This is a genomic window from Phenylobacterium aquaticum (assembly GCF_022695515.1).
In the GTDB taxonomy this organism is placed as follows: Bacteria; Pseudomonadota; Alphaproteobacteria; order Caulobacterales; family Caulobacteraceae; genus Phenylobacterium; species Phenylobacterium aquaticum.
Window position 1 is genome coordinate 1 of the sequence record NZ_JALDPT010000016.1, and the last position, 53,631, is coordinate 53,631.

58 protein-coding genes and 1 pseudogene (1 of these 59 only partly in view) are annotated in these 53,631 nt (G+C 69.9%); 26 read left to right on the forward strand and 33 right to left on the reverse strand.

From position 1 onward, the window contains the following. On the reverse strand, nt 1–872 hold an 872-nt coding region (locus MQH10_RS13015; RefSeq protein WP_272886908.1), incomplete at its 3' end, for a protein-disulfide reductase DsbD domain-containing protein. A 122-nt stretch (nt 873–994) separates the two neighbouring features. Between MQH10_RS13015 and MQH10_RS13020 the strand changes: the two genes are divergently transcribed. Then, complete coding sequence (locus tag MQH10_RS13020; RefSeq protein ID WP_242564467.1) at nt 995–1,387, forward strand: acyl dehydratase; 393 nt, start codon at nt 995–997, stop codon at nt 1,385–1,387. 3 nt (nt 1,388–1,390) lie between these two features. On the opposite strand, the gene MQH10_RS13025 is transcribed toward MQH10_RS13020, so the two are convergent. After that, nucleotides 1,391–2,188, reverse strand: a complete 798-nt coding sequence (locus tag MQH10_RS13025) for a SapC family protein (RefSeq protein WP_242564468.1) — start codon at nt 2,186–2,188, stop codon at nt 1,391–1,393. Nucleotides 2,189–2,410: 222 nt separating this feature from the next. Between MQH10_RS13025 and MQH10_RS13030 the strand changes: the two genes are divergently transcribed. Both MQH10_RS13030 and MQH10_RS13035 read left to right on the forward strand, forming a co-directional pair. Further along, nucleotides 2,411–3,289 carry a MaoC/PaaZ C-terminal domain-containing protein gene (locus MQH10_RS13030; RefSeq protein WP_242564469.1) on the forward strand — a complete coding sequence of 293 codons (879 nt, stop codon included), beginning with the start codon at nt 2,411–2,413 and terminating at the stop codon, nt 3,287–3,289. A 60-nt stretch (nt 3,290–3,349) separates the two neighbouring features. After that, the gene (locus MQH10_RS13035) at nt 3,350–4,192 is read left to right on the forward strand and encodes an acid phosphatase (protein WP_242564470.1); all 843 of its coding nucleotides are present in this window, start codon (nt 3,350–3,352) and stop codon (nt 4,190–4,192) included. Nucleotides 4,193–4,254: 62 nt separating this feature from the next. Here MQH10_RS13035 and MQH10_RS13040 read toward each other — a convergent pair whose 3' ends face one another. The 6 genes from MQH10_RS13040 to MQH10_RS13065 all read right to left on the reverse strand — a co-directional run bounded on the left by MQH10_RS13040 (nt 4,255) and on the right by MQH10_RS13065 (nt 10,670). Further along, entirely contained in the window at nt 4,255–4,686 is a 432-nt protein-coding gene (locus MQH10_RS13040; RefSeq protein ID WP_336605097.1) for a GNAT family N-acetyltransferase, read from the reverse strand. Further along, nucleotides 4,683–4,793, reverse strand: a complete 111-nt coding sequence (locus MQH10_RS13045) for a GNAT family N-acetyltransferase (RefSeq protein WP_242564471.1) — start codon at nt 4,791–4,793, stop codon at nt 4,683–4,685. The genes MQH10_RS13040 and MQH10_RS13045 overlap by 4 nt, the downstream gene beginning before the upstream one ends. After that, complete coding sequence (locus MQH10_RS13050; RefSeq protein ID WP_242564472.1) at nt 4,790–5,323, reverse strand: GNAT family N-acetyltransferase; 534 nt, start codon at nt 5,321–5,323, stop codon at nt 4,790–4,792. The genes MQH10_RS13045 and MQH10_RS13050 overlap by 4 nt, the downstream gene beginning before the upstream one ends. Next, complete coding sequence (gene aguB, locus MQH10_RS13055; protein WP_242564473.1) at nt 5,320–6,201, reverse strand: N-carbamoylputrescine amidase; 882 nt, start codon at nt 6,199–6,201, stop codon at nt 5,320–5,322. Before aguB ends, MQH10_RS13050 begins: the two co-directional genes overlap by 4 nt. Next, nucleotides 6,201–7,208 carry an agmatine deiminase family protein gene (locus tag MQH10_RS13060; RefSeq protein WP_242564474.1) on the reverse strand — a complete coding sequence of 336 codons (1,008 nt, stop codon included), beginning with the start codon at nt 7,206–7,208 and terminating at the stop codon, nt 6,201–6,203. Before MQH10_RS13060 ends, aguB begins: the two co-directional genes overlap by 1 nt. A 123-nt stretch (nt 7,209–7,331) precedes the next feature. After that, a complete protein-coding gene (locus MQH10_RS13065) occupies nt 7,332–10,670 on the reverse strand; it encodes a TonB-dependent receptor (protein WP_242564475.1) in 3,339 nt (1,112 codons plus the stop codon). A 205-nt stretch (nt 10,671–10,875) separates the two neighbouring features. On the opposite strand from MQH10_RS13065, the gene MQH10_RS13070 reads away from it, so the two are divergent. Next, nucleotides 10,876–12,420 carry an ArnT family glycosyltransferase gene (locus MQH10_RS13070; RefSeq protein ID WP_242564476.1) on the forward strand — a complete coding sequence of 515 codons (1,545 nt, stop codon included), beginning with the start codon at nt 10,876–10,878 and terminating at the stop codon, nt 12,418–12,420. Here MQH10_RS13070 and msrA read toward each other — a convergent pair. The 6 genes from msrA to MQH10_RS13100 all read right to left on the reverse strand — a co-directional run bounded on the left by msrA (nt 12,395) and on the right by MQH10_RS13100 (nt 15,831). Beyond that, nucleotides 12,395–12,973: a peptide-methionine (S)-S-oxide reductase MsrA gene (gene msrA, locus MQH10_RS13075; protein WP_242564477.1), complete on the reverse strand. Its 579-nt coding sequence runs from the start codon at nt 12,971–12,973 to the stop codon at nt 12,395–12,397. The two genes, MQH10_RS13070 and msrA, sit on opposite strands and share 26 nt — an antisense overlap. A gap of 71 nt (nt 12,974–13,044) precedes the next feature. After that, nucleotides 13,045–13,509, reverse strand: coding sequence for a DoxX family protein (locus MQH10_RS13080; RefSeq protein ID WP_242564478.1), 465 nt, complete (start codon nt 13,507–13,509; stop codon nt 13,045–13,047). 10 nt (nt 13,510–13,519) lie between these two features. Beyond that, complete coding sequence (locus MQH10_RS13085; RefSeq protein WP_242564479.1) at nt 13,520–14,290, reverse strand: HvfC/BufC N-terminal domain-containing protein; 771 nt, start codon at nt 14,288–14,290, stop codon at nt 13,520–13,522. Continuing rightward, nucleotides 14,283–15,128 carry an MNIO family bufferin maturase gene (gene bufB, locus MQH10_RS13090; protein WP_242564480.1) on the reverse strand — a complete coding sequence of 282 codons (846 nt, stop codon included), beginning with the start codon at nt 15,126–15,128 and terminating at the stop codon, nt 14,283–14,285. Before bufB ends, MQH10_RS13085 begins: the two co-directional genes overlap by 8 nt. Nucleotides 15,129–15,135: 7 nt before the next feature. Beyond that, nucleotides 15,136–15,444 (reverse strand): BufA1 family periplasmic bufferin-type metallophore, encoded by a 309-nt coding sequence (locus tag MQH10_RS13095; protein WP_242564481.1) that lies wholly within the window; start codon nt 15,442–15,444, stop codon nt 15,136–15,138. Nucleotides 15,445–15,528: 84 nt separating this feature from the next. Continuing rightward, nucleotides 15,529–15,831 carry a BufA1 family periplasmic bufferin-type metallophore gene (locus MQH10_RS13100; RefSeq protein ID WP_419720774.1) on the reverse strand — a complete coding sequence of 101 codons (303 nt, stop codon included), beginning with the start codon at nt 15,829–15,831 and terminating at the stop codon, nt 15,529–15,531. Between the two features lie 173 nt (nt 15,832–16,004). On the opposite strand from MQH10_RS13100, the gene MQH10_RS13105 reads away from it, so the two are divergent. The 3 genes from MQH10_RS13105 to MQH10_RS13115 all read left to right on the forward strand — a co-directional run bounded on the left by MQH10_RS13105 (nt 16,005) and on the right by MQH10_RS13115 (nt 18,000). Continuing rightward, complete coding sequence (locus tag MQH10_RS13105) at nt 16,005–16,553, forward strand: sigma-70 family RNA polymerase sigma factor (RefSeq protein ID WP_336605098.1); 549 nt, start codon at nt 16,005–16,007, stop codon at nt 16,551–16,553. Further along, nucleotides 16,543–17,181 (forward strand): NrsF family protein, encoded by a 639-nt coding sequence (locus MQH10_RS13110; protein ID WP_242564482.1) that lies wholly within the window; start codon nt 16,543–16,545, stop codon nt 17,179–17,181. Before MQH10_RS13105 ends, MQH10_RS13110 begins: the two co-directional genes overlap by 11 nt. Nucleotides 17,182–17,298: 117 nt before the next feature. Beyond that, nucleotides 17,299–18,000, forward strand: coding sequence for a YdhR family protein (locus MQH10_RS13115; protein WP_242564483.1), 702 nt, complete (start codon nt 17,299–17,301; stop codon nt 17,998–18,000). Here the strand turns inward: MQH10_RS13115 and MQH10_RS13120 are convergent. The 4 genes from MQH10_RS13120 to MQH10_RS13135 all read right to left on the reverse strand — a co-directional run bounded on the left by MQH10_RS13120 (nt 17,997) and on the right by MQH10_RS13135 (nt 21,473). Next, a complete protein-coding gene (locus tag MQH10_RS13120; protein ID WP_242564484.1) occupies nt 17,997–18,932 on the reverse strand; it encodes a LysR substrate-binding domain-containing protein in 936 nt (311 codons plus the stop codon). The genes MQH10_RS13115 and MQH10_RS13120 overlap by 4 nt on opposite strands. Before the next feature lie 45 nt (nt 18,933–18,977). After that, entirely contained in the window at nt 18,978–20,018 is a 1,041-nt protein-coding gene (locus MQH10_RS13125; protein ID WP_242564485.1) for a zinc-dependent alcohol dehydrogenase, read from the reverse strand. Nucleotides 20,019–20,118: 100 nt separating this feature from the next. Then, complete coding sequence (locus tag MQH10_RS13130) at nt 20,119–20,763, reverse strand: 3-oxoacid CoA-transferase subunit B (RefSeq protein WP_242564486.1); 645 nt, start codon at nt 20,761–20,763, stop codon at nt 20,119–20,121. Further along, the gene (locus MQH10_RS13135; protein WP_242564487.1) at nt 20,763–21,473 is read right to left on the reverse strand and encodes a CoA transferase subunit A; all 711 of its coding nucleotides are present in this window, start codon (nt 21,471–21,473) and stop codon (nt 20,763–20,765) included. The genes MQH10_RS13130 and MQH10_RS13135 overlap by 1 nt, the downstream gene beginning before the upstream one ends. 123 nt (nt 21,474–21,596) lie before the next feature. Here MQH10_RS13135 and MQH10_RS13140 point away from each other — a divergent pair, with 123 nt between their 5' ends. Next, nucleotides 21,597–23,474 (forward strand): monovalent cation:proton antiporter-2 (CPA2) family protein, encoded by a 1,878-nt coding sequence (locus MQH10_RS13140; RefSeq protein ID WP_242564488.1) that lies wholly within the window; start codon nt 21,597–21,599, stop codon nt 23,472–23,474. A 54-nt stretch (nt 23,475–23,528) separates the two neighbouring features. Beyond that, nucleotides 23,529–24,467 (forward strand): isopenicillin N synthase family dioxygenase, encoded by a 939-nt coding sequence (locus tag MQH10_RS13145; RefSeq protein WP_242564489.1) that lies wholly within the window; start codon nt 23,529–23,531, stop codon nt 24,465–24,467. A gap of 9 nt (nt 24,468–24,476) precedes the next feature. On the opposite strand, the gene MQH10_RS13150 is transcribed toward MQH10_RS13145, so the two are convergent. From MQH10_RS13150 to MQH10_RS13160, 3 genes and pseudogenes are all read right to left on the reverse strand, one after another. Beyond that, nucleotides 24,477–26,057 (reverse strand): pilus assembly protein TadG, encoded by a 1,581-nt coding sequence (locus MQH10_RS13150; protein WP_242564490.1) that lies wholly within the window; start codon nt 26,055–26,057, stop codon nt 24,477–24,479. Nucleotides 26,058–26,156: 99 nt separating this feature from the next. Beyond that, nucleotides 26,157–27,961 (reverse strand): annotated as a pseudogene (locus MQH10_RS27095) (M2 family metallopeptidase). A 102-nt stretch (nt 27,962–28,063) separates the two neighbouring features. Next, a complete protein-coding gene (locus MQH10_RS13160) occupies nt 28,064–28,237 on the reverse strand; it encodes a hypothetical protein (RefSeq protein WP_242564491.1) in 174 nt (57 codons plus the stop codon). Between the two features lie 255 nt (nt 28,238–28,492). Here MQH10_RS13160 and MQH10_RS13165 point away from each other — a divergent pair, with 255 nt between their 5' ends. The 3 genes from MQH10_RS13165 (at nt 28,493) to pbpC (ending at nt 35,791) form a co-directional block, all read left to right on the forward strand. After that, nucleotides 28,493–33,151, forward strand: a complete 4,659-nt coding sequence (locus tag MQH10_RS13165; protein WP_336605099.1) for an alpha-2-macroglobulin family protein — start codon at nt 28,493–28,495, stop codon at nt 33,149–33,151. After that, a complete protein-coding gene (locus MQH10_RS26850; protein ID WP_336605100.1) occupies nt 33,148–33,579 on the forward strand; it encodes an alpha-2-macroglobulin family protein in 432 nt (143 codons plus the stop codon). The genes MQH10_RS13165 and MQH10_RS26850 overlap by 4 nt, the downstream gene beginning before the upstream one ends. Before the next feature lie 211 nt (nt 33,580–33,790). Continuing rightward, nucleotides 33,791–35,791: a penicillin-binding protein 1C gene (gene pbpC, locus MQH10_RS13170; RefSeq protein WP_242564584.1), complete on the forward strand. Its 2,001-nt coding sequence runs from the start codon at nt 33,791–33,793 to the stop codon at nt 35,789–35,791. A gap of 135 nt (nt 35,792–35,926) precedes the next feature. Here pbpC and MQH10_RS13175 read toward each other — a convergent pair whose 3' ends face one another. Then, nucleotides 35,927–36,544 (reverse strand): carbonic anhydrase, encoded by a 618-nt coding sequence (locus tag MQH10_RS13175; protein WP_242564492.1) that lies wholly within the window; start codon nt 36,542–36,544, stop codon nt 35,927–35,929. Between the two features lie 235 nt (nt 36,545–36,779). Between MQH10_RS13175 and MQH10_RS13180 the strand changes: the two genes are divergently transcribed. Then, on the forward strand, nt 36,780–37,799 hold the full coding sequence (locus tag MQH10_RS13180) for an acyltransferase family protein (protein ID WP_242564493.1): 1,020 nt from the start codon (nt 36,780–36,782) through the stop codon (nt 37,797–37,799). Here MQH10_RS13180 and maiA read toward each other — a convergent pair. The 3 genes from maiA to MQH10_RS13195 all read right to left on the reverse strand — a co-directional run bounded on the left by maiA (nt 37,796) and on the right by MQH10_RS13195 (nt 39,805). Next, nucleotides 37,796–38,440, reverse strand: a complete 645-nt coding sequence (gene maiA, locus MQH10_RS13185; RefSeq protein ID WP_242564494.1) for a maleylacetoacetate isomerase — start codon at nt 38,438–38,440, stop codon at nt 37,796–37,798. The genes MQH10_RS13180 and maiA overlap by 4 nt on opposite strands. Nucleotides 38,441–38,442: 2 nt before the next feature. Continuing rightward, entirely contained in the window at nt 38,443–39,123 is a 681-nt protein-coding gene (locus MQH10_RS13190) for a fumarylacetoacetate hydrolase family protein (protein ID WP_242564495.1), read from the reverse strand. Between the two features lie 88 nt (nt 39,124–39,211). Then, complete coding sequence (locus tag MQH10_RS13195; RefSeq protein ID WP_242564496.1) at nt 39,212–39,805, reverse strand: DUF4142 domain-containing protein; 594 nt, start codon at nt 39,803–39,805, stop codon at nt 39,212–39,214. Between the two features lie 101 nt (nt 39,806–39,906). On the opposite strand from MQH10_RS13195, the gene MQH10_RS13200 reads away from it, so the two are divergent. Then, nucleotides 39,907–41,115 carry a CaiB/BaiF CoA transferase family protein gene (locus MQH10_RS13200; protein WP_242564497.1) on the forward strand — a complete coding sequence of 403 codons (1,209 nt, stop codon included), beginning with the start codon at nt 39,907–39,909 and terminating at the stop codon, nt 41,113–41,115. Here the strand turns inward: MQH10_RS13200 and MQH10_RS26425 are convergent. Further along, nucleotides 41,112–42,803 (reverse strand): M10 family metallopeptidase C-terminal domain-containing protein, encoded by a 1,692-nt coding sequence (locus MQH10_RS26425; RefSeq protein WP_272886909.1) that lies wholly within the window; start codon nt 42,801–42,803, stop codon nt 41,112–41,114. The two genes, MQH10_RS13200 and MQH10_RS26425, sit on opposite strands and share 4 nt — an antisense overlap. Nucleotides 42,804–43,021: 218 nt before the next feature. Here MQH10_RS26425 and MQH10_RS13215 point away from each other — a divergent pair, with 218 nt between their 5' ends. Together MQH10_RS13215 and MQH10_RS13220 are read left to right on the forward strand one after the other, a co-directional pair. Continuing rightward, entirely contained in the window at nt 43,022–43,825 is an 804-nt protein-coding gene (locus MQH10_RS13215) for an alpha/beta fold hydrolase (protein WP_242564498.1), read from the forward strand. A gap of 27 nt (nt 43,826–43,852) precedes the next feature. Continuing rightward, nucleotides 43,853–44,356, forward strand: a complete 504-nt coding sequence (locus MQH10_RS13220; protein ID WP_242564499.1) for a GNAT family N-acetyltransferase — start codon at nt 43,853–43,855, stop codon at nt 44,354–44,356. A gap of 6 nt (nt 44,357–44,362) precedes the next feature. On the opposite strand, the gene MQH10_RS13225 is transcribed toward MQH10_RS13220, so the two are convergent. Next, nucleotides 44,363–45,763, reverse strand: coding sequence for an HWE histidine kinase domain-containing protein (locus MQH10_RS13225; protein WP_242564500.1), 1,401 nt, complete (start codon nt 45,761–45,763; stop codon nt 44,363–44,365). 204 nt (nt 45,764–45,967) lie between these two features. On the opposite strand from MQH10_RS13225, the gene MQH10_RS13230 reads away from it, so the two are divergent. From MQH10_RS13230 to MQH10_RS13245, 4 genes are all read left to right on the forward strand, one after another. Then, nucleotides 45,968–46,288 (forward strand): glycine zipper domain-containing protein, encoded by a 321-nt coding sequence (locus tag MQH10_RS13230; protein ID WP_242564501.1) that lies wholly within the window; start codon nt 45,968–45,970, stop codon nt 46,286–46,288. Next, the gene (locus MQH10_RS13235) at nt 46,285–46,683 is read left to right on the forward strand and encodes a hypothetical protein (RefSeq protein ID WP_242564502.1); all 399 of its coding nucleotides are present in this window, start codon (nt 46,285–46,287) and stop codon (nt 46,681–46,683) included. Before MQH10_RS13230 ends, MQH10_RS13235 begins: the two co-directional genes overlap by 4 nt. 69 nt (nt 46,684–46,752) lie before the next feature. After that, nucleotides 46,753–47,430, forward strand: coding sequence for a superoxide dismutase (locus MQH10_RS13240; protein WP_242564503.1), 678 nt, complete (start codon nt 46,753–46,755; stop codon nt 47,428–47,430). A 24-nt stretch (nt 47,431–47,454) separates the two neighbouring features. Next, complete coding sequence (locus MQH10_RS13245) at nt 47,455–47,625, forward strand: DUF1328 domain-containing protein (protein ID WP_242564504.1); 171 nt, start codon at nt 47,455–47,457, stop codon at nt 47,623–47,625. 60 nt (nt 47,626–47,685) lie between these two features. On the opposite strand, the gene MQH10_RS13250 is transcribed toward MQH10_RS13245, so the two are convergent. From MQH10_RS13250 to MQH10_RS13260, 3 genes are read right to left on the reverse strand one after another with little or no spacing between them, the layout of a single operon-like run. Continuing rightward, entirely contained in the window at nt 47,686–48,462 is a 777-nt protein-coding gene (locus MQH10_RS13250) for a metallophosphoesterase family protein (protein ID WP_242564505.1), read from the reverse strand. Continuing rightward, on the reverse strand, nt 48,459–49,334 hold the full coding sequence (locus MQH10_RS13255; RefSeq protein ID WP_242564506.1) for a diacylglycerol/lipid kinase family protein: 876 nt from the start codon (nt 49,332–49,334) through the stop codon (nt 48,459–48,461). The genes MQH10_RS13250 and MQH10_RS13255 overlap by 4 nt, the downstream gene beginning before the upstream one ends. Before the next feature lie 7 nt (nt 49,335–49,341). Then, nucleotides 49,342–49,695: a hypothetical protein gene (locus MQH10_RS13260; RefSeq protein ID WP_242564507.1), complete on the reverse strand. Its 354-nt coding sequence runs from the start codon at nt 49,693–49,695 to the stop codon at nt 49,342–49,344. Nucleotides 49,696–49,812: 117 nt separating this feature from the next. Between MQH10_RS13260 and MQH10_RS13265 the strand changes: the two genes are divergently transcribed. Further along, the gene (locus tag MQH10_RS13265; RefSeq protein WP_242564508.1) at nt 49,813–50,256 is read left to right on the forward strand and encodes an OmpA family protein; all 444 of its coding nucleotides are present in this window, start codon (nt 49,813–49,815) and stop codon (nt 50,254–50,256) included. A gap of 190 nt (nt 50,257–50,446) precedes the next feature. On the opposite strand, the gene MQH10_RS13270 is transcribed toward MQH10_RS13265, so the two are convergent. Beyond that, a complete protein-coding gene (locus MQH10_RS13270) occupies nt 50,447–50,782 on the reverse strand; it encodes a hypothetical protein (protein ID WP_242564509.1) in 336 nt (111 codons plus the stop codon). A gap of 144 nt (nt 50,783–50,926) precedes the next feature. On the opposite strand from MQH10_RS13270, the gene MQH10_RS13275 reads away from it, so the two are divergent. After that, nucleotides 50,927–51,118 carry a hypothetical protein gene (locus tag MQH10_RS13275; RefSeq protein WP_242564510.1) on the forward strand — a complete coding sequence of 64 codons (192 nt, stop codon included), beginning with the start codon at nt 50,927–50,929 and terminating at the stop codon, nt 51,116–51,118. 46 nt (nt 51,119–51,164) lie between these two features. Further along, nucleotides 51,165–51,422 carry a hypothetical protein gene (locus tag MQH10_RS13280; RefSeq protein WP_242564511.1) on the forward strand — a complete coding sequence of 86 codons (258 nt, stop codon included), beginning with the start codon at nt 51,165–51,167 and terminating at the stop codon, nt 51,420–51,422. An 82-nt stretch (nt 51,423–51,504) separates the two neighbouring features. Here MQH10_RS13280 and MQH10_RS13285 read toward each other — a convergent pair whose 3' ends face one another. Further along, a complete protein-coding gene (locus tag MQH10_RS13285) occupies nt 51,505–51,678 on the reverse strand; it encodes a DUF1328 domain-containing protein (RefSeq protein WP_242564512.1) in 174 nt (57 codons plus the stop codon). Nucleotides 51,679–51,757: 79 nt separating this feature from the next. Continuing rightward, nucleotides 51,758–52,555 carry an anti-anti sigma factor/receiver protein PhyR gene (phyR, locus tag MQH10_RS13290; RefSeq protein WP_242564513.1) on the reverse strand — a complete coding sequence of 266 codons (798 nt, stop codon included), beginning with the start codon at nt 52,553–52,555 and terminating at the stop codon, nt 51,758–51,760. A 220-nt stretch (nt 52,556–52,775) separates the two neighbouring features. Between phyR and nepR the strand changes: the two genes are divergently transcribed. The 3 genes in view from nepR to phyK are tightly spaced (at most 9 nt apart) and all read left to right on the forward strand, a layout consistent with a single transcriptional unit that may run on beyond the window. Continuing rightward, nucleotides 52,776–52,964, forward strand: a complete 189-nt coding sequence (gene nepR / locus MQH10_RS13295; protein ID WP_242564514.1) for an anti-sigma T factor NepR — start codon at nt 52,776–52,778, stop codon at nt 52,962–52,964. After that, a complete protein-coding gene (locus tag MQH10_RS13300; RefSeq protein ID WP_242564515.1) occupies nt 52,964–53,560 on the forward strand; it encodes a sigma-70 family RNA polymerase sigma factor in 597 nt (198 codons plus the stop codon). Before nepR ends, MQH10_RS13300 begins: the two co-directional genes overlap by 1 nt. 9 nt (nt 53,561–53,569) lie before the next feature. Then, nucleotides 53,570–53,631, forward strand: partial view of a sensor histidine kinase PhyK gene (phyK, locus tag MQH10_RS13305; protein ID WP_419720775.1) — the 5' end (the start) only. It continues 1,663 nt past the right edge of the window; 62 of the gene's 1,725 nt are visible here — the first part of the coding sequence; it begins with the start codon at nt 53,570–53,572; its stop codon lies off the right edge, out of view.

A 53,631-nucleotide genomic window follows, 5' to 3' on the forward strand; every position in this document is an offset into this window, starting at 1 on the left:
GCGGCGCTGGCCGGGGGCGGGCCGAGCCCGGAGGCGCCGGCGGGCGGCGTCCCGGCCTTGGCGCTGATCTCATAGGCCTTGTCGCCCAGGGCCAGCACGCCGGCGAGCGCCGCGGGCGCGCGGCCCGCCTGGAACCCGTAGGCGGGGGTCAGGGCGAGCGTCAGGCCGTCCGGACCGCGCTCGATCGCCTGGGGCTTGGCGTGGTCGATGAGGTTGCCCTCATAGGGATAGAAATAGGCGCCGGCGAGATCGGCGCCCTTGAGCGCCGGCCCGGTGACCGCCAGGGCGACGCCGGCCGGCTTCACCGCGAACACGGCGTCGAGCCCTCCGGGCTTCGGCGCGTCGGCCAGGGCCTTGGCGATCTTCGGTCCCCAGGTCGCATCCGGATCGGGGGCGCCGGCGGTGACCGGCAGGGTGAGGCTGAGATCGGCGTCCTCGGGCACGCAGACATCGGCGCAGACCAGCATGGCGGCCGTGGCCTTCAGGGTGACCGTGGTCCCCGGCTGGGCGGTCTTCGGCGCGGTGATGGCGACCGGCAGCAGAACCTCGCCCTGATAGCCGTAGTTCATCAGCGGTCCGGTCGGATGCCGGCCCGGGGTCGCCCAGACGATGTCGCCGGCGGTGAAGCCGGTCGGCAGGGTCCAGTCGAGGCGGGTCGCCTCGCCGGAATCGCCGGAATTGCGCCAGTAGGTGTGCCAGTCCTTCTGGATCTGCTGGCGCAGGGCGACGTGGATGGTCCCCCCTGGCGTGATCCCGCGGCTGTCGGCGACCAGCTCGGCCTGGACGTGGCGGACCGGCTGGGCCGCCGCCGGGGCGGTGAGGATCAAGGAGAGTCCGAGGATCGCGACGACCCTGGCCAGAAAACGCATCATCCGCAGCCCCATTGAACCTGCCTGCTATATGGCGCTGGAACCGTGTTCCGCAAAGCGCTCGACTTGTCGTGCAAGGCGGCCATCATCGACGAATCAGATGATCCGCCACGGGAGGCGCCCCGGTGCCCGCGAGTTTCGACGAAATTGAGATCGGACAGGTGGTGTCGCTCGGCGACGTCCGCGTCGAGTCGCGTGCGCTGGAGGCCTTCATCTCCGCCTTCGCTCCGGGCTGGCCGGCCGAACGCGGCGCGCCCGACGCCATGGTGTACGCGCTCTGGGCCCGTGTGGATGCGGCCGCGACCATGGGCTGGCCCCAGACCAAGCGCCTGGGCGTCGACGCCCTGCGCTGGGTGCGCAATCCGCCCGCCGGGGAATCCCTGCGCGGACGCATGACGGTGATGGGCAAGGACCCCGTGGGCGACGGCAAGGGCATCATCATCGCCCAGCACGATCTGCTCGACGAAGCGGGTCGGCTGGTTTTCTCCTGCCTGACCCGCAGCGTCTTTTCGCGTTAGCCCCTAGGCGTTGGCCGCCTGGGTGGCCTGGAAGTTCTTGTAGACCTGCAGGGCGATGAGCTTGTCCCAGCCGGTCAGCGAGATCAGGTGGGCGTAGATCTGCATCAGGGCGCCGTTGTCGCGCAGCTCGACCAGCTTCTCCGGCGGCAGAGCGTTCAGCTTCTCTTCCGACACGCCATAAAACTCGGCGATCGTCTGGGTCTCGCCGACCGTGCCGTCGAAATTGGCCGGGGTGTGGGTGGCGGTCTTCAGCTCGAACAGGTCCAGGTCCTTGAGCATCTGGACGAAGTTCGTCGTGCGCTGACGCTCGACCTCGTAGTTGTTGCAGAACTCGATGCAGTTCTGGGTGTACTCGGTCGGGGTGTTGTCGGCGTTGAAGAACGCCATCTCGCCGCCCTCGACGATGAACTCGGCGGCGCGGTCGATGCACAGGATCATCTGGCCGGCGGCGGCGTCGTTGGCGAACACGAACGGATAGCGGCGGATATAGGCCGGCACATAGACGCCCGGCTCGAACAGGCCGTCGTCGCGCAGGAACAGATTGTCCTCGGCGTTCAGACCCATCACCGCCAGGGGCAGCTTGTCCTCGCCGACGAAGATGATCGGGCCCGACACGGCGGCGAGGGAGAATTCGGTCACGGCCAGCGGCACGGCGTGGCCGGTCTTGGCGAAGCCGAAGGGACCGTCCATCCGCTTCACGCCCAGGCCCTTGTGCATGTCGGGCGAAAGCGGCTCGGGCTTCGAATAGAACAGCACGTTGCCGGAGATCTCGCCGCCGGGGGTAAGCTTGGTGTCAGCCATGGAATGCCTTCGCGGGTCCTGGGCGCTGGAAGCGCGGAATGGGTGGGGCGGGCGGACTTTAGCCTTCGACGGGTCCATCCTCGCGGGGTCCGCGCTTCTAGCCGATCGCAGGGGACCGGGCAAATCCGCTCGCGCGCCGCTTGCTTCCCCAGGACCGAACCGCTTCAATCCCGGGCATAGGAAAGACGCCGATTAAGGCCGCCTAGCGGAGGAAACATTTTCATGCCGATCTATTATCCCGACATTCTCGACCAGAAGACCGCGCCCCGGACGTTCAGCTACGGGGACAAGGACGTCATGCTCTATGCGCTCGGCGTGGGCATGGGGGCCGACCCCATGAACACCCAGGAGCTGCCCTTCGTCTATGAGAAGGGCCTGAAGGTCATCCCGACCGCCGCCACCGTGCTGGCCACCGGCCTGCGCGGCTCCGGGCCTGCGCCGGAAATGCCCGCCGGCCATCGCCCCAGCCAGATCAATTTCCTGATGGTCGTCCACGGCGAGCAGAAGGTGGAGCTGCACAAGCCGCTTTCGTCGTCCGGGACCTACACCGCCCAGGGCCGCACCGTCGGCGCCTATGACAAGGGCGAGGGCAAGGGCGCCGTCATCATCAATGAGACGGTGTGGACCGACGACAAGGGCGAGAAGGTCGCCACCCTGACCGGCTCCACCTTCGCCCGCGGCGACGGCGGCTTCGGCGGCCCGTCGGAAGGCGCGCCCGAGCCGCACGCGGTTCCGACCCGCGCGCCGGACCTGTCGGTGGACTTCACCACCCGCGAGGATCAGGCCCTGCTCTACCGCCTGAACGGCGACCGCAATCCGCTGCACTCGGATCCGGATGTGGCCGCCAAGGCCGGTTTCCCGCGGCCGATCCTGCACGGGCTGTGCACCTACGGCATTACCTGCCGCGCCGTGCTGCAGGCGATCACCGACTTCGATCCGGACCAGATCTATTCGCACCAGGCCCGCTTCTCGGCCCCGGTCTTCCCCGGCGACACCATCACGGTGGACCTGTGGAAGGACGGCAAGAACATCTCCTTCGAGGCGCGGGTGAAGGCCCGCAACGCGACGGTGATCAAGAACGGCCTGACCGTCCTGCGCTGATCGCAACCCCGGCGCCCGGACCCGTTCCCTTGAGGGGCGGGTCCGGTCTATGGGAGAGGGATGATCCGTCTCTCCAAGCCCCTGGCCGCCACGGCCGCCGCCGCGGCCCTGACCCTGGCGCTCGGCGCCTGCTCGGCCCTGCAGCCCGTGATGGGCGCCTTCAAGCCGGCCGCCGCGCCGGTCGACGCCTCGCTCGCCGGGCCTGCCCCCACCAAGCTCACCGGCTATCTCACGGCCCAGGACATCGACGGCAAGGCCCTGCTCGGCCCGCCGCCGGCCCCCGACAGCCTGCGCGGCCAGGCCGACCGCGACGCCTACCTCCAGACCCGCAGCCTGCAGGGATCGCCCCGCTGGACCCAGGCGATCCGCGACAACGACATCTGGGCCGGCGGCGCCCTGGAGCGCTATTCCTGCGCCACAGGGGTCGAGATCGGGGCCAAGACCACCCCGGCCGTCTGGAAGCTGCTGCACCGGATCGAGCTCGATGTCCGCACGGTCGGGACCCCGGCCAAGGACTTCTACAATCGCAGCCGGCCGATGATCGGCGACGACCGGCCGATCTGCATCCCCCGGGAGGGCTGGATGAAGACCAACGCCTCCTACCCCTCCGGCCACGCCATGGTCGGCTGGTCCTGGGCCCTGGTGCTGTCCGAGATCCGCCCCGCCAACACCGACGCCCTGCTGGCCGCCGGCAAGGCGATCGGCGACAGCCGTTGGATCTGCGGCGTGCACTATCAGAGCGACGTCGAGGCGGGCCGGACCCTGGGCGCCGCCATGGTCGCCCGGCTGCACGCCGAGCCGCAGTTCCAGGCCGACTTCGCCCAGGCCAAGGCCGAGCTGGCCAAGGCGCCGAAGCGGACCGCGGCCTGTTCCGCCGAGGCAGCGACTTCACCCACTTCTTGAACAGGTATCGTTTAGGCGCCGAACGGACGCCGGATTCCTTTTAAGATACTGAATAATAACAATTATTCTGAATCTTCGCGCCGCCTGACATAGGCGACGCAGGGCCGGCCGGGATCGTCCGGCGGAGACTCCGGCCAGTCGAAATCCCGCGCCGGGTCATGGACGAAGCCGGCCCGGGTCATCACCGCGCGGGAGCGGGCGTTGATGGCCATGGTGATGGCGGTGATCTCGGGAAAGCCCAGGCGCTCGAACCCGTCGCGGGCGACGGCGCGGGCCGCCTCCGAGGCGTAGCCCTGGCCCCAGGCCGCCCGGGTGAGGCGCCAGCCGATGTCGATGAAGGCGCCGAGCGGCAGGCCGCGCCGGCCCGGCATCAGGCCACAGGCGCCCAGGAAGGCGCCGTCAGCCTTGGCTTCGATCGCAAAGCGACCCATGCCGGCCGCCTCGAAGCTGAGCTCGGAGCGGCGCATATAGCTCAGCGCCTCGTCTCGGGTCATGACCCGCCCAGCCAGCGCATGACCTCCGGGTCCGCGCTCATGGCGGCGAAGGGGTCGAGGTCCTCCGACCGCCAGCGTCTCAGGATCAGGCGGTCGGTCTCGATCATCGGCCTATCGCATAGACCACATGAGCGCGGAGCGGATGATCCTCGGCGAGCTTCGGATGGTCGAAGTCGCGGCTCGGATCCGGGCGCATCCCGATCTTCCGCATCACCGCCTGGGAGGCCAGGTTGCTGCGCGCCGTAAAGGCGATGAGTTCGTCGAGGTCGAGGTTCGCGAAGCCCCAGTCGCGGGCGGCCGCCGCGCCTTCGGTCGCCAGGCCCGTGCCCCAGGTCTCCGGGGCGAGACGCCAGCCCATCTCCACGGCCGGGCCCAAGGGCAGGGCGTCGGCCTTCACCGTCACCAGGCCGATCAACCCGACGATCCGCCGCTCGGCCTTGAGCTCGGCGGCCCAGAAGCCGAAGCCGTGCTCGGCGACATGGGCGTTGATTCGGTCAGCCATGGCGTCGCTGGCCGCCCGGTCCTGGGTTCCGGCCAGCCAGGCGCCGACGCGCGGATCGCCATTGACCGCCGCCAGCTCCGCGCGGTCCTTGTCGCTCTCGATGGCGCGCAGGATCAGGCGGGGCGTCTCGATCATACGGTCGGCCGCGGACTGGCCAGCGCCCCGTAGAGGTCGGAACGGCGGTCGCGGAAGAAGCCCCAGGCCGCGCGGTGGCGGGCCAGGTAGTCGAGATCGAAGGTCGCGGTCAGCACCCCCTCCTCCTCGGCCCCGAAGGCCGCGACCAGGTCGCCGCGATGGTCGGAGATGAAGGAGTGGCCGTAGAAGCCCTGGCCGCCGCCGGGATAGTTTTCCCAGGGCTCGAAGCCGATGCGGTTGGCGCCGACCACCGGAATGACATTGGAGACCGCATGGCCCTGCATGGCGCGGCGCCACGGCAGGGCGGTGTCCAGGGTGGGATCATGCGGCTCGGTGCCAATGGCGGTGGGATAGAGCAGCACCTCGGCGCCCATCAGGGCCATGGCGCGGGCGCATTCCGGGTACCACTGGTCCCAGCAGATGCCGACGCCCACCTTGCCGAAGCGGGTGTCCCAGACCTTGAATCCGGTGTCGCCGGGGCGGAAGTAGTACTTCTCCTGATAGCCGGGGCCGTCGGGAATGTGGCTCTTGCGGTAGAGGCCCATGACCCCGCCGTCGGCGTCGACCATCACCAGGCTGTTGAAATAGTGCGGGCCCTCGCGCTCGAAGATCGAGATCGGCAGCACCACGCCCAGCTCGGCCGCCAGGGGGGCGAGGGCGGTCACGCAGGGGTGCTCGCGCCAGGGATGGGCGGTCTCGAACCAGCGCTCCTCCTGGGTCACGCAGAAATAGGGGCCCTGGAACAGCTCGGACGGCAGGATGACCTGGGCGCCCTGGGACGCCGCCTGACGGATCAGGTCCTTGGTGCGGGCGATGTTGTCCGCCAGGTCGAGGCCATAGTGGGTCTGGAGCGCGGCGACCGAGATCGTGCGGGCCATCAGGCGGGCTCCTGCTGGGTGATGCAGTGGAACGAGCCGCCGCCGGTCAGGATGGCGTTCGACGGCAGGCCGATCACGGCGCGGTCGGGGAACAGGGCCTGGAGGCCCTGCAGCGCCAGGTCGGCGGCCTGGCCCGGCTCATAGACCGGCATGACCACGGCCTTGTTGCCGATGATGAAGTTCATGTGGCTGGCCGGGGCGGCGCGGCCGTCGGCCCCCTCGATCCAGCCGGGCGAGGGGATGCGGACCACCTTCAGCGGCCGGCCGTCGGCGTCAGTCGCCTCGCCGAGGCGGCGCGCGCAATCGTCATAGGCCTCGACGTTCAGATCGCCGCGCCCCCAGGCCACGGGGCAGACCACGACGCCGGGCGCGACGAAGCGGGCCAGGTTGTCGACGTGGCCGTCGGTATGGTCGTTGGCCAGGCCCTCACCCAGCCAGATCAGCTTGCGGGCGCCGAGCGCCTTGGCGAGCGCCGCCTCGGCGGCGGCCTGGGTCCAGCCGGTGTTGCGGTTGGGGTTCAAGAGGCATTGGCCGGTGGTCAGGATGGTCCCGGCCCCGTCGTGGTCCAGGGCGCCGCCCTCCATGATCAGGTCGTTGGCGACGAGCGGGGTGGCGGAGGCGGTGGCGATCTGGCCGGCGACCTCCTCGTCATGGTCCATGACGTACTTGCCGCCCCAGCCGTTGAAGCGGAAGCCCTGGGCCACGGCGCCGTTCGGGCCCTTGGCGAAGATCGGGCCGGTGTCGCGCAGCCAGATGTCGCCGAACCGGCCGGGGACGATCTCGATCCCGGCGACATCGCCCAGCAGGGCGCGGGCGGCGGCCTCGCCCTCCGGAGAGCCGGTCATCAGGCGCACATGCTCGGCGCCGGGGCCGGCCAGGGCCCGGGCGAGCGCCGCGACCTCGCCCTGGGCGACCGGCAGGTCTTCCTGCCAGAGCTCCTCGTGGCTCGGAAAACCCAGCCACATCGCCTTGTGGGGCGCCCATTCGGCGGGAACGGTCAGGGTCATGCGATCCTCGAAGGTGTTGGACGGGGGCAGATGGGCGGCTGCGGCCGCAACGTCAAGCGCCCATAAGAAAGGGGGCGGCCCGTCGCCGGACCGCCCCCCAGGTCTTGACGTCAGATCAGACGCTTAGAACTCGTAGCGCAGGCCGACCTGGACGTACCAGAGCGACAGCGGCGTGTTCGTGGTCTTGCTGACCGAGGTCGGCACCTGCGAGTAGCGATAGCGCGGGCAGGCGGCGCTGGTGGTCGGGACGGCGGCGCCGTTGGCGTCGGCGCAGTCGACCCGGGCCAGGGTGGTGATGTCGGAGTACTCGGCGACGCGGCCCCAGCTGTTGTTCAGCAGGTTCAGGACGTTCCGCACATCCAGGTTCACCTTGAACTTATGCCCTTGGATCGGAGAGGGCAGTTCCTGGCTGAGCTGCATGTCCAGACGGCCGATCGGCGCGTTGTCGTTGGAGTACTTCTGAACCAGCTGGTTGTTGGGCAGCTTGAAGTTCGTCACGTAGCGCTTGAAGTTGTCGTAGTCCGCCTGGGTGGCGAAGGTCACCAGACCGACATTGAGGTCGGCCGGGTTGGTGTCACCCTTGAAGTCCGGAACATAGAGCAGTTCCGACTGGCGGTTCACGCCGAACACCGGGCCGCGGCCCGAAGCGCGATCCTGCATGGCGAAGCCGAACGGGCGACCGTCCTGGCGTTCCGCGAACAGGCTGATGCGGGTTTCGTTGTCGCCGAAGAAGGCGTGATGATAGCCGAACTCGATCTTGTAGCGGTTCGGGATCTCGTAGACCGAACGGCCCAGATAGTCGCGGTTCGGGTCATTGCCCGACATCACGCCGGCGTAGAGCGAACCGGCCGTGGTGCCGAAGAAGACGCCGCCGCCGGTGTCCTTCATCTCCTGGTGGGCGTAGCCCACGAGCAGATCGCCACCCCAATCCCAGGACTTCGAGAGCGCCACCGAGGCGGTGTAGCTGTGGCCCTTGTTGGTGTTGTCGACGATGATGTCGCGGTTCGAGCCGAGGTTGGTCGAGCTCTTGCCCGCCACCGTGCCCAGGCCGTCATAGCGGATCCGGCCGTCCGGCAGGAACTGCTGCACGCCGTTGACCATCAGGGGCTGAGCCTTGGCGTCGTAATAGGTGATTTCGTGGTTCACCTCGACGGCCACGAAGTCGCCCTGCACGGCCCAGCCGTCGCCGAAGCGCCAGTTGCCGGACAGGAACAGCTTCCATTGGCTCGGCAGCTGGAAGGACGGCGCGAGCGCGATCACTTCACCGGTCGACGGAATGGTCGGGGTGCCGGTCAGGGTGCCCTGCTGCAGCGCCTTCACCTGGGCCTGGATCTGATAGCCGAAGTTCGGATCGCTGAAGAGGTTGTCCAGGGCGGTCGAACCGATGGCCTGGGTGAAGCCGCCGGTGCCGGTGGTTTCGTTGAAGCCGGTGGCCGTGCGCTGGATGTCGATGCCGGTGGTGGCGTAGCCGGTGTTGTAGAACGGCGCGCCGGTGAGCACGTCAGGCGTGCCGCCGGAGAACAGGCCCAGGCCCGCGTTGAAGCGCAGGTTGGTGGTCGGGGTCCATTCCGCCGAAACGCGCGGCATGACGATCTGCAGACCGTCGATGGTCTTCTGGTTGGTGTAGCCGTTCCGGTTCACGAAGTTCGGGTTGAGGATCGGCTTGTCGCTTTCCTCGTAGCGGTCGATCCGCACGCCGGCCGCGACCTTCAGGTTCTCGGTGATGCGCAGGGTGTCCTGGCCGTAGAGGCTGAAGGTCCAGTAGGGCGAGTTGTAGGCCGCGTCGTTCGGGTTGCCGCTGATCGCGTTGGAATAGATCAGCTCGCTCGCCTTGCCGGCTTGGAAGTCGGCGACCGAGTCGAAGTAGTACTGGCCGCGCGAGTTCGGGACGAAGATGTCGTAGGGCTTCGCCTGGCGGGCCTGGACGCCGACCTTGAAGACGTTGTCGTCAAGCGCGTACTCGGCCTGGGCCTGATAGCGATATTCCTGCTCGCGCAGGGCGTTGGCGTGACGGAACTGGTCCGGGCCCCAGCGCACGGTGTCGAAGCCGGCGGCGCAGCTGGTCAGGGTGGCGTCCGAGGTCGGCGCCAGGCAGACGCGGACATCGGAATAGTTCTGGCCGCTCGGGGGCAGCTGCTGGTTGTTGTAGTCGCGATAGGTCGCCTTGACGAAGGTGCTCAGGCGATCGGTCCAGTGCGAGTTCAGCTCGAAGGTATAGGCCTCGTCCGAGTTGAACTGGGTGTACCAGTGCGAATCCAGCGACGCGGTGGTGGCGCTGAGGTCGGTCCGCTGGATCGAGGACGATTCCGCGTAGCGATAGGTGAAGCTGGCGCGGTGGGCGTCGGTGATGTTCCAGTCGATCTTGGCCGAGTACTTCTTGTCGGTGACCGGCTTGACCGGGCTCACCGAACCCAGGGTGAACTTGCTGGCGTACTTGGTGTTGTAGATGTTGACGACGTTGTCGATCTGCGACTGGGTCAGGCCGTTGGCGAAGGCCGTGCCGGCGCCCGAGCCGGGGACGCCGAACAAGGTGGCGTCGATCGTCTCGTAGTTTTCATAGGACAGGGCGAAGAACAGGCGGTCCTTGATGATCGGGCCGGAGAGGAAGGCGCCGTAGTTCTTCTGGCTGATCGCCTGCTTGATGCGCGCGTCCTCGGTCTTCTTACCGACCAGGCCGTCGTTCAGGTAGTTGTCGAACACCACGCCATGGAACTCGTTGCCGCCGGAGCGCAACACCAGGTTCAGGGCGCCGCCGACGAAGTCGCCGTTCTGCACGTCGGTCGGCGCCGCCGCGACGGAGAACTGCTCGACGGCGTCGAGTGTGACGGGGCCGCGCGCGGTGGTCAGACCACCCTGGGCAAGACCGAAGTTGTCCTGAGCCGCCACGCCGTCGACGGCGATGCGGTTGTAGCGGGGGTTGGAGCCGGCGATCGAGACGCCGCCGCTGTTAGTGCCGGCGCGACCGCCGGAGAGATCCTGGGCCACCAGCATGTCGCGACGGGCGAGGTCACGCGGGTCGCGGTTGATCGTCACGATGGTCTTGATGGCGTTCTGATCGAGGACCGTCTTGGGGCCCTGGTCGCTGTTGCGGTTGCCCGAGCCGGTGACGACGAACTCTTCGACTTCGGCGAGATCGACGTTCAGCTTGAGGGTCTGGCCGACCTGCAGGAACACATTCTTGTAGACCTTGGTGGGGAAGCCCTGGGCGGTGACCGTCACCGTGTAGGGGCCGCCGACCCGCAGACCGCGGAGGTCGAAGGCGCCGGCGTCGACCGCCGTGACGGCTCGGGTGCCGGACGGCGTGTGCACCACGGTGACGCTGGCCTTGTCGACCGGCGCGCCATTGGCGGTGATTTCGCCGTGCACGGCCGAGGTGGTTTCCTGGGCGTACATCGCCGAGGACATGGCGCAGACGAGGGCGGTCAGAGCCGCGCCGCCCGCAAGCCTTTTCATATAGGTCATGTGTGGAATCCCCTCCATCGATCATCGGAGGCCGCCAGCCCGGGCCACCTCGAATTGTGGCCCCTATAGCCCGGATTTGGCCACAATGGGTGACGGTTTTGTTACGCTCGTACAGAGTCGTGACAGTGCTGCCAGAAAGACACGCATCGCCCTTTACAAGCCGAGGGGCTCGGGGCCAGGGTCCGCGCCGTTCCGGGAGAGGCGCTTGGCCCGCAAATCTTTATCCGTACAGGGATTGAGCCCCGAGGCCCGCGCGGTTCTGTGGATCGCGGGCGGTCTGACCCTGGTGCGATTGGTCGCACTGTTTTCGACCAGACTGGAGCTCTACCCCGACGAGGCCCAGTACTGGCTTTGGTCGCGGCGCCCGGATTGGGGTTATTTTTCCAAGCCGCCCCTGATCGCCTGGGCGATCTGGCTCACCACGCGGCTGGGCGGCGACTCGGAGCCGTGGGTGCGACTCGCCGCGCCTTTCTTCCATCTGGGCGTGACCCTGGCCGCCGCGCGAATCGGTCGTCGGCTCTATGGACCGGGCGTCGGCTTCGCGGCCGCGGCGATCTATGCCCTCACCCCGGCGATCCAGCTGTCGTCCATGGTGATCGCCACCGATGCGCCCCTGCTCTTCTTCCTGAGCCTCGCCCTGGTGACCTATGTGGAGATGGCCGCCGCCGAGGGGCGCGCCCGGACCCTGTGGGCCGCCGGCCTGGGCGCCAGCATCGGCCTGGCCTTCCTGTCCAAGTACGCCGCCCTCTACGCCGTGGTCGGACTTGGGCTGCATCTGGGCCTGTCGCGGGAGGCGCGCGACCGATGGACCCTGCCCGCGGTCCTGGCGGCCATCGGCGCCTGCGGCCTGGTCCTCGCCCCCAACCTCGCCTGGAACGCCGCCCACGGATTCACGACCCTGCGCCACACCGCGGCCAACGCCGACTGGGGCGGCGGGCGATGGTTCAACCTTGTGGGCCTGGGCCAGTTCCTCGCGTCGCAGTTCGGGGTGTTCGGCCCGATACCGTTCGCCGTGCTGATCGGCGGCTCGGCCCTGGCCGTCGCGCGGCGCAAGGTCAGCGCGGCGGACCTGACGCTCATGTGTTTCGCCCTGCCGCCGCTGGCCATCGTCTCCGTCCAGGCCCTGATCAGCCGGGCCAACGCCAACTGGTCCGGCGCCGCCTATGTGGCCGGCGCGATCCTGGTCGCCGCCTGGCTGACCCGCTGGCGGGCGCGGGGCTGGCTGATCGCGGCGATCACCAGCCAGGCGGTGATCGCCGCCCTCTTCCTGGCCTGCGTGCTCAACCCGGCCTTCGCCGAGAAGATCGGCATGGCCAACGCCTTCAAGCGGGCCAAGGGCTGGGACGCCACCGTCCAGGCGATCCTCGACCGGGCCCGCCACGATCGCAGCCTCACGGCCATCGCCGTCAACGACCGGTTCCTGTTCAACGCGGCGAGCTATTACGGCCGCGATTTCCTGAAGAGCCCGGGCGCCCCGCCCCTGCGCATGTGGGTGCGCGGGGCCGCACCGCGCAGCCAGGCCGAGGCGGTCGATCCCCTGACCCAGGCCGAGGGCGGCCGGGTGCTGGCCGCCAGCCTGGACAAGCTGTTCCTGGACGAGATGACGGCGGATTTCCGCGGCGTTTCGGACCGCGAGATCACCAGCGTCTGGCTGGACCGCGACCACCGCCGCCGCACCGTGACCTTCATCGGCCAGGGCTTTCAGCCCCGGCCGCGCGATCCGGTCAGCGGCCTCCCCACACCGCCTTGAGCCGGGCGTCGCGGCCGCAGCCAGTGCGATAGGCGCCATAGGCGATCGGGTTCTTGCGGGCGTAGTCCTGGTGATAGTCCTCGGCCATCCAGAAGGTGGAGGCGGGCAGGATGGTGGTGGCGACCGGCTTCTTGAGCGCCTTGGCCACCTGGGCCTTCACCTGCTCGGCGGCGGCGCGCTCGGCCGGATCGGCCACGAAGACGGCGGTGTGATAGGACGGCCCGAAGTCGCAGATCTGGCCGTTGGGATCGGTGGGGTCGATGTGGTGGAAGAAGGCGTCCACCAGCTGCGGATAGCTGACCTTGGCCGGGTCATAGGTGACCTTGATCGATTCCAGGTGCCCCTCGTGGTTCTCGTAGGTTGGGCGCTGCAGCTTTCCGCCCGAATAGCCGACCACCACCGACTTGACCCCCGGGGTGTGCTCGATGTCGTGCTCGGCCGACCAGAAGCAGCCGCCGGCGAAGATGGCGGTCTTGTAGGCGTCGGCCGCGGGGGCGGCGCCCGCCACGGCGAGGGCGGCGACGCAGGCGGCGAGAAACAGCGGGCGGTTCATCGGAAACTCCAGGTCAGGTCTGCACAGGGTCTACGAAGCCGGAGGGCGACAGGATGCTCCGGCCCCACGCATCAATCCAGCTTGAACAGCCGGTCCAGGCTGAAGCGGCCGCCGCCGCGGGCGATCAGATAGATCAGCAGGCCCGCCCAGCTGAGATGGGTCGGCCAGGCGTCAGGATAGACGAAGACCTCGATCACCGTCGTCATGCCCAGGAAGGCCAGGGCCGAGAACCGGGTGAACAGCCCCAGGACCAGCAGGATCGAGAACAGGTGCTCGGAATAGGTCGCCAGGTGGGCGGCGATGTCCGGCGGGATCAGGGGGACGCGATAGTCCTCGCGGAACAGGGTGTAGGTCCCGTCGGTGATGTGCAGCAGGCCGTCGACCTTGCTGCGGCCGGACATGAAGAACACCCCGGCCACGCCGAGCCGGGTTACCAGGGCGATGGCGTCCTCCGGGACCAGGCGCTGGGCGAGCTGGTTGAACGTGCGGATCGGGTTCGCGAGCGGCGCCGCGGCGGCGGGGGCGAGGTCGGTCATGGATGGGCTCCTAGGCGGATAGCGAGCGCAGGGCGGCGAAGGCGCCCGCGGCGATGAGGTCGGCGAACAGGGCCGCGAGATCGAGGCCGGGCTCGGCGGCCAGCGCGGCGGCGGCGGCGAGCGCCAGGGGCTGGCCCTGGCGGCAGGCGGCGAGGAAGGCGAAGCCGCCGGCGGTGAGCGGACGGATCGCCACCTCCAGGGCCGGCCGCAGGATCAGCACCGCCGAAGGGGCGTCATTCAGCTCCAGGGCCTCAGGCGGGGTCGCGGCGCGCAGGGCGATCCACAGCCCGGCCAGGCCGTCGGCGAAGCCCGCGACCGTGGCGCTGGGATGCAGGTCGGCCGCGGTCGCCGCGAAGGCCTCGGCGTCAAGGGCCGCGAAGGCGGCGGCGCCTAGCGGTGACGCGTCGGCGGCCAGATGGGCGCGGGTCCAGGCGAGGTCGAGCCGGGCGAGATCGGCCAGGAACGGCATGTCGTCGGCCGGCGGAAAGGTCGTCAGCCAGTCGGGAAAGGCCTGGCCGTAGTCCAGCAGGCTCGGCCGCGCGGGCGGATGCTCGGCGGCGTGGCGCACGCCGGCCGCGGCCAGCCAGTCGGCGCCGCACACCCGCTCCACGCTGGGGAAATTGGCGACGATGGCGTCGGCGCAACCCTTGGCCACGGTGTTGCGATAGACGCTCAGGCCCGCGGCCCCGGCCTCGGCGTCCTCCCACCAGGGCAAGAGGGCGTCAGGGTCGCCGGCCAGGGCGGTCGTAAAGGCGTCCTGGAAACGGGTGAGCTCACGCATGGACGGGCGCCTTCAGGATCGCGGCGGCGCGGTCGCGCTCGGCCATCAGCTCGGCGAAGGCGGGGATGTTGTCGTCGCGCTCGATCAGGGTCGGGCGCGGGCCGATGCGGTCGATCAACCGGTCGAACAGGGCCCAGACCGGCTCGGCGACCGGCGCCCCGTGGGTGTCGATGAGCAGGGCTTCGCCCAGACGTTCGTCGGCGGCGTGGCCGGCCAGATGGATCTCGCCGATGGCCTTGGCCGGCAGGGCGTCGAGATAGGCGTGGGCCGAATAGCCGAGATTATGGGCGCTGACCGCGACATTGTTGACGTCGACCAGCAGACCGCAGCCGGTCAGGCGGGTGAGCTCCGCGAGGAACTCGGTCTCCGACAGCTCGTGGCCCTTGAGCGGCATATAGAGCGAGGGGTTCTCGATGAGGACCGGGCGGGCGAGCGCGTCCTGCATGCGGGCGATGTTGTCGGCGATATGGACGAGCGCCCCGCGGGTCCTCGGGAAGGGCAGCAGGTCGGGGGCGTAGGCGCCCCGCCGTGTCGACCAGGCCAGATGCTCGGAGACCACGAAGGGCTGATAGCGGTCGGCCAGGCGGCGCAGGGCCGCCAGGTGGGCCAGGTCCGGCGCCTCGTCGGCGGCGAGGGACAGGCCCACCCCGTGCAGGGACAGGGGGTGATCCGCACGGATGGCGTCCAGCCAGGCGAGCCGGGGCCCGCCTTCAGCCATGTAGTTCTCGGGATGAACCTCGAACCACAGCCCCTCCGCCCCGCAGGCGAGCGCCTCGGCGTAGTGCTGGGGCTTGAGGCCCAGACCCGCGGTGGGGTGGGCGGAGGGGGGAAGGGTCATGGCGGGATCAGGCCTTGGGGGCCAGGGAGCCCATGCCGTGGGGCGTGCGGATCGACAGGCAGGTCCCCTTGGCGACGCGCTTATAGACATGGCCGTCATAGTCGGCCTTCGCGGTCCCGGCGCAGGTCGTGCCGGCGCCGGCCTTGCAGTCGTTCTCGCCGGCGCGGGCGACGCCGTAGCACCGCTCGGTGGTGAGCAGCTTGGGGATCTGGGCGAGCCGGGCCATCTGGCCCGCCTGGGCCGCACCGCTGGAGAGCGCGATCAGGCCGGCGGCGAGGAGGCCCGCCTTGGCGAAGGTCTTGGGGGTCGGAGACATCAGGGCGTTTCCTGGGGTTCTGGGAACGGGTCGGCGGCGTGTCCGGCGGGCCCTGGGGCCCGCCGTCCGCCGCGCTGGACCGGATCAGGCCTTGGGGGTCAGCGAGCCCATGCCCTTGGGGGTCTTGATGGTGACGCAGGTGCCCTTGGCGACTTCCTTGAAGGCCTTGCCGTCATAGTCGACCTTGGAGGTCCCCGCGCAGGTGGTGCCGGCGCCGGCGGCGCAGTCGTTGTGGCCGGCGAGGGCGACGCCGAAGCACTTCTCGGTCTCACCCGGCTTCTTGGCCATCATGCCGCCGGACATCATGTTATTCTCGGCGGCCAGCGCGACGCCGCCGGTCAGGGCGGCGATGGCGACGGCGGCGAGGGTGGTCTGGGCGAAGTTCATCTGGGTCGTTCCTTCAAGGGTGGGTCATTGCGGCGACCGATCCTGTTTGGCGTCGGTCGAGGAGATAGTTCGCGGGCCGTCCGGCGAAGGTTACGGCGAGACGCAGATTTTCTTTGTCGTCGGCTCATGTAACCCTTGGCCCACATCGTCCGTATTCAAGGAGAATCGCCCGCGTGGCCGCTGAGCTCGAGGACCGCCTGAAGGCCTTGATGCTGCGCGGCCAGGCCGGCGACGCCGCCGCCTGGCGCGAGCTTCTCACCCTGTTGGGCGGGCGCCTGCGCGCCTATTTCGCCCGCCGCATGGATCGCAGCGCGGCCTCGGACGTGGAGGATCTGGTGCAGGAGACCCTGCTGGCGGTGCATCGTCGCCGCATGACCTATGATCCGACCCAGCCGTTCACGGCCTGGGCCCACGCGGTCGCGCGCTACAAGCTGATCGACCACTGGCGGCGCAACCGGATCCGGCAGCACGTGCCGATCGACGACGTCGCCGAGTGGCTGACCGAGCCGGAAACCGAAAGCCCCTCGGCGCGCGGGGATCTGGACCGGGTGCTGTCGAGCCTGCCGGAGAAGCAGCAGAGGCTGGTGCGCGACGTGAAGATCGAAGGGCTCAGCCTGGCCGAGGCGGGCGCGCGGATCGGCCTCAGCGAAGGCGCCGCCAAGGTCAGCCTGCACCGCGCCCTCAAGGCGCTCATTTCAAGGAACAGCGGCGTTGAAGACTGACGACCTGATCGAGGCCCTGAGCATGGACGTGACGCCGGAGGCCGGGGTCCGCCCGCGCCTGGCGCTCGCCGCCGGCGTCGGGGCCCTGGTCGCGCTCGCCCTCGTGGTCCTGTGGCTGGGCTTCCGGCCCGACTATCCGCAGGCGTTCGGCAAGCCGATGTTCTGGATGAAGGCCAGCTATGCCGCCCTATTCGCCCTGGCCGGCTTCTGGTGCGTCGAGCGGCTGTCGCGGCCGGCGGGATCGGGGCGCAAGGGCCTCGCCCTGGCGCTCAGCGTGTTCGCGGTGATGGCGGCGATCAGCATCTGGCGCTGGACGAGCACGGCGCCGGACGCCCGCATGCCGCTGTTGATGGGCCACTCCTGGCGGGTCTGCCCGCGCAACATCCTGACGCTGGCCCTGCCCATGCTGGCCGTCACCCTGGTGGTGGTGCGCAATCTGGCCCCCACCCGACTGGCCCTGGCCGGAGCGGCGGCGGGGCTGTTCTCCGGCGGGGTCGCGGCCCTGGTCTACGGCCTGCACTGCCCGGAAAGCACCATGCCCTTCGTCGCCGTCTGGTACAGCCTGGGCATGCTCGCCCCCGCCGCCATCGGCGCGGCCCTGGGGCCCTGGGTGCTGCGCTGGCGGTAGGCCCGATGGGTGAGTTTGGCTCACCCATAGCGACGCGATCGCGTTTGTCGGCGAGCTGAGCCGGCGGGCACGACGGGGCGACGGATCCAGCCGGATCCGACCGCCCGGGAGCCCGCCATGCTGAAAGCCCTCTTGTCCTCCGTATCGATCCTCGCCGCCGGACTGGCGGCGGGGACCGCCCACGCCCAGACCGGCGCCCATTCGACCGGTCGCGATCTCTACGCGATCGTGGTCGACCGCGACCTGCCCGCCATCGCGCCGCGCGCCCTGGTGATCCGTCGGTTCAAGGCGCTTGCGCCCGACTACCGCGCGATCGCGGGGCTGCGGACCAAGTATTTCTACATCACCGCCCAGCGCACCCGCGGCGGCATCTATCTGTGGGACAGCCGGGCCGCGGCCGACGCCTATCTGGCCAGCCCCTATTTCAAAGATCTGGCGGCCCAGTCGAAAGGCCGGCTGGACGTCTGGCGCTTCGACATCCCGGTGGCGATCAATGGGCCGGCGGCGGGATCGCCGGCGCTGGCCGAGGGCAAGGCCGTCGCCCGTATCGTGCGCATCCGTCCCCCGGCGGGGACGCCCGCGGCGGCGATCCGGGCCGGCTTCGACCAGGCGGTCCCCGCCTATGAAAAGACGCCGGGCCTGATCCACAAGTGGTTCTCGATCGCCGAGGACGGCCGCTTCGGCGGGATCTATCTGTTCGAAAGCGCGGCGGCTGCAGACGCCTGGTTCAGCCCCGCCTGGCATGATCGGGTGCGCAAGACCTATGGCGTCGACGGCGAGGTCACGGCGTTCGACGCGCCGGTGGTGGTTGAGAACTAGGCTTCCTCGCCCCCGGCGTGGGCGGATCTCAGCCGCGCATAGCGGACGGCGTCGGCCCGGAGCTCCTGACGGATCCACCGGACGAAGGCCTGGATCGCTTCGCGGCTGCGGTCCTCGCGCCGGTGGACGAGGACATAGCTTCCGGCGCTGACCGGGGCCGAGGCGAACGGCGTGACCAGCCGTTCCGCCTGAGGCGCATCCCAGACCAGGGGATCGAGGCCCAGCATCACGCCGCGGCCGTGGGCCGCCAGATCCAGAGCCGCCGGCAGGGTGTCGACCGTGACGCCGCCGCGGGGCTCCAGCCCCTCGAGCCCCTGCCCCCTGAGCCAGTCTCGCCAGCCGTCGGGGCGTGCCGAGATATGGATGAGCGTCGCCTCGGTGAGGTCGGCCGGCGATTTCAGACCGGCGGCCACGGCGGGCGCGCAGAGCGGGGCGGCGCGCAGGTCCAGGAGCTTGTGACTGATCAGGCCACCCGGCGACCGGCTGGCGTTGCGGATCGCCAGATCCACCGGATCGCGGTCGAAATCGACGATCCGGTTGGGCGTGTCGATCTGGATGGCGACGCCGGGATGGCGCGCCTCGAACCGGTGCAGCCGGGGGATCAGATAGACGGAGGTGAACAGCGGCAGGGCGCTGATCCGCAGGACGGCGGTCGTCTCCTCCGCACGGACCTCGGCGAGGGCCCGGTCGATGTCGCCGAACGCCTGGTTCAGGCGCGCCGTCAGCCGGCGCCCGGGTTCGGTCAGCCGCAGCTGGCGGGTCTCGCGCACGAACAGCGGCGCGCCGACCCAGTCTTCGAGGATGCGCACCTGATGGCTGACGGCCGAGGCGGTGACCCCGAGTTCACGCGCGGCGTCCTTCAGGCTTTCGAGCCGACCGGCCGCCGCGAAGGCGCGCAGGCTGGCCAGGGGCGGCGGCGGTCGGGCGGTCATCGCCGGACGCTAGACCATCAGGCGCGGTCCGCAAGACGTCGGCGGTCAGTCCGCCGCCTCGCACCGGAAGATCAGCTTCGGACCGGGATCGGTCATCAGATCGGCCGCGTCGGCGAAGGTCGCGACCCGATGGGTCACGTCCTGCGGATGGAAGCGGCCACAGGCGATGCAGTCGAGGGCCTGGGGAAAGATCGGTCGCGACTGCACACGGCCCGTATGGAAGGTGATCCCCTTGTAATAGGCGCGGGTCAGCGGCACGGCGGTGAGCGCGCCCAGATGGATCGCCATGCTGGTCAGGACGCCGTTGGGCGCACAGGAGCGGATGGCGAAGCCCAGGGCGGCTTCGGTTCCGGCGGCCTCGGCGACAATATCGAACGGCTGGTCGGGCTGGCGGCCCTCGGCGAGGGCCAGGGGTTCGGCCTCGGCGCCCATGGCGCGGGCGCGATCGCGGCGGCCGGCGTCGTCGTCCAGATAGAGCACCCGGCCGGCGCCCAGGGCCACGGCGGCGCCGGCGGCATAGAGGCCCACGCTCTGGGCCAGGCCCCCGATCACCAGCACCGTCGCCCCCGGCCGCTCAGCCAGCTGCGGTCCGACGGCGCGCCAGCCGTCGGCGATGTTGTCGGAAAGACTGGCGGCGACCACCGGGTCGACCCCGGGCGGCAGCGGAACCAGCATATGGTCGGCGAAGGGGACATGGATCAGGTCGCTGAGCGCGCCGCCGAAATCCCGGCCCGAGGTCGGGGCTAGGCCATAGGCGGCGGCGAAGGGATAGGCCTCGCAGGCGTTGGTCCAGCCTTTGCGGCACGTCGCGCAGCGACCGCAGGACAGTTGGAACGGCACCACCACCCGGTCCCCGGGCGACACGCCGGCGGCGTCGCCGGCCTCCACCACCTCGCCCACGGTTTCATGGCCGAAGGCGAAGGGACCCGGATAGGTGCTGACGAAGCCGGTGGCGATATAGAGGTCCAGGTCGCACCGGGCGACGGCCAGGGGCCGGACGATGGCGTCCGTGTCGGCGGCCAGCCGCGGGGCCGGCACGTCCCACCACTCCAGGCGGCGGGGTTCGATGAAGGTCAGTTGGCGCATGGGGCTTCCTCCGTCACACCGGAGCAGTAGCCCCGCGCCGCAGGCGCCTCACATGAGTTCTATCGCGGACGGATGAACTTCATTCACCCGTCGAGGCCGCTCAGCCCAGGGCCACCTCGAAGGGCGCTTCGGTCTTGGCGACCACTTCGTCCAGGGTGACGCCGGGGGCGAGTGCGATCAGGGCGACCGGGGTCTTGCCGCGGTTCACCTGGAAGACGCCCAGGTCGGTGACCACCATGTCGACCACGCCCGCGCCGGTGAGCGGCAGGGAGCAGGCCTTGACCAGCTTGGCCGCGCCCGACTTCTCGGTGTGCTCCATGACCACGACCACGCGCTTGACGCCCGCGACCAGGTCCATGGCCCCGCCCATGCCCTTGACCATCTTGCCCGGCACCATCCAGTTGGCGAGGTCGCCATTGGCGGCCACCTGCATGGCGCCCAGGATGGAAAGGTCGATATGGCCGCCGCGGATCATGGCGAAACTGTCGGCCGAGCTGAAATAGGAGGAGCTGGGCAGCTCGGTGATCGTCTGCTTGCCGGCGTTGATCAGGTCGGCGTCCTCCTCCCCCTCATAGGGGAAGGGCCCCATGCCCAGCATGCCGTTCTCCGACTGCAGGGTGACGCTCATGCCGGCGGGGATGTAGTTGGCGACCAGGGTCGGGATGCCGATGCCGAGGTTCACATAGAAGCCGTCGCGCAGTTCCTGGGCGGCGCGGGCCGCCATCTCGTCTCGGGACCAGGCCATTAGGCGGACTCTTTCGTGCGGACGGTGCGCTGTTCGATCCGCTTCTCAAAGCTCGCGCCCTGGAAGATGCGGTCGACATAGACGCCCGGCGTGTGGATGTGGTCCTTGTCGATCGAGCCGACCGGAACCAGGTGCTCGACCTCGGCGATGGTGACCTTGCCGGCGGTGGCCATCATCGGATTGAAGTTCCGCGCGGTCTTTCGATAGACGAGGTTGCCCTCGGCGTCGCCGGTGTGAGCCTTGACGATCGACAGGTCGGCGGTCAGGCCGCGCTCCATCACATAGAGCTCGCCGTCGAACTCGCGGACCTCCTTGCCCTCCGCCACCAGGGTGCCGACCCCGGTCTTGGTGAAGAAGGCCGGGATGCCCGCCCCGCCCGCGCGGATGCGCTCGGCGAGCGTGCCCTGCGGGTTGAACTCCAGCTCCAGCTTGCCGGAGAGATAGAGCTCGGCGAACAGCTTGTTCTCGCCGACGTAGGAGGAGATCATCTTGCGGATCTGTCCGGCGCCGAGCAGCACGCCCAGGCCGAAGCCGTCGATCCCGCAATTGTTCGAGATCACCGTCAGGTCCTTGACCCCGGTCTCGCGGATCGCCGCGATCAGGTTTTCGGGAATGCCGCAGAGGCCGAAGCCGCCGGCCATGATGGTCATGCCGTCGAACAGCACCCCGGAGAGCGCTTCGACCGCGTCCTTGCGTACCTTGTCAGCCATGCCGATTTCTTACGCCGCACTGCAGCATTTGAAAACCTACCTAACGGAAATCCGCTGCGCGAATCCGCAAACCTCGGTCCATAGTCGCCCCATGCTCACAAACGCCCGTCCGGACACCCAGCCATGAACGGCGAAGGCCTCCTGATCCAGGCCCTGGTCTATCTGACCGCGGGCGTCGTCTCGGTGCCGATCGCCAAGCGGCTGGGGCTGGGCTCGGTGCTCGGCTATCTGGTGGCCGGGATCATCGTCGGCCCCTTCATGCTGAACCTGGTCGGCGAGCAGCACGACGTGATGCGGTTCGCCGAGTTTGGGGTGGTGATCCTGCTGTTCCTGATCGGGCTGGAGGTGCGTCCCGCCCTGCTGTGGCGGATGCGGACGGCGATCTTCGGCCTGGGCGGCGGCCAGCTGGTGGTCACCGCCCTGCTGATCGCGGCCTGCGCGGTGATGTTCGGCCTGACCTGGAAGCTGGCGGTGGCGTCGGGCCTGGTGCTGGCCATGTCGTCCACCGCCATCGTGCTGGCCAATCTGGAGGAGAAGGGCCTGCGCCAGGGCCCGGTGGGCGAGGCGACCTTTGGCGTCCTCTTGTTCCAGGACCTGGCGGTCATTCCGCTGTTCGCCTTCCTGCCCCTGCTCGCCACCATTCCCCATGCGGTCGAGGCCAGCGCCAATTCGACCCTGCTGGCCGGCCTGCCCGGATGGCTGAGGGCCGTCGCGATCTTCGCGGCGGTCGGCGCCGTGGTGGTGGGCGGGCGCTATCTGACCCAGCCGATCTTCCGCTTCATCGCCGCCGCGCGCCTGCGCGAGATCTTCACCGCCTTCGCCCTGCTGCTGGTGGTGGCGGTCGCCGCCCTGATGCAGCTGGTCGGCCTGTCGCCGGCGCTCGGCGCCTTCCTGGCCGGGGTGGTGCTGGCCGAGAGCGAGTTCCGCCGCGAGCTGGAGACCGACATCGAGCCGTTCCGCGGCCTGCTGCTCGGCCTGTTCTTCATCACCGTGGGCGCGGGCCTCGACTTCGGGGTCGTCGCCCGCCAGCCCTTCATGCTGCTGGGCCTGGTGGCCGGCGTCATGATCCTGAAGGCGCTCGCCATGTTCGCGGTCGGCCGCCTGGCCAGGATGAGCCAGCGCGAGGCCGCCACCACCGCCGTGGCGCTGGCCCAGGGCGGGGAGTTCGCCTTCGTGCTGCTGACCTTCGCGGTGGGCGCCGGGGTGATGGGCGGGGAGCTGGCGAAGCTGATGTCGGCGGTCGTGGCGGTGTCCATGGCCTTCACCCCGCTCGCCTTCCTGGCCTATGAGGTCATGGTGCTGAACCGGGCCAATCCCGAGGGGCCGGAGCCGGAGCACATCCCCTTCGACGAGAAGGACCCGGAGGTGATCATCGCCGGCTATGGCCGGTTCGGGCAGATCGCCAGCCGCCTGCTCATCGCCAACGACATCTCGACCGTCACCCTGGATTCCAGCATCGAGCAGATCGACCTGCTGCGCCGGTTCGGCCGCAAGGTGCACTATGGCGACGCCAGCCGGCTGGACCTGCTGCGGGCCGCGGGCGCGGAGAAGGCCAAGATCCTGCTGGTGGCGATCGACGACCAGGACAAGGCCGTCGAGATCGTCGAGGCGGCGCGGGAGGCCTTCCCCCACCTGACGATCCTGGCCCGGGCCTTTGACCGCCGCCATGCCTATGACCTGCTCAAGAAGGGCGCCCACGGGGTGGAGCGCGAGACCTTCGAGGGCGGGCTGAAGTTCGGGGAACGCACCCTCAAGCACCTGGGCTTCTCGGCCAAGCGGGCGGCCAAGGCCGCGGCCATCTTCCGCAAGCACGACATCGCCTCCTTCGAGCGCCTGGCGCCGGTCTGGGGCGAGGAGCGCTACATCCTGGCCAGCCGCGACGCCGCCGAGACCATGGAGCGGCTGCTGCGCGCCGACCTCGATCAGATGGAGATCGACGACGAGGAGGAGGCCGAGGCCGCCGCCAAGGTCGAGGCCGCGCGGGCGGCGCGCGCGTCGTGAGGCGAATTTGATCCAGGTCTGGAGGCCGGGCGTCCGCGGGTGTAGGGGAGCGGCATGACCACCCTCGACACCATCACGCCGGTCTCGTTCCGGTCCTTCGCCGCTGATTTCGCAGGCTTCTCGCGCGACCTGGGCGACTCCTTCGCCAAGTACGGCTTCGCCGTGATCTCGGACCACGGGCTGGACCAGGGCCGCATCGAGGCCGCCATCGCCACGGCCAAGGCCTTCTTCGCCCTGCCGGAGGAGGTCAAGCGCGCCTATGTGGTCGGGACCGGCGGCCAGCGCGGCTACACCCCGTTCGGGATCGAGACGGCCAAGAACCACGAACACTTCGACCTGAAGGAGTTCTGGCACATGGGCCGCGACCTGCCGCCCGGCCACCGCTACGCCGGGATCATGCCGCCCAATGTCTGGCCGTCAGAGGTTCCCGCCTTCCACGCCGACGTCGCCTGGCTGTTCCAGGCGCTGGACGCCATGGGCGTGAAGGTGCTGGAGGCCATCGCCGAATATCTGAAGCTGGACCGCCATTTCTTCGACGCCACGGTGGCCGACGGAAATTCGATCCTGCGGCTGCTGCACTATCCGCCGGCGCCCTTCGACGGGCCCAATATCCGGGCCGGGGCGCATGAGGACATCAATGTCATCACCCTGTTGCTCGGGGCGGAAGAGGCCGGGCTGGAGGTCTTGCGGCGCGACGGGACCTGGCTGTCGATCAGCCCGCCGCCCGGCGCGCTGGTGGTGAACATCGGCGACATGCTGCAGCGGCTGACCAACCACGTCCTGCCGTCCACCACCCACCGGGTGGTCAATCCGGCGCCGGAGCGCCGGGGTTTCCCGCGCTATTCGACGCCGTTCTTCCTGCACTTCAATCCGGACTACGAGATCGCCACCCTGCCCGCCTGCGTCAGCCCCGAGCGGCCGGACCTCTATCCGCAGCCGATCACGGCCGACGAATTCCTTCGGGAGCGGCTGCGCGAGATCAAGCTGCTGTAGGCGGCAGGCTTAGTGTGAGATCCGCAGGGCGTTGATCGAGCCGGCGATGGCGGCGAAGGCGGCGTTCAGGTCGGAGGCCGCCGTGACGTCGTAATATTTGTCGGACGAGGTCGCGCAGCCCTGGAGCAGGGTCTTTGAGCTCGCCGAGACCTGGACGCCCACCGTGTAGATGGTGATGCCCTGGTTCTTCACATTGGTGCAGAGCGCCGTGAAGCGGTCGTTCATCTTGCTGGTGCGGGTGGAGTCCGACCCGCTCGTGATGCCCAGCAGGTTCTGCCAGATATAGCCCAGCCCCTCATAATAGGAGGCGTTGCCGTTCCAGCTGGACGGGTTGGTGTTGGTGTTGTCGCCGTCGGTCATCAGGATGATGATCTTGCGCAGATGGGTCGAGTTATAGGCCGCGCCATCCGCGAAGGGAGCGTTGGGCGACAGGGTGTGCCAGCCCCACACCAGGCCCATGGGCACATTGGTCTCGCCCGTGGCGACCATGGCGTCGATCGCGGTCTTCACCGCCGAGGTGGTGGTGGTCAGCCGGATCACCGGCTGCATGGTGCAGTCCTCATTGGGACCGTCACCGGAACTGGGCGCCGAGGTGTACTTGGCCGAGTTCCTCTGGCGGGTCAGCCAGCTGTTGCTGTTGGTGCCGTCCGACAGATAGTCGTTCTGGTAGCCCCAGTAGCCGGCGCTGGAGTCCGGTTCGTCGGGCCAGAAATAGGGCACGAACATCGTCGCCGGCGTGGACGATGTCGGGGCGGTCTCCTGGATGTCATAGGGCTGCTGGCGGCTCTCCACGCAGCCGGCCCAGGACAGGCCCATCTGCTTCATCAGCTTGAAGCGGTCGGTCTGGACGTCGAAATTGTCGGTGCCCGCCGCCACCTCGGCCTTGGCCTCGGGGTCGAGCCAGGTCGGAATGCCCGTGCCGGAGTGGGTGGTGGTGTTGTAGCTCGACAGGCTGGTGGTCGACTGGACCCGGACCGTCATGGAGAACGGCACCAGGGAGACCTTCAGCGGATCGGTGAGGGTGCTCTGGGCCGCGGCGGTGACCAGGGTGTCGATCAGGTTCTTGGCCGCGGTCTTGGTGTTGGTCAGCTTGGTGCCGGCCATGGAGCCGGTGTTGTCGAGCACCAGGGCCACTTCCAGCCGGTCGAGGGAGCGGACCACCTTGGAATTGGCGGTGATGTTGGCGTGCGGCCAGACCCCCGGGGCGATGGCCGGGGCGGTGATCTCGGCGTAGCCGATCACAGTGTCGCCGCTGAGCGTGAAGTTCGAGGAGACCAGGGTCACGCCGGTGGGCAGGACCAGATTGGCCAGCAGGGCCTTGTCGCCCACCGCGTCGACCGTCGTGGTCGTATTGGCGGTGGAGCGGGCCGCGAACAGGGTGGCGGCGTCGAGCGCGTCCTGCAGCTGGGTGCGCTGGGTCGAGCCCAGATAGATGTCGGCCATGCCCAGCACGATGGGCGTCAGGAGGATCATGGCGACGGCGAAGAACACCGCCGCGGCGCCGCGTTCGTCCCGGGCGCCGGCGCGCAGCCAGCCGAGCAGCGCCTTGCGGCGACTGGTCTTGGTCTGGCTGTTCGACGTCCGACGCACGCTTGCGTCCCCCCGCGGTTAGGAAACTCCGCGGGAGGATCGCCGATCAACGTAAACGAATAGGGCGCCGCGCAGGGTAAACGCGGGGTCCGGGTCGGCTCACCAGCCGCAGTGCTCGCCCTTGTTCTGCTTGGTGAGCCAGACGTTCAGGGGCTGGAAGTACTCGGTCACCGCGCTGGCGTCGGTGGTCTTCTCGCCGGTGAAGGCGGCGAGCGCCTCCGGCCAGGGCTTGGACTGGCCCATGGCCAGCATGGTGTTGAGCTTCTCGCCCACATCCTTGCGGTCATAGACCGAGCAGCGGTGCAGCGGCCCCTTCCAGCCCATCTGCCGGCAGGCGGCGCGCTGGAACTGGAACTCGTAATTATAGGCCAGGAAGTAGCGCATATAGGGGACGCTGGCGGCGATATGGTACTTGGCCGCCGCGTCGAAGGCGTCGGCCGGGCGCGGGCCGGGGGGCGTCAGGCCCTGATATTCCTGCCGCAGCTTCCACCAGGCCTCATTGTAGTGGGCCGGGTCGACCTGGCCGGAGAACACCTCCCACCGCCACTTGTCGATCATCAGGCCGAACGGCAGGAAGGCGATCTTGTCGAGGGCCATCTTCAGCAGGAAGGGGATGTCCTCGCTGTCGCCGGGCACCTGATCCAGCAGGCCGATCTGGTGCAGATAGGTGGGGGTCAGGGCCGACAGGCCGGCGAAGTCGCCCACCGCCTCGTGGAACCCGTCATTGGCGGAGTTCTTGAAGAGATAGGGCTGATCGGAATAGGCGCGCTGGTAGTAGTTGTGCCCGAGCTCGTGGTGGACGGTGTAGAAGTCCTCGGCGTTGGCCTTGAAGCAGGCCTTGATCCGCACGTCGCTCTTGTCGTCCACATCCCAGGCCGAGGCGTGGCAGACCACCTCGCGATCGCGGGGCCGGGTGATCTGGGAGCGTTCCCAGAAGGTCTCCGGCAGGGCGCGAAGCCCAGCGAGGAATAGAAGCCCTCGCCGGTCTTGACCATCTTCACCGGCTCATAGCCGTGCTTGGCCAACAGGTTGTCGAGGCTGTAGCTGGACGTGATCCCCGCAGGCGCCACCACGTCATAGATGTTGCCCCAGGCCTGGGCCCACATATTGCCCAGGAGGTCGGCGCGGATCGGGCCGGTGCGCGGCTGGACCGCGTCGCCGTACTTGGCGTTGAGGCGGGCGCGCACATAGCAGTGCAGGTTCTTGTAGAAGGGCGCCACCTGCTTCCACAACCGGTCGGTCTCGGCCGCGAAGGCGTCGGGGTCCATGTCGTAGTTGGAGCGCCAGAGCGCCCCGGTGTCCTTGAAGCCCAGGCCGCGGGCGCCCTCGTTGGAGAGGGCCGCCAGCTTGGCGTAGTCGTCCTTCATGGGCGGGGCGATGGAGTGCCAGCCCTCCCAGACCGCCTTCAGCTCGGCCGGATCGCGCGAGTGGGCGAGGATGTCCTCGGCGTCGTTCAGGTTCAGGGTCTTGCCCTTGTAGGTGAACTTGCCGGTCGAATAGGTCGAATCCAGCCGCGAGGAGAGCCGGGCCACCTCCGCCGCCGCGCCGGGGCGATCCGGCGCCGGGGTCACCAGATAGAGCTTGAGCAGCTTGAGCTTGCGCGCGGTGACCGGGTCGACCGCCACCCCGTCATAGCGGGCCGCCTGCTTGGCGAAGCCGGTGGCCAGCTCGTTCTGCTGGCCGAGCGCGCGGGCCTCCAGCCACTGGGTGTCCTCGGTGATGTTGGTGGCGCGCACCCAGGAGGACTTGGCGGCGTACTCGCTGAAGGCGGCGAGTTCGGCCTCGGCCTTGTCGACAAAGGCCTTGGCCTCGGCGGGGGTGGGCTTTTCAGGCGGGGTCTGGGCGGCGGCCGAGGTCGCCGCCAGCAGCGCCGCCGAGGCGGCGGCGAGCAGGTGAAGTTTCATGCGAAGGCTGTCCTTGCAGGGGTCGGAGCGCGGCGCGTCCGCGCCGCCATGCCCCGATGGGACCGCCCCGGGCGACGCCCGTCAAGCCGGCTTCGGCCGCGACTAGGCGCGCAGCTCCCGCGCCGCCAGGCGGATGGAGTCCTCGATGGCGGCCTGGGCGTCGGACTGGCTGTAGACCGAGCCGGCGGCCACGGTCTCGCCGTCCTCGTCATAGACGCACCAAGTCCACCCGCTTTCCGCATGGGTCAGCGAATAGGCGAAGGGCTGTTCGGACATGACGGCCTCGCATGGTGCGTTGCAGCAATATGACACTATGACGACTCCAACGCCGGACGCTGTCAAGCGGTTGCGTCCTGTGGCGGCGCCACAAAGCCGGCGCTCGCGGGGGCTGAGACACCGGGATCATCGCGGCCCGGCCACCGGTTTCACGCGCGCTAGATTGACCCCGCCCGCGCTTTCGCGTCCCATCCGCCTGCGACAGACTGTCAGCCGGGAGGGGCCCCATGGCGCCGAGCGACGAGACGCCGAACGATGGCGCGCAAGAACCTCAGGGCGGGCGGATCCGGCCCGCGCGGACCGCGCGCGCACCTGAACGGCGCGCTGCTCACGGCCCGGCAGTGGTATGATCGCGCCCGTCGCAGCCAGGTTCCCGGCCTCGCCGCCGGGGCGGTGATCATCGCGGCCTTCGGCGGCGGCCTCCTGGCCGCCAAGGGGTTCGACGCCCTGACCACGCCGAAGGGTCCCGCCGCCGCCCACCTGGAGCCCGGCGCCGAGGGCTGGTCGCTGTTCGGCAAGCCCCGCTCCGCCGACGCCCCGCGGCGCGGCGTGCCCAAGCCGGAAGGCTTCGCGGTCTGGCGCTCGCGGATCGACACCTCGCGGTCCGAGCCCATGGCCTGCGTCGAGCTGACCCGGCCGCTGGATCCGGCCAAGTCCTATGCCGACTATGTGCTGGTCTCCCCCGATCTAGGCCACAGCCCCGCCGTCTCGGCGAAGGGCTCGGAACTCTGCGTCTCGGGCGTCGGTTTCAATGATCGCCGGGTGACCCTGCTGAAGGGCCTGCCGGCCAAGGGCGGCGAGACGCTGGCGGCCAATGCCGACGTCGATTTCACCTTCGGCGAGAAGCCGCCCTATGTCGGCTTCGCCGGCGAGGGCGTGATCCTGCCCCGCGAGGATTCCGACGGCATCGGCATCGAGACCGTCAATGTCAGCCGCCTCTATGTCGAGGTCTGGCGGGTGGTCGACCGCAATCTGGTGCGCAAGTCGATCAGCGCCCCCGATCCCACCGGCGAGGGCGACTACGCCGACGACTACGGCTCCGACAGCCCCGACGACGAGGGCCGGGTGATCTGGAAGGGCGAGGTCGAGGTGAAGGCCGAGGGCGACGGCGCCCGCACCACCACCGTCTTCCCGCTGGGCGCCGTGCTGAAGGACATGAAGCCCGGCGGCTATGTCATCAAGGCCCGCGACGCCTCCGGCGGCCGCGCCGCCAAGCCGGACGACCCGGGCTATGACTCCAGCCCGCCGGCCCAGGCCCGGCGCTGGGTGATGTTCACCGACATGGCCCTGTCGGCCTATGACGGCTCCGACAGCCTGGACGTGGTGGTCCGCTCCCTGAAGACCGCCCGCATCCTGCCCGGCGTGAAGGTGACGCTGGTCGCCCGCAACGGCGAGGACCTGGCCGCCGCCAAGGCCGACGCCAACGGCCATGTGCGCTTCGACCACGCCCTGCTGGAGGGCGAAGGGTCGGCCGACGCCAAGATGGTGATGGCCTATGGCGCCCAGGGCGACCTGGCCGTGCTGGACCTCGACCGCGCGCCGGTCGATCTCAGCAAGCAGGGCATCGGCGGCCGCACCGCCGACGGCGGCGACGCCTCGACCACGGGCCGGGCCTCGGCCGGGGTAGTCGACGCCTATGTCTATGGCGACCGGGGCATCTATCGGCCCGGCGAGACCGTGCACCTGAACGCCCTGCTCCGCGACCGCGAGGTCAAGGCGGTGAAGGACCGCAAGGGCGCCATCGTGGTGCGCCGTCCCTCCGGCGTGGAGTTCAAGCGCTATCCCTTCGACAGCGCGCCGCAGGGTTCGGTCGGCGCCGACGTGGTGCTGCCCAAGAGCGCGCCGCGCGGCAAGTGGTCGGCGAAGGTGGAGATCGACGGCCTGGAGAAGGCCGCCGGCGAGCTGTCGTTCTCGGTCGAGGACTTCGCGCCCCAGCGGCTGGCGGTCACCGCCACCGGCCAGGAGGGCCGCCCGCTGTCGGCCGGCGAGGCCCGCGCGGTCGAGATCAACGCCCGCTTCCTCTATGGCGCCGCCGGCGCCGGCCTGCAGACCCAGGGCGAGGCCCGGCTGAAGGCCGACCCCGATCCCTTCCCGCAGTTCGAGGGCTATAGCTGGGGCGACCAGGTCTCGCCCTTCGAGGAGAAATATCTCGACCTCGGCCAGACCGTCACCGACGGCGAGGGCCGCGCGGTGGTGACCGTGAAGGCCGACGAGGCGGGCGACACCGCCCAGCCACTGGCCGCGGTGTTCACCGCCTCGGTGTTCGAGCCCGGCGGCCGTCCGGTCCGCGAGGGCCTCGACCTGAAGGTCCGCACCAAGCCGGTCTATCTGGGGGTGAAGGTCGACCAGGGCGACGCCGCCGGAAACGGCGACCCGGTCATCGCGCTGAACATCATCGCCGCCAATGCGGCGGGGCAGAGGATCGCCACCGGCGGGGTCAATTACAGCCTGATCGCCGAGAACTGGGACTATGACTGGTTCCAGCAGGACGGGCGCTGGCAGTGGCGCCGCACCAGCCGCGACGTGGTGGTGCAGAAGGGGTCGCTGAACATCGCAGCCGCCGCGCCGGCCCGCATCGCCCGCAAGCTGGGCTGGGGCGACTATCGCCTGGAGGTCTTCGGCCCCAACGGCGCCAAGACCGTCACCCGCTTCGCCTCCGGCTGGGGGGCGCCGGCCAAGGACGTGGAGGCGCCCGACTTCGTGCGCGTCAGCGCCGGGGCCCGCACCTATGCCCAGGGCGACACGGTCGAGATCACGCTCAAGCCGCCCTATGCGGGCGAGGCCCAGGTGGCGGTCGCCACCGACCGGCTGATCGACCTGAAGACCGTCTCGGTCGGTCCCGGCGGGACCACCGTGCGGCTGAAGACCAACGGCGCCTGGGGCGGCGGGGCCTATGTGCTGGTGAGCGTGGTGCAGCCGCGCGACCCGGTCGCCTCGCCCAAGCCGCGCCGCGCCCTGGGTCTGGTCTATGTGCCGCTGGATCCCAAGGACCGGAAGCTGGCGGTGTCCATCGACACCCCGCCGAAGCTCGATTCCAAGGCCATGATCGAGGTGCCGGTGACCATCAAGGGCGCCGGGTTCGGCGGCCGGGCGCGGGTGACGCTCGCGGCGGTCGACGAGGGCATCCTGCAGCTGACCAAGTTCAAGAGCCCCGATCCGGTGCAGTGGTACTTCGGCAAGAAGGCCCTGACGCTGGACTATCGCGACGACTATGGCCGCCTGCTCGACCCGAACCTGGGCGCGCCGGCCAATGTGAACTTCGGCGGCGACGAGATCGGCGGCGAAGGCCTGACCGTGACCCCGATCAAGACGGTCGCCCTGTGGTCCGGCGTGGTGGAGACCGGGCTCGACGGCAAGACGGTGATCAAGCTGCCCGCCGCCGAGTTCAACGGCGAACTGCGGCTGATGGCCGTGGCCTGGACCGACACCGCCGTGGGCTCGGCCTCCAAGCCGATGACCGTGCGCGAGCCGGTGATCGCCGACCTCTCCCTGCCCCGCTTCCTGGCGCCGGGGGACAAGGCCTTTGCGACGCTGGAGCTGCATAATCTGGAGGGCAAGGTCGGCCAGTACATCGCCGAGCTGTCCTCCGACGGCGGCATCCTCGCCCCGTTCAAGAAGGCGTTCCAGCTGGCGCTCGGCCAGAGGATCGCCGAGCGGATTCCGTTCAACGCACCGCGCGTGGCGGGGATCGGCAAGGTGGGCTTCAAGGTCTCGGGCCCCGGCTTCGTAACCGCCAAGGACTATCCGCTGCAGACGCGGCTGGGCTGGGGCCAGATCACCCGGACCACCATGACGCTGCAGAAGCAGGGCGAGGCCTTCACGCCGACCCCGGATCTGCTGGCGGGCCTGGCGGCGGGCGATGTGACCCTGCAGGTCTCCTACTCGCCGTTCCGCGGCTTCGACCCGGCGCCGATCGCCAGCGCCCTGTCGCACTATCCCTATGGCTGCACGGAACAGACGGTCTCGGCCGCCTATCCCCTGCTCTACGCCCTGGAGGTCGGCGGCGATCCGAAGGTGAAGCGGTCGTCCGCGGCGCTGGCCCAGGCGGTCGGCAAGCTGCTGGACCGCCAGACCCTCGACGGGGCCTTCGGCCTGTGGCGGGTGGGCGACGGCGAGGCGGACGCCTGGCTGGGGGCTTACGCCACCGACTTCCTGATCGAGGCGCGCAACATGGGCGCTCCGGTGCCGCAGGAAGCCATCGACCGGGCCCTGTCGGCCATGCGGCAGATCTCGCGGCCCGACGGCTGGGCCTCGGTCTCCTACCGGCTGGACTATCCCGACTGGTGGGCCGGGTCCCCGGAGGCCTCCAAGAAGGCGACGGCGACCATGCGGTCGCGCGCATCCGCCTACGCGCTGTACGTGCTGGCCAAGGGCGGCAAGGGCGACCTCGCCCGCCTGCGCTGGTGGCATGACGTGCAGATGAAGTCGGAAGCCTCGCCTTTGGCCAAGGCCCAGGTGGGCGCGGGTCTGGCCCTGATGGGCGACCACGCCCGGGCGCGCTCGGCCCTGCGCCAGGCGATCGGGTCCCTGGGCTATCGCGAGGAGAGCGACTGGTACCAGAGCCCGCTGCGCGACCTGGCCGCCGTGATCGCGCTCGCCTATGAGGCGGGCGAGACCGACCTCGCCAGGGGCCTGCAAGGCCGGCTGGAGAACGCGGTCAAGGATCCCGACGCGCTCAACACCCAGGAGCAGGCCCGCCTGCTGGAGGCCGCCCACTACATGCTGCAGGCCACCGGTCCGGTGAAGATCGGCGCGACGGGGGCCATCCCGCTGACCGCCGCCGGCGGCGCCCAGCGCTGGGCGGTGGGCAAGCTGTCGGAGGCGCGCTTCGTCAATAACGGGGCGCCGATCTGGCGGATGGTCACCGTGACCGGGGCGCCGGTGGCGCGCCCGGGGCGATGCAGAACGGGGTGACGCTGTCCAAGCGCCTGGTCGGGTTCACCGGCGGGGCGGTGGACGCCGCGGCGCTTCACCAGGGCGACCGGGTGATCGTGCTGGTCACCGGCCGCTCCAGCCAGGCCCGGACCATGCAGCTGGTGGTGGACGATCCCCTGCCCGCGGGCTTCGAAATCGAGACGGTGCTGGGCCCTGACGACGCCCAGAACGGACCGTTCAAGTTCCTGGGCCAGCTGTCGACCGCCAGCGTCCAGGAGGCCCGCGACGACCGCTATGTCGCGACCATGAACCTGGCGGGCAAGGCGAACTTCGCCTTCGCCTATGTGGCCCGCGCCGTGACGCCCGGGGAGTTCCTGCTCCCCGGCGCCCAGGCCCGCGACATGTACCGCCCGGCGCTGAACGCCCGCACGGCCGTCGGCCGCACGACGATCTCGCCGGGGCCGTGATGACGGACGTCAGTGAGCCTTCTCCCCCTGCGGGAGAAGGTGGCGGCGTAGCCGACGGATGATGGGTCTCGCTCCGTTGTCCGCGCGGCTGCGTGGTGTGTTCCGCAAGGGTCCGAGAGACCCCTCATCCGACCACGCTGCGCGGGGCCACCTTCTCCCGCAAGGGGAGAAGGAGAAGGTGCGGCGGATCACCCTGGCGCTCATCGCCCTGATGGGGGTCGAGACGGCGGTGTTCGCGATCGACGCGGCGTTTCCGCCGGACATGAGCCGGGCCTTGCGGTCCTCGCCGGTCGCCCTGGACCGCAAGGGGGTGTGGCTGCGCGCCCTGCCGGTGGAGGACGGGCGCTGGCGGATCCGCGCCGACCTCAGCCGCACCGACCCGATCTTCCTGAAGCGCCTGGTCGCCGTCGAGGACGCCCGGTTCTGGATCCATACCGGGGTCGATCCCTTCTCCCTGGTCCGGGCGGTGGGCTCGGCGATCATCCATGGTCATCCGACCTCGGGCGCCTCGACGCTCACCATGCAGACGGCCCGCCTGCTGGAGCCGCGGCCCCGGACGATCGGGTCGAAGCTCATCGAGATGGTCCGCGCCGTGCAGATCGAGGCGCGACTGTCGAAGCGCGAGATCCTGGCCCTCTACCTGACGCTCGCCCCCTATGGCAGCAATCTGGAGGGGGTGCGGGCCGCCAGCCTCTCCTATTTCGGCCATGAGCCCGAGACCCTGACCGACGGCGAGCAGGCCCTGCTGATCGCCCTGCCCCAGTCGCCCGAGGTTCGCCGGCCGGACAAGCGCCCCGAGGCCGCCCGCGCCGCCAGGCTGGCCGTCCTGACCAAGCTGATCCGCGCGCACCGCCTGACCGAGGTCGAGGCCTCCGAGGCCGAGAGCGAACTCCTGCCGCCCCGCGCGCCCTTTCCCTCGCTCGCCTGGCATGCGGCGGGGGAGCTGGCGCGCGCGGCGCCGGCCTCCCAGGCCTCGGTGATCTCGACGATCGACGCGGGCCTGCAGACCCGACTGGAGCCGCTGGCGGCGACGGCAGCCCGCAGCCAAGGCCCGGAGAACACCGCTGCGATCCTGGTGATCGAGATCGGCTCGCGGGCCGTGCGCGCCGCCGTCGGCTCCGGCGGCCTGGACCGGCCGGGCGGCTGGATCGACATGACCCGGGCGATCCGCTCGCCGGGATCCAGCCTGAAGCCCTTCATCTACGGCTTCGCCTTCGACGACGGCGTCGCCGCCCCCGACACCGAGCTGGAGGATTCCCCGCGCCGCTTCGCCGACTATCAGCCGGAGAATTTCGACCGGATCTTCCACGGCAAGGTCACGGCGCGGGAGGCCCTGTCCCACTCCCTGAACGTCCCGGCCGTGGAGCTGCTGGACAAGGTCGGGCCCGCCAGCTTCGAGGCGCGGATGGCGGCGGTGGACGTGACCCTGGTGCGCCCCAAGAAGGGGCTGACCGCGCCGGGCCTGGCGATCGCCCTGGGCGGGATCGGCATCTCCCTGCGCGACCTCGCCACCCTTTATGCCGGCCTGGGCGACGGCGGCGTGGTCAAGCCGCTCGCCTGGACGGAAGCCGAGGCCGCCAAGCGGCCGCACCAGGGCGGCGCGCGCCTGATGCGCAGCGAGGCCGCGACCCAGGTGCTGGACATCCTGCGCGAAACCCCGCCGCCGGCCGGGGTGACGGCGGCGGCGCTCACCAAGGGCCGGCCGCTGATGGCCTTCAAGACCGGCACCTCCTACGGCTTCCGCGACGCCGTGGCGGCCGGCGTGGTCGGGCGCTATGTGATCCTGGTCTGGACCGGCCGCGCCGACGGCGGGGCGCGCGGCGGGCTGACGGGACGGGATTCCGCCCTGCCCCTGCTGTTCGACGTCGCCGACCTGCTGGACGCCCCGGCCGCCGCCCCGCGGCCCATCGCGCCCAAGGCAGCGCCCCAGGCGCTCGCCCGGCTGGACCAGGCCACCGAGGGCCCGCGCCTGATCTTCCCGCCGGATGGCTCGACCGTGCAGGTGGAAAGCTATGGGCCGAAATCGCGCGGCCTGGTGCTGGCGGCGGGCGGCGAGAACCTGAGCTGGTACGCCGACGGCGAGCCCCTGGACCGGGACGCGGTCTCGGGACGGGTGGTCTGGCGGCCGCGGGGGCCCGGCTTCTATCGGCTGATGGTCGTCGATGGCGAAGGCCGCCGCGCCAAGGCCCGGGTGCGGGTCAAGGGCGGGTGACAATCCTGCCCCGCGAAGCGGGGAAGGGGGACCGCCCGCAGGGTGGTGGAAGGGGCGAGTTCAGGCGCCGAGCCCGGTCCCGCCCCCTCCACCGCCTTCGGCGGTCCCCCTCCCCCATTTCATGGGGGCGGAGCGCTAGTCGTGCAGCTGGTCCAGGGCCGCCTGGCCCGAGACGGTGACGTTGAGGTCGGTGACCAGGCCGTTGGCGATGGAATAGACCCAGCCATGGACATTGACCTCCTGGCCGCGCGCCCAGGCGTCCTGGACGAAGACGTCGGAGGCGACATTGCGCACCTGGCGGATCACGTTCAGCTCGCACAGCCGGTCCATGCGGGGGCGGCCGTCCTCGATCGCCTCCAGCTCGCAGCGGTGGTCGGCATAGACCTCGCGGATCGGGTGCAGCCAGTGGTCGACCAGGCCGCGGCGCTGACCGTCCACAGCGGCGGCGACGCCCCCGCAGCCATAGTGGCCGACGACCATGACGTGCTTCACCTTCAGGACGTCGATGGCGAACTGCAGGACCGACAGATAGTTGGCGTCCTGGGGCGGGGCGAGATTGGCGACATTGCGGTGGACGAACAGCTCGCCCGGATCGAGGTCGACGATCTCATTGGCCGGCACCCGGCTGTCGGAGCAGCCGATCCACAGATATTCCGGGGTCTGCTGGCCCTCCAGGCGCTTGAAGAAGCCGGGGTCCACGGAGAGCTTGGCGGCCGCCCAGCGGCGGTTGTTGGCCTTCAGGTCCTCAAGCACGTTTGATGTCCGGCTGCTGTTGGGGGAGGGGGCGGCGAAGGATCCGTCCGCCGATCGCCGGGGGCCTATAGCACCGGGCGGAAGGGTCGCGAAAGTCACCGTAGGGGCATGGCGCGGCCGCGGGGGATCCGGCCGCTAATCTCTCGTGAATGAACACCGGCCATGATCTCCGTCCTTGAGGTCCCGGCGTCTGAAACGCCTGAGCGGCCGCTTTGGTCGGGCGGAGACGGACCCCATGCCCCAGCGCAAGTTCCAGACCCTGGACGGTCTGCGCGGGCTGGCCGCCGCCGCCGTGGTCATGTTCCACCTGCACCACTTCTTCCCCGGCATCTGGCGACCGGTGAGCGCCTATCTGGCGGTGGACCTGTTCTTCGCGCTCAGCGGCTTCGTCCTGGCCGAGGCCTATTCCCGAAAGCTGGACGAAGGGTTGTCGTTCCGGGCCTTCATGACCAAACGGCTGGCGCGGCTTTGGCCGCTCTATGCGCTGGGTCTGGCGATCGCCGCCCTGCCCCTGGGGATCCGCGTCGCCCTGGGCCAGGCGCCCGCCGGAGATCTGACGCCGATCCTGCCCGCCGCCCTGATGCTGCCCTGGCCAAGTCGCGACGGATTGCTCTATCCGCTGAACATCGCCGCCTGGTCGCTGTTCTTCGAACTGATCGCCAACGCGCTGATGGTCCTGGTCTGGCGATGGCTCAGCCGCGAAGTCCTGACGGCGATCGTGGTCCTGAGCGCTATCGGCCTGGCGGCGTCGGCGCTCACCTACGGGTCACTGGATTTCGGCTTCACCCTGGACGGCGCCCCGACCGCGCCCGCCCGGGTGATGTTCTCGTTCTTCCTGGGCCTGCTGATCTGGCGGGCCGCGCCCGCAGCCCCCAGGATTTCGCCCTGGTTTCCGGTGCTGGGCCTGGCCCTGATCCTGGTCTGCGCGCCTGGCCCGGCGCTGCGCCCGGCCTTCGACATGCTGGCGGTGACAATGATGCTGCCGGCCCTGCTTTGGCTGGGCGCGGCCGCAGAACCCGGCCCGCGCAGCTTGCCGCTGTTCGAGGCCGCGGGCGCCGCCTCCTACGCCGTCTATGTGACCCATGTCCCGATCATGAACGGGGTCAGCCGGACCCTGGACGCCCGGACCCATCTGGATCGCGGGGCGGTGGGCACCGGCGCCGCCCTAGCCGTACTGGCCGCCCTGCTGGTCCTGGCCTGGGGGCTGAACGCCGGGGATGTGGGCCTGAGGCGTCGGCTGGCGCGCCCCGCCTAGACCGGCTTGGCGTCCGGCTGCCGATCGGGGTGGGCGGCCTGGAAGGCCGGATGCTCGGCCGCCGCCTCGGCCACCGCCCGGATCGCCGGATAGGGGGCGAGGTCGACCTCGAACCGGCGGGCGGAATAGACCTGCGGGATCAGGGTGCAGTCGGCGAGGGTGGGCGTGTCGCCATAGGAGAAGCCCTTGCCGTGCTTGGCGATCATCGGCTCCAGCGTATTGAAGCCGTCGACGATCCAGCGCTCGGTCCATTTGGACCGCCGCACTGGGCTGACGTCCATCGCCTCTAGCGCCCGGCCGACCCGGGTGTTGTTGAGCGGGTGGATGTCGCAGGCCACCACATCGGCCATGGCGCGGACGCGGGCGCGGGCCAGGGGGGCGGCGGGCAGCAGGGCGGGATCGGGATAGGTCTCGTCCAGCCATTCCAGGATCGCCAGGCTCTGGGTCAGGACCTCGCCGTCCTCCAGGACCAGGGCCGGGGTCAGGCGCTGGGGGTTGACGGCGCGATAGGCGGCCTGATGCTGCTGGCCGGCGACCAGGTCGACGGGGACATAGTCATAGGCCACGCCCTTGAGGGCCAGGCCGATGCGCACCCGGTAGGGGGCCGTGGCCCGCCAGGCGCTGTAGAGGGTGAGGGTCATGCTCAGACCACCGCGAAGGCGAGCTGGCCGACGCCTTCGATCTCGCCGGTGACCTTGTCGCCGGCCTTCAGCGGACCGACGCCTTCCGGCGTGCCGGTATAGATCAGGTCGCCGGGCGCCAGCGTCCAGAGCTTGGAGGCCTCGGCGATGATCTCGGCGACGTTCCAGATCATGTCAGCGACCACGGCGTCCTGCTTCACCTGGCCATTGACCGAGATCGAGATGCGGCCCTGGGGCGCGGGACCCGACCACTTGCGGATCGCCGAGATGGGGGCCGAGGCGTCGAAGGCCTTGGAGGCCTCCCAGGGCTGGCCCTTGTCCTTGGCGGCGTTCTGCAGGTCGCGGCGGGTGAGGTCGACCCCGACCGCATAGCCGTAGACGTGGTCCAGGGCGGTCTCGACCGAGATGCCGGCGCCGCCGCTCTTCAGCGCGATCACCAGCTCGATCTCGTGGTGCAGGTTGCCGGTGGCGGACGGATAGGGGACGTCGCCGCCCGGCGGGACCAGGGCGTCGGCGGGCTTGGAGAAGAAGAACGGCGGATCGCGGTCGTCGCCGCCCATCTCGCGGCGGTGGGCGGCGTAGTTGCGCCCCACGCACAGGACCCGGCGGACCGGGAACAGGGCGGTCTCGCCCTCGACGGGAACGGTGGCGGGCGCGGGCGGCGCGATCACGAAGGAGGTCATGTTCCGCCCTTACGCCCGCCTTCGGGCCTTGTGAACCCCTGCCCCCGCCGGCGCGCGCGGCGCCGGGGGGACCGGGGCGCGGAAGGCCTTACTTCACGCCGTCTTTCAGGGTCTTGGCCATGTCCAGATGCTTCTGGACCTTGGGCGCCGTGGCGGCCGCGAAGGCCTTGATGGCCGGGACGTCGCCGTCCTCGGCGTAGCGTTGCAGGAGGTTCAGGGCCGACTGGTGGGCGTCGACCTGACCGTCCATGTAGGTCTTGTCGAAGTCCTTGGCGTCGGCCTTGTTCAGGTCCTTGATCTTGCCGGCCATGTCGTCGTTCAGGGCCGCGGGCGGGGTCAGGGCCTGGCCGGACTCGGTGATCGCCTTGCCGAGCGCCGCGCTGGTGGCGGTGTGGGCGGTGATCATCTCCTTGGCGAAGGCCTTGACCTGCGGATTGGTCGCGCGGGTCTCAGCGATCTTGGCGGCCTCGATCTCGAACATGTCGCTCTGGCCGGCCTTTTCGACGAACACCGGGGCGGTGGATTCGTTGGCGGGGGTGGGCACGGTCGCGGCCGGATTGGCGTCCGGGGTGGCCGCCTGTTCATTGGGGGTGGCGGCGCCCTTGGTCTCGGGGGCCTTGCTGCAGGCGCCGAGCGTGAGGGCGCAGATCGCCGCGCCCGCGATAAGCAGGGTACGAGTCATGGATAGCTCCAATAGGTTGACAGACGGAGGGTCAGGCGGCTCCACACGGAAGCCTTGATCTAGAAACTCACGCCCCCGTGATCTGTTCCGGAGCTTCTGCAATGACCGACGCTGCGCCTGGCCCGCTGTCCGACCTCAAGGTCGTCGAGATGGGCACCCTCATCGCCGGGCCGTTCTGCGGCCAGATCCTCGGCGATTTCGGCGCCGACGTGGTCAAGATCGAGGATCCGAAGTCGGGCGACCCCATGCGCCAGTGGGGCCGCAGCCTGCCCAAGGGACTTTCGCCCTGGTGGCCGGTGATCGGGCGGAACAAGAAGTCGGTCTGCCTGGACCTGCGCACGCCCGAGGGCCGGGAGCTGGCGGGCGAGCTGATCGCCGGCGCCGACATCCTGATCGAGAACTTCCGCCCCGGCGCCATGGAGAAGTGGGGCATGGACTATGCGGCCCTGTCGGCGCGCAATCCGCGGCTGATCATGGCGCGCATCTCCGGCTTCGGTCAGACCGGCCCCTATGCCCAGCGCGCCGGCTACGGCCTGATCGGCGAGGCCATGGGCGGCTTGCGGCACGTGACCGGCGAACCCGACCGGCCGCCGGCCCGGGCCGGCATTTCGATCGGCGACAGCCTGACGGCCATGCACGCCTTCATGGGGATCACCATGGCCCTGCACGCCCGGGAACGCACCGGCCGCGGCCAGGTGATCGACGCGGCCCTCTATGAGAGCGTGCTGTCGGTGATGGAGAACCTGGTCACCGAATATGACCTGACCGGCTATGTGCGCGAGCGCTCGGGCTCGATCCTGCCCGGCATCGCGCCGTCGAACGTCTATCCCTGCCAGGGGGAGGACATGATCCTGATCGGCGGCAATGGCGACAATGTCTTCGCCCGCCTGGCCGAGGTGATGGGCCAGGCCGAGCTGGCCAAGGACCCGCGCTTTGTCGACCACGCCTCGCGCGGGACCAACCAGGCCGAACTGGACGGCATTGTCGCGGCCTGGACCCGGACCTTCGCCCTGCCCGACCTCCTGGCCCTGCTGGAGGCCAAGGGCATTCCCTGCGGCCGGGTGTTCCGCGCCCCAGACATGCTGGAGGACCCGCAGTATCAGGCCCGCGAGGCGATCATCGAGACGGACCATCCGGTGTTCGGCCGCATCAAGATGCAGAACGCCTTCCCGAAGCTGTCCGAAACGCCCGGCAAGGTGCGCTGGCCGGGCCCCACGCTCGGCCAGCATACGGACGAAGTGCTGGGCGCGCTGCCCGGCGCCGACGCCGCGCGCCTGGCCGCCCTGCGGACCAAGGGCGTAATCGCCTAGCCGACGCCGATCCAGCCATTGGGCAGGGTCGAGAGCGTCACCCCGACCAGGATCATCTGGTCGCCATTGCCCATGTCGATGACGGTGTCCGCGCCGACCTGGGACAGGGTGTAGGCCGTGCCCGGATCGAGCTGGACGTGGTCGCCCTCGGCCAGGGAGAAATCGATCACCCGATCAATGCCTGCGCCCGAGAAGGAGCGGAAGGTGTCCGCGCCGGCCCCGCCGCTGATCGTGTCATTGCCCCGGTCGCCATAGATCAGGTCGTTGCCGGCCCCGCCGGAGACGCTGTCATTGCCCTGGCCGCCGCGCACCCAGTCATTGCCGTCCCCGCCACTGATCGTGTCGTCGCCGAGGTTGCCGTAGACGATGTCGTTTCCGGCGTCGCCATAGAGGACGTCATTGTCCTTGCCGCCCACCACCCAGTCGTCGCCGAGGTTGCCGTGGGCCGTGTCATTGCCGGCGTTGCCGTTGATGTCGTCGAAGCCCGAGCCGCCGGAGATGGAATCGTTGCCATCCTCGCCGCGCAGATAGTTGGAGCCCGAGGTGTCGCTGATGGTGTCGGCCCCGGCGCCGCCGGCGATGGAATCCGCCCCGCCGCCGCCCTGCAGCACATTGTCGAGGCTGTTGCCGCTGATGGTGTCCGCGCCGGAGCCGCCGATGGCGTTCTCGATGTCGGCGCCCTGGGCGATCGCCACATTGCCGATCAGGCCCCCGACATTGGAGAAGAAGCCCTGGCGCAGGTCGATGAGCTGGTTGGAGGCGTAGCCCGAGAAGTCGAAGGTGTCGTTGCCGCCCGCGTCCCAGACCGCGAAGATCAGGCGCCCGTTGCTGGCGTCGAACCAGCTGCGGTCGGCGGTGGAATGGAAACCGTAGACCGTGTCCCCCGTACGGGTGGCCATATTGGCCCCGTATTCCAGCTGGGCCGCGGCGATGTCGTCCAGCAGGGGCACGGAGGCGTAGCCGCCCGCGTAATTGGCGCCGGTGTTGGACTCGTTGAAATAGCTCATCACCGTGTACTGCCGATCGTCCTCATAATAGCTGGCGTCGGCGGAGTAGGTGATCGTGGCGTTGGCGTCCGAGCTGGCGTCGTATTTGCTCGGGTGGTCGAGGCCGATGGTGTGGCCGATCTCGTGGACCAGGACCATGCCGCCGTAATTGTTGCTGGTCGGCGCGGCGTTGTAGCTGAGCGTATTGTTCACCCAGACGTCGCCGGAGGATGAGGTGAAGCTCGTCGAGCCCGGCATATAGGCGAAGGCTGCCGAGCCGGATTCCCCGGTCGAATAATTGCCGAACAGGATCGAGGCCTGGTCCGAATAGGCGGCGTCCCCGACATCGCCCGTGCCCACGCGCATGAAGCGGATGTTCGCGACATCGGACCAGGCGAGCAGGGCCTTTTCCGCCTGGTCGATCTGGGCGGTGGAGAAGCGGGTGAAGCCGCCGGTGTCGGACGGCATGGTCGTCGGTTCGGTGGCCCGGAACGCGTAGGTGACCGTGAAGCCGACGCCCAGGGCGTAGGACCACCCCGGTGCGCCGCCGACCAGGTTATTGGCCGCATGGTCGATGGTGTAGCTGATCTTGCCGTTGGACGCGGTCCCGTCCCGGGCGTCGGCGTTCAGATAGCCGAGGGGGGTGGGATCTTCGAAGACGGTCGCTGCGGCGAAGACATCGGACGACGGTTCAAGGGACATGAGACTCACCAGACACGCCCGCTCAAACCACCATGCGAGGCCCTAATGAAGTCCTATTATTCGCCCCAGGCGTGCGCAAGCGGGGCCATTCAATCCTCTGCGCGCACGTCCTATTTGTCCCGGGGCGGCCGCCTGGGCCGCACCCTTGATCCCGAATGGGCTTGGCCGGGGCGCGAGTCCCGCCCATCATCCGCCCTCCCTTCGCCGGAGACCGGTCCATGCCCTTCGCCGCCACGCCCAGCCTCAATCTCTACTATGAGCGCGCCGGGGCGGGAGAGCCGCTGCTGTTCATCTCCGGCACGGGCGGAGACCTGCGCAACAAGCCCAATGTGTTCGACGGCCCCCTGGCCCGGGCCTTCGACGTGCTCGCCTATGACCAGCGCGGTCTGGGCCAGTCGGACAAGCCCGACCAGACCTACAGCATGGCCGACTACGCCGACGACGCCGCGGCCCTGATGGACGCGATCGGCTGGGAGACGGCCCATGTGGTGGGGGTCTCGTTCGGCGGCATGGTCGCCCAGGAATTCGTCCTGCGTCATCCGCAGCGGGTGCGCCGTCTGGTGCTGGCCTGCACCTCGCCGGGCGGGGCGGGCGGCGCCTCCTTCCCGTTCCACGAGATCGATCACCTGCAGGGCGAGGCCCGCGCCCGACACCTGGCGCCGATCTCCGACACCCGGCAGGACGCCGCCTGGCAGGCGGCCAACGCCGAGCTGTTCGCCCAGATCATCGCCATGACCGCGACCGATCCCTTCGCCGGCGAACCTGGCCGCGTCGAGGGCGCGCGCCGCCAGCTGGAGGCCCGGTCGCACCACGACGTCTGGGACCGCCTGCCCCGGGTCAAGACCCCTACCCTGATCGCCGCGGGCCGGTTCGACGGCATCGCCCAGCCCCAGGCCCAGCTCAATCTCGCGATTCAGATTCCCGGCTCGACCCTGCGGTTCTTCAAGGGCGGCCACATGTTCATGATCCAGGACCGCAACGCGACCCCGGCCATGATCGATTTCCTGAACGGAAAGGCCTAGGGGCCCGCCCCGGGACGGGAGGCGCCGATGATCGAGACCGCTCGGCTGAGGCTGCGTCCGTGGACCGACGACGATGCGCCGGCCTTCGCCGCCCTGCACGCGGACCCCGAGGTGATGTGGGACGCGCATCGCCCGCTGACGCGCGCCGAAAGCGACGCGAAGCTCGCGCGCTATCGCCAGGTGTTCGACGCCCGGGGCTTTTCGCGGTTCGCCATGACCGATCGCGACGGCGAGTTCCTGGGCTATGTGGGTCTGCTCCCGATCCCGGCAGGGCATGTGCTGGGCGAGGGCGTTGAAATCGGCTGGCGACTTCGCCGCGCCGCCTGGGGCTTCGGCTATGCGTCGGAAGGCGCGCGCGCGGTGCTCGACGACGCCCGGTCCGCCCATGGCCGGGCCGGGGTGTTCAGCTACACCGCGCCGGATAACCTCCGGTCGCAGGCGGTCATGGCGCGGATCGGTCTTGTTCGGGCGAGCGACCTGGATTTCACCGCGACGGACGGTTGGGTCGGCTGGGTCTGGCGGACGCCTTAGAGGCGCCTACCGAGCCCGCAGCAGGCTCGCCACCGCGGCGGCGACCTGGGTCACGTCATAAGGCTTGCGGATGATGGGCGCGTCGAAGCCGCCGGGGGCGCCGCCGGTGTCGCCATAGCCGGTGGCGAAGACGAAGGGCACGCCGCGGGCGGCCAGCACCTCGGCCACGGGCATCACCGAGCGGCCGTTGAGATTGGCGTCCAGCACGGCGGCGTCGATCGGCTGGTCCAGCAGGGCGATCGCCTCCTCCAGCTCATAGGCCGGGCCGATCACCACCGCGCCGGCCTCGGACAGGCCGGTCTCCAGCTCCATGGCCAGCAGGACGGCGTCCTCGACGATCAGCACGCGGGCGCCGCGCAAATCGGCGTCCTCGGCGTCGACGGGGGGCAGGACGGCGGCGCGCGCGGCCGGCGCGCTGGGCACCGTATCCGGGCGCTCGACCACCGCCTGGTCGCCGGCCGACAGGCGGACCCGGACGCCGGAGGCGGGGTATTCGATCTTCACCTCGCCGTTCAGCTCGCGGCCGGTCACCTGCTCCAGCAGGGTGGAGCCGAAGCCGAGGTGCTTGGGCGCCTGGACGGTCGGGCCGCCGGTCTCGGTCCAGGTCAGCTCGAAGCCGTTCTCCGAGCGCCGCACCCAGCGCAGATAGACCCGACCATGCTCGGTGGAGAGGGCGCCGAACTTCAGCGCATTGGTGGCCAGCTCGTGCAGGGCCAGCGACAGGGCGTTGGCGGCCCTGGGCGTGAGGAACAGTTCCGGCCCGTCCCAGCGGGTCTGGCCCGGCGCGATGCCGCCCAGCTCGGCGGCGGCCAGGTGGGCGATGGCGGCGCCGCGCCAGCGGGCGGCCGTCAGCAGCTCATTGGCCGAGGCCATGGACTTCAGCCGGCCGGCGAAGGTGGTGAGGAAGCTTTCGAGCGAGGTCGTGCGCCGGGCGGTCTGCTGGGCCAGCGTCTGGACCGCGGCCAGCACGTTCTTCACCCGGTGGTCCAGCTCGGCCATCAGGGTCTGGCGCTGGTCTTCCTCGGTCTTGCGTTCGGTGATGTCCTGGACCACGCCGCAGACGGCGCGCGGCTTGCCGGCGTCGTCGCGAACCAGGTCCCCGCTGGACTTCAGCCAGATCGTCGGGCGGCCGGGGCCGGGGGCCAGCCGGTATTCCACCTCGTAGCGGCCCTCGGCGCGCAGGCCCTTCTCGACGGTCGCCTGGATCGCGGCGCGGTCGTCGGGGTGGATGTAGCTGTAGAGGGTCTCGCCGCCCGCCGCGGGCACGCTTCCGGCCGGCACGCCGGTGATCGCCGACATGCGCGCGCTGGTGATGAGAAGGTCGCGCTCCATGTCCCACTCGAACTCCCCGAGCCGGGCGGCGTTGAGTGCGAGTTCGAGGCGCTTGGCTTCCAGACTATGGTCCACGGCCGCGCTTGGCATGTTCGGGAGCATAAAACTTTGTTCGAGCCGACGCGATAGTAACTCATGGTTGAGGCCAGGATATTATTCCCAGGGCTCCCCGCCAGCTTTGCCACGATTTGGGAACCAGCCTATTGTAAAGATGTTGAGGCAGTGCTCCCCCACCGCCCGCAAGGTCGCCTTGCGGTCCCACGCCATTGGAGATTTCTCATGACCGCCACCGCTGACAAGGCCGCCGCCGACGCCAAGGCCGCGGCCCAATCGGTCGCCGAAGCCGCCAGCCATCTCGCCGCCCAGACCGAGAAGAGCTTCGCGGAAGCCGCCAAGCGCTTCGAAAAGGTCGTGAGCGAGGGCGTCGAGCAGATCCGCGCCCAGTCGCGCACCTATGCCGACGGCGCCGGCCAGCACCTGGACGAAGCCCAGCGCTACACCGTCGAGAAGATCCGCGAGAAGCCGCTGCTGGCGGCCGGCGCGGCGCTCGGCGTCGGCCTGCTCGTCGGCCTTCTGCTGGCCAGCGGCCGCGACCGTTGATCCTGAAGAAGGCGATCCAGATCGCCTGCGCCGTCGCCGCCCTCTCGGCGGCGTCGGCGGTGGGCGTTGTGGCGGCGGCCTTCGCCGTCTATGCGGCCCTGCGCCCGATGATCGGCCCGGCCTGGGCGGCCGCAGCCGTCTGCGCGCTCGCCGCGGCCATGATCGGCCTGGGCGGACTGATCGCGGCCCTGGCCGCCAATCCGCCGCGCTTCAAGAAGCCCGTGGCCGAAGAGAAGGACCTGGTCTCGCGCCTGATCGAGCTGGCCCGGGACAAACCGCTCGTCGCGGCCAGCGCGGTGCTGGCGGCCGGAGCGGTGGCCTTCAAGAACCCCAAGGTCACGGCGGCCATCGTCAGCGCCTTCATGGCCGGGCGGAACGCCACGCCGAAGAAATAGTCGAACCAATCCGACCCTGCCGGGTTTCCGAGGGGCGCGCGCTTTGCGCCTTCCTATCGGAAACCCGTCATGTTCCAGCTTCCCGACCTGCCCTTCGACCACGCCGCGCTTGAGCCCGTGATCTCGCGCGAGACGATGCATCTGCATCACGACAAGCATCACAAGACCTATATCGACACCCTGAACGCCCTGGTCGCCGAGCGCGGCATGGCGCCCGACAGCCTCGAGGGCCTGATCGCCCAGGCCCAGGGCGACCCCGCCCAGGCCAAGCTGTTCAACAACGCCGGCCAGGCCTGGAACCACGCCTTCTTCTGGGAGGCCCTGTCGCCCCGCCGCCAGACGCCGGAGGGCGATCTCGCCCAGGCCGTCGCCAAGGCCTTCGGCGACCTGGCGGGGCTGAAGACCGCCCTGGTCGAGGCGGGCGCGGGTCACTTCGGCTCGGGCTGGGTCTGGCTGGCCGCCGAGGGCGCACAGCTGAAGGTGGTCGCCACCCATGACGGCGCGCCCCTGATCGTCGAGGCCGGCCTGACGCCGCTCCTGGTCTGCGACCTGTGGGAGCACGCCTATTATCTGGACCACAAGAACGACCGGAAGGGCTTCCTCGGCGCCTGGTTCGACGCCCTGCCGAACTGGAGTTTCGCTGAGGCCCAGTACGCCGCGGCGACGGGCGCCGGAACGGCCTGGCGCTTTCCGCTGCAGGGGGCGAGCGACCCCGGAACGGCCGCCCCCAGCGCGCGTTCAGTCTAGGTTCGATAATCGAGGAGAATCGTCATGCTGAGTTGGGCCCTGACCTTCCTGGTGGTCGCCCTCATCGCCGGTCTGCTGGGCTTCACCGGCATCGCCGGCGCCGCCATCGGCGTCGCCAAGATCCTGTTCTTCGTCTTCCTGGTGCTGTTCGTCGTCAGCCTGATCTCGCACATGGTGCGCGGTCGAGCGGTCTGACGGGGCGCGCCCCAGAGTTGTTGCGGAACGCGCCTCCGAGCCCGCCTCGGGGGCGCGTTTCTACGTCCGGGGCCGACCCCAGCTTCGCCAGGGGGTGAAGGCGCTCCCGCTCCAGCCCTGGGCGACGATCCGCACCTCGTCCGCGGTGATCTCGATCACATTGAACCCGGCCGGGCAGCCCCGCTCCCGGGTCGACAAGGTGCCCGCCCCCACCGCCGCGCAGCGCTCATTGAACACATAGGGCAGGACGAAGGGCACATGGACGTGCCCCGACAGCACCAGATCGATCCCCGCCGCGGCCAGGCGCTCGGCGGCGTGGTGCCCGCCCCAGACCTTGCCGGTCATCGGCCCGCCGAGCATCTCGGTCAGGGGGTGGTGGCAGACGAGCAGGCGGGCGGCGTCGGCCGGCGCCTGGGCGAACCAGGCCAGGGCGGCGTCGACCTGGCGCGGCGAGATCTGGCCCTTGGACCAGTTGGCCCGGGGTTGGACCCCGCGCGCGGTGTTCAGGCCGTAGACCGCCAGGCGCGGACCGGTCCAGGTCGAGACCTCGGCGGGGCCGATCGCCCGCTCATAGCGGCCGAAGGGCGAGACCAGCCGCTCCAGCCAGGCGAAATAGGGCGTGTCGTGATTGCCCGGCACCACCAGCCGGGGGCCCCTGAGACTTTCGATCCAGTCCCGCGCGGCGGTGAATTCCCCGCGCTCGCCGAACCGGGTCAGGTCGCCGGAGACAATGATCAGGTCGAGGCTCTGGCTGTTCAGCCAGGCGGTGGCCGCCGCCAGGGCCGGGACGTTCTCGTCGCCGAAATGGATGTCCGACAGGTGGGCGATGCGGATCATGAGACGGTCCGCGGCGCCAGGACGCGCACCACGTCCGGCCGCCAGGTGATGCGGACGCGGGCGGGAAGCCGCACCGGCTCGCCGTCCAGCAGGGCGGGCAGGCCCTGGGCGGCCCAGACGGCGCCGGCGCGGCAGGGCGAGGTCTGGGCGGCGGGATCGCGCCGCCAGTCGCCCATCATGGCGTTGACGCCCAGGCGGAAGGCCTCGGCGGCGCCCGCGGGGTCGAGCGCGGCGGCCTCGAGCATCTGGTCCTCGTCGGCCAGGGCGCTGGATCCGACGGGGCAGAGGAAGGCGATCGCCTCGGCCTTGCCGCGGCTGCGGTCGTCCAGGGCGTAGCGCAGGCGCCCCGAAAAGGCGCGCCGCAGGGCGCGCTGCGCCCGGGCCCAGGCCAGGTCGAAGCGGCCCTGGCGGACCGCCTCGCGGGCCGGCGCCCAGAGGGCCGGCGACCCCAGGATCGCGGCGATCAGGAACAGGCGGCCATCGACCTCCCCGCCCCCGAGGGAGCGGACCTCGCCATCGGTGAGGATGGCCTGCAGGGCGTCCTGCCAGGACAGGGTCCCATAGATGGCGCGGGGCAGCATGTTCATGGTTCCCCCCGGCAGGGGCGCGAGCAGTGGGCCCTTGGGACCGCAGAGCTCCGCGGCCGCCCGCGCCGTGCCGTCGCCGGCCAGGATGACCACCAGGTCGGGGCGCGCGTCAACGGCGCGGCGCAGGCACGCCATCAGGTCGCCGTCCTGGGGCGACTGCACCCGGGCGTCGACGCCGTGGGCGGCGAGGATCTCTCGGGCGGCGTCGGGGGCGTCGGGGCCGACGCCGCCGGAGGCGGTGTTGGCCACCAGCTCGATACGCTTGAGAACGGGGCGGCCCGTCATGCGCGGATCACTGGGCCTTGTCGGCGGCGGGCGTCAGGCTGTGGCCCACATCCTTGAGGGCGGCCCCGGCGTCGCCCGCGGCGTTGCGGACGGCCGGCTCGGCCTTGTCGGCGGCGACGGCCAGCCCCTGGTCCACGGCGTCGCCGCTGCGGGCGAAGGAGCCTTCCTTGGCGGCCAGGACCAGCACGACGGCGCCCAGGGCGGCCGCGCCGAAGGTCAGGCCCATCAGGATCGGGTGGCGCTTGCGGGCCTTGCGTTCATCCCGGCGCCCCCGGTCATAGGCGGCGGCGATCTCGCGGGCGTGGTCTGGCGCGACGCCCTCGGCATGGGCGACGGCATGAGGTTTGCGGGTCCAGAACATGTCAGGGTCTCCGGGCGTGAATGTCCCCCTCCAACGGCGCAGCTCGGCCGGGGTTCCGCCGGAACTTCGACGGCGACCACGCGTTGCACGCTCAAGGTTGTGACCGAGGGGCGACAGATGAACCGGGCTTGGACTTTGAGCATCGCGACTGTTCTGGCGGTTCAAGCCGCGGGGTGCGCCAGCCTGGCGCCGCGCCTGGCGAGCCGCCCGCCCGCCTGCAGCGACATGACGGTGCAGATCTATTTCGAGCCCGACTCCGCCGAGGTCACGGACGAGGGGCGGGCGGTGATCTCCGCCGCCGCCGCCCAGGCCAAGACCTGCAAGGTCGATCGCGTCAATGTGCTGGGCCTGGCCGACGCCGCGGGCGCGCCCCAGGCGAATCTGGAGCTGTCCCAGCGTCGCGCCGCGGCCGTGACCCGCACCCTGACCGCCCAGGGCCTGCCCACCGCCCAGTTCGAGGAGGCCGCCGCGGGCCAGGCCGGCGCGGTCACCGCCTCCGGGGACATCCGCCCCCTGCGGCGTCGCGTCGATGTCGTGCTGAAGCTGTCCGCTCCCCGCTGATCTCCGCGCCGGTAAAAAGAAAGGGCGGACCAGTGGTCCGCCCAGGCGTGTCGTCGAGAATAGGGGGTGCGGAGGCGGCAGACCGGCGTATCCGCCGGTCACAAGTCGGGGGGGGCGTCGCCGCCTCCGCATATTGAAAACGAGCTTTCCGGCGAAGCGTTCCCGCCCGGCGCGAAATTTTTTTAGCGGCTCAGGCGGCGGGCTCGTCCAGCTGCACCGCCGGCATGGCGTCGAACTCGGCCTTGGTCAGCGGGGTCGTGAATCCGCCGGCGTCCGCGACCAGGCCTGCGACCGCCAGGCTGCGCAGGCCGGCCGAAGGATGACCCTGCACCCGCACCAGGGCCTGGGCCGGACGGCCGCGGGCGTCCAGCACCACTTTCTCGATCACCCCCAGGACGACGCCCTTGGCGTCGCGCACCGTGCGGCCCTGATAGGCCTCGGCCGCCTGGGCCTGGGCGTGAGCCACGGCGGGCAGGATCGAGAGGGGCGCCGTCAGAAGGGCGGCGGCGAGGACAAGGCGCAGCATGGTCATGGGCCCCAATAGGGCGCTCCAGGCGAAGAAGGCCAAGTCCTAATCTGCGACTGTGGCGAGGACGGGGCGGAACAGTCTGGCGGCTCGGCACGTTATCAGACTGCGGGCGGACGGCTCGCGACAAGAGGGGTGTCTGCCGTGAATCCGGATATTGAGATTTCGACGTTCCGCGCCGGCTCCATGGGCGCGCGCAATCCGCGCCGTCGTCGCCTGGCGGCCATCGCCATGATCGTCGGCATCGCCGCCGCCGGGGGCCTGATCGGCCGCCTGTCCCATCCCGCCGACAGCGCCCGACTGGCGCCCGGCCCCTACAACTACTTCCCGGTCTGAGAGCCGCCGCTCCGATCGGGCCCACCTCGCCACGGAGCCTGACGCCATGCCCATTTCCCTGAAGTACCCCTCCCGCCTGGTCCTCAATGCGACCCGGGCGCGCCAGGCCCGCCTGGGACGCCCCGTCCTGTGGGTGCTGCTGTTCTCGACCGCGCTTGCGGCCCTGGCCCTGTTCGGGGCGTGGAGCGCGAGCGCGCCCAAGCTCGCGGCCAGCGAACCCTCCGCCCAGAGCCAGGCCCAGAGCGCCCGCCATTTCGACACCGGGAACGCGGCCGTCCAGCAGACCGCGCCCGCCCCGAACTAGCCCGACCGCCCAGGGCGATCCCCCATAGTCAAACGGCCGCCCGAGGGCGGCCGTTCTGCTGTCTGGACGCGGCGCGGCGGCGCTAGACCACCGATTGCCCCCGGACCGCGCGGATGACGAAACTCGCCACCAGCAGAACCAGGAACAGCACGAACAGGATCTTGGCCACCGAGGCGGCGATTCCCGCCAGGCCGACGAATCCCAGAACACCGGCGATCACGGCCAGAATGGCGAAGGTCAGGGCCCAACCAAGCATCGACGTCTCCATGAACCAGGAGCCCCGCGGCTCCGCAATTCGGGAAACGTCGATGCGGGTCGGCGGTTCCGCCCGGCGGTCAGGCCGCCTGACGGGCGTTGCGCGGATGGAAGAACAGGGCCTGTCCGATCGCCGCCTTCACGGTTTCCGGCTGGAACGGCTTGGTGATCAGGAAGGTCGGCTCGGGCCGCTCGCCGGTCAGCAGGCGTTCCGGGAAGGCGGTGATGAAGATCACCGGCACGTCGTTGCGGGCCAGGATGTCCTTGACCGCATCGATGCCGGACGAGCCGTCGGCCAGCTGGATGTCGGCCAGGACCAGGCCGGGCGTCTTGCGGGCCACGGCGTCCAGCGCCTCGGTGCGGGTGGCGGCGATGTCGACCACGGTGTGGCCGAGCTCGGTCACCAGGGCCTCGATGTCGGCGGCGATCACCGGTTCGTCCTCGATGATCAGCACATCGGTGGCTAGCTCGGCGTCGATCTCGGTCTGGGCGGCGGCGATGAGGTGTTCGACCTCGCCGAACTCGACGCCCAGGATGTGCGCGGCTTCCGAGGGCGTGAAGCCCTCAAGGGCGGTGAGCAGGAAGGCCTGGCGCGACCGCGGCGCGATGCGCATCAGGCGGCGCCCGGCGTCCTGGGCCCCGGTCCCGTCGTCCGTGCTGTCCTCCAGGCGCGCGCCCGTGGAGCACCAGATGGCGTGGAAGACCTGATAGAGCGCCACGCGGGGCGTCAGATTGGGCTCCAGAATCCGCTCGCCGGCGGCCAACGCCTCCAGCGAGACGCGGACATATTGGTCGCCCGTCGTCTGGTCGCCGGTCAGGGCCCGGGCGTAGCGGCGGACGTAAGGCAGATGCGGCGCCAGGCGTGCAAGAAGACTCAAAGGAAACCCCTCCCATCAGACACAGGCGCGCCGGCCGGACGCGTCCGGCGCAGACTTCACCATAGAGCTCGAAACGCCTGCCCAGGGAACCGGTTCCCACGGACCTGCGTTTTCTGCACACTAGAGTTCGAACGGCGGGAACCCGCGGTGGAGCTGGGCGTTGATGGGCGACGAGGATCAACCGAGGGGGCGAGTTCCGCGACCGCGGAATGTTGAACATATGATCGATCAACAACCCACCGACCAGGCCAGACGCGGCTCCGCCGCGCTGGACGAGGCGCGCCTGCGCCAGCACGCCATCGGCGTGCGCCTCCGCCAGATGTTCGACGACGTGGTCAATGAGCCGGTCCCCGACGAGTTCCTGGATATTCTGCGCAAGGCCGACCAATCGCCGCCGGAGAAGGGCTGATGGCCTCCGCGGAGCCGTACCGCGCCCCTGACGCCGACGAGGGGTTCAAGCGCGAGCTGGTCGCCCTGATCCCGCATCTGCGCGCCTTCGCACGCACCCTCACCGGGGACCCGACCGCCGCCGACGACCTCGCCCAGGACGCCATGATGAAGGCCTGGGACGCCCGCGAGAGCTATCAGATGGGCACCAATATGAAGGCCTGGACCTTCATGATCCTGCGCAACCAGTTCTATTCCGAGAAGCGCCGGTCGTGGCGGCAGATCCAGCTCGACCAGGAATCGGCCGAGCGCACCCTGGTCGCGATCGACGATCCCGCCTCCCCCCTCGCGCTGGACGAACTGCGCCAGGGCCTGGCCATGCTGCCCGCCGAACAGCGGGAAGCCCTGGTCCTGGTCGGGGCCGGCGGCTTCGCCTATGAAGAAGCGGCGGAAATCTGCGGCGTGGCGGTGGGCACGGTGAAGAGCCGGGTGAGCCGGGCGCGCCGCGCCTTGCACGCCATACTGGAGGACGGCGCCTATGATCGCGACGGCGCCCCGGCCGGTGACGCCATGCGAGCCATACTGGCTGACGCGGAGCGGCTTAGCGTCGTCCGATAGGCGATGGCCGTGATCCAGGCGCCCTGGGGTTCGCTCTCCACCATCCGTGTCCGATTGACCGCCGCCCTCGC

Bases quoted from the DNA above. Each gene is read 5' to 3' on its own strand.
- MQH10_RS13115 (WP_242564483.1), top strand. From the start codon at position 17,299: ATGCTGAAAGCCCTCTTGTCCTCCGTATCGATCCTCGCCGCCGGACTG.
- MQH10_RS13270 (WP_242564509.1), bottom strand. From the start codon at position 50,782: ATGCTGCGCCTTGTCCTCGCCGCCGCCCTTCTGACGGCGCCCCTCTCG.
- MQH10_RS13230 (WP_242564501.1), top strand. From the start codon at position 45,968: ATGACCGCCACCGCTGACAAGGCCGCCGCCGACGCCAAGGCCGCGGCC.
- MQH10_RS13190 (WP_242564495.1), bottom strand. From the start codon at position 39,123: ATGACCTCCTTCGTGATCGCGCCGCCCGCGCCCGCCACCGTTCCCGTC.
- MQH10_RS13030 (WP_242564469.1), top strand. From the start codon at position 2,411: ATGCCGATCTATTATCCCGACATTCTCGACCAGAAGACCGCGCCCCGG.
- msrA (WP_242564477.1), bottom strand. From the start codon at position 12,973: ATGAACCGCCCGCTGTTTCTCGCCGCCTGCGTCGCCGCCCTCGCCGTG.
- MQH10_RS13065 (WP_242564475.1), bottom strand. From the start codon at position 10,670: ATGACCTATATGAAAAGGCTTGCGGGCGGCGCGGCTCTGACCGCCCTC.
- MQH10_RS13125 (WP_242564485.1), bottom strand. From the start codon at position 20,018: ATGCGCCAACTGACCTTCATCGAACCCCGCCGCCTGGAGTGGTGGGAC.
- aguB (WP_242564473.1), bottom strand. From the start codon at position 6,201: ATGGCCCGCACGATCTCGGTCGCCGCGCTCCAGACCCACTATGGCCTC.
- bufB (WP_242564480.1), bottom strand. From the start codon at position 15,128: ATGACCCTTCCCCCCTCCGCCCACCCCACCGCGGGTCTGGGCCTCAAG.
- MQH10_RS13260 (WP_242564507.1), bottom strand. From the start codon at position 49,695: ATGTTCTGGACCCGCAAACCTCATGCCGTCGCCCATGCCGAGGGCGTC.
- pbpC (WP_242564584.1), top strand. From the start codon at position 33,791: ATGGGGGTCGAGACGGCGGTGTTCGCGATCGACGCGGCGTTTCCGCCG.
- MQH10_RS13140 (WP_242564488.1), top strand. From the start codon at position 21,597: ATGAACGGCGAAGGCCTCCTGATCCAGGCCCTGGTCTATCTGACCGCG.
- MQH10_RS13060 (WP_242564474.1), bottom strand. From the start codon at position 7,208: ATGACCCTGACCGTTCCCGCCGAATGGGCGCCCCACAAGGCGATGTGG.
- MQH10_RS13250 (WP_242564505.1), bottom strand. From the start codon at position 48,462: ATGATCCGCATCGCCCACCTGTCGGACATCCATTTCGGCGACGAGAAC.
- MQH10_RS13045 (WP_242564471.1), bottom strand. From the start codon at position 4,793: ATGATCGAGACCGACCGCCTGATCCTGAGACGCTGGCGGTCGGAGGAC.
- MQH10_RS13085 (WP_242564479.1), bottom strand. From the start codon at position 14,290: ATGCGTGAGCTCACCCGTTTCCAGGACGCCTTTACGACCGCCCTGGCC.
- MQH10_RS13080 (WP_242564478.1), bottom strand. From the start codon at position 13,509: ATGACCGACCTCGCCCCCGCCGCCGCGGCGCCGCTCGCGAACCCGATC.
- MQH10_RS13265 (WP_242564508.1), top strand. From the start codon at position 49,813: ATGAACCGGGCTTGGACTTTGAGCATCGCGACTGTTCTGGCGGTTCAA.
- MQH10_RS13180 (WP_242564493.1), top strand. From the start codon at position 36,780: ATGCCCCAGCGCAAGTTCCAGACCCTGGACGGTCTGCGCGGGCTGGCC.
- MQH10_RS13280 (WP_242564511.1), top strand. From the start codon at position 51,165: ATGCCCATTTCCCTGAAGTACCCCTCCCGCCTGGTCCTCAATGCGACC.
- maiA (WP_242564494.1), bottom strand. From the start codon at position 38,440: ATGACCCTCACCCTCTACAGCGCCTGGCGGGCCACGGCCCCCTACCGG.
- MQH10_RS13220 (WP_242564499.1), top strand. From the start codon at position 43,853: ATGATCGAGACCGCTCGGCTGAGGCTGCGTCCGTGGACCGACGACGAT.
- MQH10_RS13165 (WP_336605099.1), top strand. From the start codon at position 28,493: ATGGCGCGCAAGAACCTCAGGGCGGGCGGATCCGGCCCGCGCGGACCG.
- MQH10_RS13100 (WP_419720774.1), bottom strand. From the start codon at position 15,831: ATGAACTTCGCCCAGACCACCCTCGCCGCCGTCGCCATCGCCGCCCTG.
- MQH10_RS13120 (WP_242564484.1), bottom strand. From the start codon at position 18,932: ATGACCGCCCGACCGCCGCCGCCCCTGGCCAGCCTGCGCGCCTTCGCG.
- MQH10_RS26425 (WP_272886909.1), bottom strand. From the start codon at position 42,803: ATGTCCCTTGAACCGTCGTCCGATGTCTTCGCCGCAGCGACCGTCTTC.
- MQH10_RS13285 (WP_242564512.1), bottom strand. From the start codon at position 51,678: ATGCTTGGTTGGGCCCTGACCTTCGCCATTCTGGCCGTGATCGCCGGT.
- MQH10_RS13035 (WP_242564470.1), top strand. From the start codon at position 3,350: ATGATCCGTCTCTCCAAGCCCCTGGCCGCCACGGCCGCCGCCGCGGCC.
- MQH10_RS13130 (WP_242564486.1), bottom strand. From the start codon at position 20,763: ATGGCCTGGTCCCGAGACGAGATGGCGGCCCGCGCCGCCCAGGAACTG.
- nepR (WP_242564514.1), top strand. From the start codon at position 52,776: ATGATCGATCAACAACCCACCGACCAGGCCAGACGCGGCTCCGCCGCG.
- MQH10_RS13245 (WP_242564504.1), top strand. From the start codon at position 47,455: ATGCTGAGTTGGGCCCTGACCTTCCTGGTGGTCGCCCTCATCGCCGGT.
- MQH10_RS13300 (WP_242564515.1), top strand. From the start codon at position 52,964: ATGGCCTCCGCGGAGCCGTACCGCGCCCCTGACGCCGACGAGGGGTTC.
- MQH10_RS13050 (WP_242564472.1), bottom strand. From the start codon at position 5,323: ATGATCGAGACGCCCCGCCTGATCCTGCGCGCCATCGAGAGCGACAAG.
- MQH10_RS13215 (WP_242564498.1), top strand. From the start codon at position 43,022: ATGCCCTTCGCCGCCACGCCCAGCCTCAATCTCTACTATGAGCGCGCC.
- MQH10_RS13095 (WP_242564481.1), bottom strand. From the start codon at position 15,444: ATGTCTCCGACCCCCAAGACCTTCGCCAAGGCGGGCCTCCTCGCCGCC.
- MQH10_RS13145 (WP_242564489.1), top strand. From the start codon at position 23,529: ATGACCACCCTCGACACCATCACGCCGGTCTCGTTCCGGTCCTTCGCC.
- MQH10_RS13200 (WP_242564497.1), top strand. From the start codon at position 39,907: ATGACCGACGCTGCGCCTGGCCCGCTGTCCGACCTCAAGGTCGTCGAG.
- MQH10_RS13040 (WP_336605097.1), bottom strand. From the start codon at position 4,686: ATGACCCGAGACGAGGCGCTGAGCTATATGCGCCGCTCCGAGCTCAGC.
- MQH10_RS13255 (WP_242564506.1), bottom strand. From the start codon at position 49,334: ATGACGGGCCGCCCCGTTCTCAAGCGTATCGAGCTGGTGGCCAACACC.
- MQH10_RS13240 (WP_242564503.1), top strand. From the start codon at position 46,753: ATGTTCCAGCTTCCCGACCTGCCCTTCGACCACGCCGCGCTTGAGCCC.
- MQH10_RS13135 (WP_242564487.1), bottom strand. From the start codon at position 21,473: ATGGCTGACAAGGTACGCAAGGACGCGGTCGAAGCGCTCTCCGGGGTG.
- MQH10_RS13025 (WP_242564468.1), bottom strand. From the start codon at position 2,188: ATGGCTGACACCAAGCTTACCCCCGGCGGCGAGATCTCCGGCAACGTG.
- MQH10_RS13160 (WP_242564491.1), bottom strand. From the start codon at position 28,237: ATGTCCGAACAGCCCTTCGCCTATTCGCTGACCCATGCGGAAAGCGGG.
- MQH10_RS13195 (WP_242564496.1), bottom strand. From the start codon at position 39,805: ATGACTCGTACCCTGCTTATCGCGGGCGCGGCGATCTGCGCCCTCACG.